We start from the raw sequence: 54,661 nt of genomic DNA, 5'->3' as shown, positions 1-54,661 counted from the left end.
AAGAACCGCCCTTGCGCGAAGGTCTGCGACTCCGGTCTTCCCGGTTCGGTGGAGCTGGTGCTCCTCCGACAGCTGCTCGGCCTCTGTCTCCGACTGAGTCTCACGCTGTCCGCCGACTGCCCTTCACGCAAGGGCGGTTGATGTCCTTCTGACCGTCCGTCCGAGTATCCGTCCGAATATCCGTCCGGATGTCCTCCGCGCGTCCGGACGGATGTCCGTCACGTCCGGATCAGCCGGGCGATGGCCTTCGACGCCTCGCCCACCTTCACCTTCGCCTGGTCCCCGCCCTGGGCGATGGCCTCCGTGACGCAGCAGCTCAGGTGCTCGTCCAGGAGGGCCACCGCGCAGGACTGGAGGGCCGCGTTGATGGCGGAGACCTGGGTGAGGACGTCGATGCAGTAGACGTCCTCGTCCACCATTCGCTGCACCCCCCTGACCTGGCCCTCGATGCGCCTCAGCCGTCTGATGATGTCTTCCTTGTGCTGTCCGTAACCGGCCACGACGGGCTCCTAGGAGATCAGGGATTCAGATCAGGGATTCAGATCCGGGATTCACAGGGCGGGAGGGGCGGGGAGTGTCAGCGGTCGATCGGCTGGAAGCCCCGCAGGCGGAGGCTGTTGCCGACCACGAAGACCGAGGAGAAGGCCATGGCCGCGCCCGCGATCATCGGGTTGAGCAGTCCGGCCGCGGCGAGCGGCAGGGCGGCCACGTTGTAGGCGAAGGCCCAGAAGAGGTTCGAGCGGATGGTGCCGAGCGTCTTGCGGGAGAGCCGGATCGCGTCGGCCGCGGACCGCAGGTCTCCCCGTACGAGGGTCAGGTCGCCGGCCTCGATGGCGGCGTCCGTACCGGTGCCCATCGCCAGACCCAGGTCGGCCTGGGCGAGCGCGGCGGCGTCGTTCACGCCGTCGCCGACCATGGCGACCGAACGGCCCTCGCCCTGAAGGCGCTTGACGACGTCCACCTTGTCCTGCGGCATGACCTCCGCGATGACCTCGTCGATGCCGACCTCGGCGGCGACGGCCTCGGCGACCGCCTTGTTGTCACCGGTGAGCAGGATCGGGGTCAGACCCAGCGCGCGGAGCCGCTTGATGGCCTCGGCGCTGGTCTCCTTGACGGCGTCGGCGACCTCCAGGACCGCGCGGGCCTCCCCGTCCCAGGCGACCGCGATGGCCGTCTTGCCGGCCCTCTCGGCCTCTTCCTTCGCGGACTTGAGCGCGGCGGGCAGGGCCATGGCCCACTCGTCGAGCAGCTTCTCGCGGCCTACCAGGACGGCGTGGCCCTCGACGACGCCCTGGACGCCGAGTCCGGGGATGTTGGCGAAGTCCTCGGGGGTGGGCAGGGTGCCGACCTTGGCGGCGGCGTCGGTGGCGACGGCCTGGGCGATCGGGTGCTCGGAGGAGTGCTCCAGGGCGCCGGCCAGGCGCAGCACGTCGGTCTCGTCGACGCCCTCGGCGGTGTGGACCTTGATGAGGGTCATGCGGCCGGTGGTGACGGTGCCGGTCTTGTCCAGGACGATCGTGTCGACCTTGCGGGTGGTCTCCAGGACCTCGGGCCCCTTGATCAGGATGCCGAGCTGGGCGCCGCGGCCCGTACCGACCATGAGGGCGGTCGGGGTGGCCAGGCCGAGGGCGCACGGGCAGGCGATGATCAGGACGGCGACGGCGGCGGTGAAGGCGGCGGTCAGGCCCTGGCCGGTGCCGAGCCAGAAGCCGAGGGTGCCGAGCGCGAGGGCGATGACGATCGGCACGAAGACGGCCGAGATCTTGTCGGCGAGGCGCTGGGCGGCGGCCTTGCCGTTCTGCGCGTCCTCGACGAGCTTCGCCATGCGGGCGAGCTGGGTGTCGGAGCCGACGCGGGTGGCCTCGACGACCAGGCGGCCGCCGGCGTTCAGGGTGGCGCCGGTGACGGAGTCGCCGACGGAGACCTCGACGGGCACGGACTCGCCGGTCAGCATGGAGGCGTCGACGGCGGACGAGCCCTCGACGACGGTGCCGTCGGTGGCGATCTTCTCGCCCGGGCGGACCAGGAAGCGGTCCCCGACCTGGAGTTCGGCGGTCGGTACGGTGACCTCTCGGCCGTTCTTGAGGACGGTGACTTCCTTCGCGCCGAGCTGCATCAGCGCCTTGAGCGCGGCGCCCGCCTTGCGCTTCGAGCGGGCCTCGAAGTACCGGCCGGCCAGGATGAAGGCGGTGACGCCGGCCGCGGCCTCCAGGTAGATGTTCCCGGCGCCGTCGGTGCGGGCGATCGTGAACTCGAAGGGGTGCGTCATGCCGGGCGTACCGGCGGTGCCGAAGAACAGCGCCCACAGCGACCAGAGGAACGCGGCGATCGTGCCGACCGAGATCAGGGTGTCCATGGTGGCCGCGCCGTGCTTGGCGTTGGTCCAGGCGGCCTTGTGGAACGGCCAGGCGGCGTAGACGACGACCGGGGCGGCGAGCGTGAGGCTCAGCCACTGCCAGTACTCGATCTGCAGCGCCGGGACCATCGCCATCGCGATGACGGGCACGGCGAGCGTCACGGCGGTGATCAGCCGCTGCCGCAGGGGCCGCAGCTCCTCGTCGGCCTTCTCCTCGTCGGTGGGGCCGCCGCCGGCCTCCTCGGCCTTCGGGGGAGTGGGCTCCTGCGCGGTGTAACCGGTGGCCTCGACGGTGGCGATCAGGTCGGCGACGTCGATGTCGGCGTCGAAGGTGACCTTCGCCTTCTCGGTGGCGTAGTTGACGGTGGCCTCGACCCCGTCCATGCGGTTGAGCTTCTTCTCGATGCGGGCCGCGCACGAGGCGCAGGTCATGCCGCCGATGGCGAGCTCGACCTGGGCGGTGCCCGGAGTGGTCGTGGTCATTTCCTGCTCCTCGGTGTAGCGGGGTTCGGGGGCCGGGGCCCGGGCATGGGGGTCCCCCCTGCTCGAGCGAAGCCGAGAGCTTGGGGGAGGTCGGGCCCCGGCGGCCGGGGTGGTGCGGGCGGTCGTCCGCCTGCCGGGCGGACCGTCGGGTACCGGGACGGGGGACGCCGGTGGGGTGTCGGTCTGCCCGGCGGCGGATCAGGCCCGGCCGGTCAGCTCGTAGCCCGCGTCGTCGACGGCCGCGGTGATCGCGGCGTCGTCGGGCTCGCCGCCGGTGGTCACGGTCACCAGGCCGCCGGCGACGTCGACGTCGACGGAGATGACGCCGTCGAGGGCGCTGACGGACTTGGTGATCGCGCTCTTGCAGTGGCCGCAGGTCATGCCGGAGACGGCGTAGACCGTGACGGTGCTGTCGGCGACCGCGACGGCGGTGGCCTCCGTGGTCGAGCAGCTGTTGTCGGGGGTGCAGCAGGAGCCCATGGCTTCCTCCTCGGTCGGTTCCACTCATCGATACCCTCGGGGGGTATCTGGTTGTGGGTTCATGTATACCCCCCGGTGGTATCCGGCGCAAGTGTGGACCGGACTTGACTTGATACCCCCCAGGGGTATGGTGAGGTGCATCGAACGGTTACCCACGCCGCCCCATACGTACGGGAGAGCAGTCATGAACACCGGAGTGAAGATCACTGCGTTTGCCGCCGCGCTCGCCGCGACCTTCGGGACCGCGTACGGGGTCGGCAAGGGGGTCGGCCCCGTCGACGAGCCGAAGAAGGCGGAGCACGCGGGACACGCGGCGCAGGACCCGCAGAAGGCGTCGGGCCACGAAGGCCACGAGGAGGGCGCTCCTTCCTCGGCCGCGGCCCTCCCGGGCGGCCTCCAGATCTCCCAGGACGGCTACACCCTCGCCCTGGAGACGCCCACCCCCACCGCGGGCCGCAGCACCCTGAAGTTCTCCATCAAGGACGCGACCGGCAAGAAGGTCACCGCCTTCACCACCGAGCACGGCAAGGAACTGCACTTCATCGTCGCCTCGCGCGACCTCAACACCTTCCGCCACCTGCACCCGGTGAAGGCCTCGGACGGCACCTGGTCGGTGGACGCGGACCTGCCGACGGCGGGCGGCTACAAGGCCTTCGCGGACTTCAAGCCGGCGGCGCCGGGCGCCAAGGGCGTCACGCTGGGCGCCGACCTCTCGGTCCCGGGGGCGTACGCGCCGAAGCCGCTGCCCGCGGTGGCCCCGACCGCGACGGTCGACGGCTACCAGGTCCGCCTCGGCGGGGTCCTGGACCCGGGCAAGCCGGGCGAGCTGAAGCTCACCGTCACCAAGGGCGGAAAGCCGGTGACGGACCTGGAGCCGTACCTCGGCGCGTACGGACACCTCGTCGCGCTGCGCGACGGCGACCTCGCCTACCTCCACGTCCACCCGAACGAGGGCGGCCCCGGCCCGGACGTCTCCTTCACGGCGGAGGCGCCCAGCGCGGGCACGTACCGCCTCTTCCTGGACTTCCAGCACGAGGGCAAGGTCCGCACGGCGTCGTTCACGGTGAAGGCGGGCGCGACCGGAAAGGCCGCCGCCGAGCCGACCGGCGCCGCGACGCACGATGCGGGAGGCCACGCGCACGGCTAGTCTGGTCATTGGACTAGACCTGTAGCCGTCATTCATGGAGGAATGGGCTCGATGAGCAACCGTGCTGTCCTTGAGGTGATCGCCCTCGACGAGGAAGACGCGGTCGCCGCCCAGACCGGTGGCGCCGACCGGCTCGAACTCGTCACGGACATGGCGGCGGACGGACTCACCCCGTCCACGGCCACCTTCACCGCCATCCGCCGCGCGGTCGACATCCCGCTCCGCGTGATGCTCCGCCTGGCGGACGGTTTCGCGGCCGGCGACGTCGACGCCCTGGTGGGCCGGGCGGAGGAACTCCGCGCGGCGGGCGCGACGGAGTTCGTCCTGGGCTTCCTCACGGCGGACGGCGAACCGGACCTGGTGGCGGTCGAGCGCCTGATCGCCGTCCTGGACGGCTGTGACTGGACCTTCCACCGGGCGATCGACCGGGCGGCCGACCGCGACGGCCTGCGCAAGCGCCTCGCCGACCTGCCGGGCCTCGACACCTACCTGACGGCGGGCGCGGCGACGGGCGTCGACGACGGCCTCCCGACCCTCCGCGCCGAGGCGGCCCGCGCCGGCGAGCCGGGCTACGAGCCGCAGATCCTGGTGGGCGGCGGCCTCCGCCTCGACCACCTCCCGACCCTCCGAGCGGCCGGCCTCGCCGCCTTCCACATCGGCGGCGCGGCCCGCCCGGGCGGCTGGACGGCCCCGGTCTCGGAGGAGGCGGTACGGGTGTGGCGCGAGGCGGTCGACGCGTAGGCGCGGCGGCGCGTCACCGCTTCGGCGGCCGCTCCCGGTTCCGCCAGGCGGATTCCCAGCGGCGGGTCAGTGACGGGTAGACGACCGTGTGGCGGAACGGGGCGATCAGGGCCATGTAGAGGCGGCCGAGGCGGCCGTTGGGCTTCACCAGGACCGCCATGCGCAGTTCGTGGTCGCCCGTGGGCGTCCGTACCCAACCCAGGTGCATGATCCCGTGGACGGTCGAGTTCGCCAGCTCTCCGGCGCTCTCGTCGTGGAGCTGGTAGAGCGGCGTGAACGGACTGCCGTCGGGGGCGGGAGGCGCCGTCGACGTCAGTTCCTCCGGCATGCGCTCGCGCACCGGCCGGACCCGGGTGCCGAGACCCGCCCGAGGCTTGTCCCAGCCGAGCAGGGCGCCCAGCTTCCAGCGCACCGCGAACAGGAACCGGGTGGCCGGGGACTGCCGGGCGAAGCCGCCGTCCGACAGCATCGCGGCGAGCATCACGGGGAAGTCGTCGGGCCCCGCGCCCGGGGTGCGGAAGGACCAGACGTCCAGGGTCGTGAAGTCGGGGGCGTACGCGTGGATCCGCCAGGGCCGACCGGTGTGTTCGGTGACGGGGAGCTTCATGGCCGCTGCCGCCTTTCCACTTCTCTGCGTTCTATACGCTTGCGTATAACGACGAGGCCGACGATGCCAGACCTGATGTACGGAGGCGTATATTCGGGCGGCGAGTGAGGGAGGACACACCGTGGGCGCTCCGCGTACGCCGCGCGAACGATGGGTGGAGGAGGGGCTCCAGGTCCTTGCCGACAGCGGGCCCGACGCCGTTCGCGTCGAGGCCCTCGCCAAGCGCATCGGCGTCACCAAGGGCGGCTTCTACGGGTACTTCGCCGACCGTGACGCCCTCCTCGCCGCCATGCTCGACACCTGGGAGCGCGAGGCCACCGACCAGGTCGTCGACCGCGTCCGGCATGACGCGGACGCGGACGCGGACGGGGGCGGCGACCCGCGCGCCCTCATCACGCTCGCCGGCATGCTCACCTTCTCCGGCGACCGGCTGCGCCCCATCGACCTCGCCGTCCGCGACTGGGCCCGGCGCGACGAGGACGTCGCCGCCCGCCTGCGCCGCGTCGACAACCGGCGCATGGAGCTGCTCCGCGAGATGATCGGCACCTTCTGCCCCGACCCCGCCGAGGTCGAGGCCCGCTCGCTCATCGCCTTCTGCGTGGCCATCGGCCACCACTTCCTCGCCGCCGACCACCCGGGCCGCACCCGCGCCGAGGTCCTCGCCCGGGCGGGTGATCTGATCCTCGACCGGCCGGCGGGGCCGGAATCCCGTGGCCCGAGGGGTGCGTGATCGCTAGCCTCGCGCACATGACCACCCTCGCCATCGGCACCGACCTCGTCGAGCGGTTGATCGCCGCCCAGTTCCCCCACTGGGCGGGGCTTCCCGTACGGGAGGTGGACTCCGCCGGCACCGACAACGCGATGTTCCGGCTCGGGGACGACTACGCCGTACGGCTGCCGAAAGCCGACTGGGCGGCCGGGCAGGCCGAGAAGGAGCAGTGCTGGCTGCCGCACCTCGCGCCGCACCTGCCGCTGCCCGTACCCGTGCCCGTCGGGCAGGGGGCGCCCGGGGAGGGGTACGGCCAGTCCTGGTCGGTGTTCGCCTGGCTCGACGGCGACGACGCGTACAGCGCACCGATCACCGACCTTCCCCACGCCGCCGTGGAGTTGGGGCGCTTCGTCCGTTCCCTGCGCGCGGTCGACGCGACCGGTGCACCCGCCTCCTCGCGGGGCGGGTCGGTCGCCGACTGGGAGGAGGGCCACATGGTGCCCGCCCTCCGCGAACTCGGGGCCGACGGCACCCTCGACGCCGAGGCCGCCGGCGAGGCCTGGGAATCCGTGCTCCGCCTCCCGGCCTGGCAGGGCGACCCCGCCTGGCTCCACGGCGACCTGCTCCCCGTCAACCTCCTCGCCCGCGACGGCCGTCTGCGCGCGGTCATCGACTTCGGCTGCCTCGGTGCGGGCGACCCGGCCGCCGACCTCACGCCGGCCTGGACCCTGTTCACCCCCGACACCCGCCCCCTCTTCCGCGAGGCCGCCCGGGTCGACGACGCCACCTGGGCGCGCGGCCGCGGCTGGGCCCTGTGCTGGGGCGTGGTGACCGAGCACTACTACCGCGGCAAGAACCCGGTCCTCGCCGACATCGCCCACCGGGCGTGGACCCAGGCGCTCCCCGAATACCCGAACTAGACGGTCGCCACCAGCTCCACCTCGAACCCGTCCTCGTTCTCCAGGTACGCCGCGTAGTGGCCCTCCCCGCCCGCGTACGGGTGGCGGTCGGCGAACAGCAGCCGCCAGCCGTGCGCCGGCGCGTCGGCGGCGAGCCGGTCGACGGCGGACCGGTCGCCCGCGTGGAAGGCGAGGTGATTCAGGCCCGGGCGGAGGCGGTCGTGGCGGCCCGGCACACGGGCCGGGGACTGCTCCACGACCAGGTAGCAGGAGCCGAGCGCCCAGCTGCGGCCGCCCTCCCAGGACTGGAAGGGCGTGTATCCGAGCGCGCCGAGCAGCCAGCCGAGGCTTCGCTCGGCGCGGGGCAGGTCGTCCACCCACAGCTCGACGTGGTGCAGCGCACCCACGGCGGCGGTCACAGCGCGCCCAACTGCTCGGGAACCGGCGCCGAGTGAACGACCGTCAGGCCCGACACCGCACGCGTCAGCGCCACGTACAGCCGCCGCAGGCCCGTGCGTTCGTCCGGTTCGCCGTCGACGACCGCCGCCGGCTCGTCCAGGACCACGTAGTCGTACTCCAGGCCCTTCGCGAGCGAGGCCGGGACCAGCGTGAGCCGGGACTCGGCCGTCGTCTCCTCGCCGGGGGAGAGGTACGCCAGACCCGCCGCCGTCAGCGCCTCCGCGAGCGGCGCGATCCGCGCGTCCGCGGCGATCAGGCCGATCGAGCCCTCGTGGCCCAGCGCCTCCACGCACGCCGCGACGACGTCCTCGTCGAGGGCGTCGCTCGGGCGGACCTCCAGGGAGCCGGGGTTCTCCCGGACCGACTCCACCGCCGCGAGCCCCGGCGACATGTGCGGAAGCAGCCGCGAGGCGTACGCGATGACCTCGCGCGGTACGCGGAAACCGGCGGTCAGCTCCTCCACCAGCGCCTCCGGCTTCCCCAGGTGCGCGAGGGCCTGCGCCCAGCTCTCCGTCGCCCACGGCGTCGTGCCCTGCGCCAGGTCGCCCAGGACCGTCGCCGAGCCGGTCGTGCAGCGGCGGCCCACCGCCCGGTACTGCATGGGGGACAGGTCCTGCGCCTCGTCGAGGACCACGTGGCCGAGCGAGTGCGTCCGCTCGACCAGGTCCTTCGCCTCGTCGATGAGGACGGTGTCGGCCGCCGACCACTTCGCCGTCTTCACGCTCCGCGCCGGCTTCGCCCAGAGCAGCAGCTTCTGCTCGTCCTCGGTGAGCAGCCCCTCGGCGTGCTCGGCGAGGAAGTCGGCGTCGCTCAGCAGCCGCAGGACCAGCTTCGCGGGCTCGACGGGCGGCCAGCACTCCTTCACGACGGCCTTGACCGCCGTGTTGCGCGCGACGGCGTTCTGCACGCGGTCGTCGGGGGCCTCGCCGGCCTCCTCCATGCGGACGAGGACGGCGTGCGCGATGCGCTGCGGGAGGGCCTCGCGGGCGGCGCCGTACCGGATGTCGCGGTCCAGCAACTCCCGTACCATCTGCTCCAGTTCGTACGCCGGGACCCGCCAGCGCCGCGAACCGCGCACCACCATCAGCGACTCCTTCGGCAGCGTCACGTGCGAGCGGACGGCCCGCCGCAGCACCTCCGCCATCCGCGCGTCGCCCTTCACGACCGCCGTCGCCGCCTCGTCCGTGCCCCGCACCTCGACGTGCGCGACGAGGTCGTCGACCGTCGCCTGCTGGACCTCCAGCTCGCCGAGGGCGGGCAGGACCTGCTCGATGTAATGGAGGAAGGAACGGTTCGGCCCGATGACCAGGGTGCCGGTGCGGGCGAGCCGCTCCCGGTGCGCGTACAGCAGGTACGCGACACGGTGCAGGCCGACGGCCGTCTTGCCGGTGCCGGGGCCTCCCTGGACGCACACCGTCCCCGACAGGTCGGAGCGGACGATGCCGTCCTGCTCCGGCTGGATCGTGGCGACGATGTCGCGCATGGGGCCGACGCGGGGCCGCTCGATCTCCGCCTGGAGGAGGCGGCTGGTGTGTTCGAGCTCCTGGGGGTCGGAGAGGTGCTCGTCCTCGTACGCGGTGAGGTCGCCGCCCGTGTAGCCGAAGCGGCGCCGCAGGCCGACGTCCTGCGGGTCCTTCTTCGACGCCTGGTAGTACGGCTGCGAGACCGGCGCACGCCAGTCGATCACCATCGGGTCGCCGTCGGCGTCGTGGACGTGCCGCCGGCCGATGTAGAACCGCTGCCCCTCCTGCGTGGTGTGCAGGTAGTCGAGGCGTCCGAAGAACAGCGGGGTGTCGGCGAGGTCCGCGAGCGCCTTGATCCGGTCCTCGATCTGCCGCCCGAGCACGAGGGAGTTGACCCAGTTCGCGGTGACGTCCTTGATGTCGAGCGCCTCGACGTCCTCGCGCATCGCGCGCAGCGCGGCGCGGGAGGAGGTCAGATGGGCGCGCTCGTGCGCGAGCGGGTCGGATTCGGGCACGGATACGGACACGGTGAAGCCTCCGGGCAGGTGGATACGCGGACACGACGAGGTGGCCGCCGGTTTCCGACCGGGCGGCGGCGCGCTCCACGAGCGGGAGGCGGGGAAGCGGACGAGTCTAACTCCGGGCGGTCGGCCGGGCGAATCCCTTTCCCCTAGGGGGTGGGGTCCATCCGGGGGTGGATCCTGATTCCACCCCCGGGCCGATGTGTTCTGAATGTCCGGATTCCATCATGGAGTCATGAGCGCAACGACCTTCACCCTCGTGACCACCGTCCCCCGCCCCCGAACCCACCTGGGCACGGCCCTCCGAGCGATCCGCGCCTTCGGCGGCGCGGCGGCGTCGGTCGCCCTCCTCGGCGACCACGGGCCGCGGGAGGCAGGCGTGCGGAACCCCCGACCCGAGTACGATCCCGGCCCCGACCGAGTACGGGAGCGCCTGGGCCGGCCGGGCGCGCCCTGATGGGATCGGGGCATGACGACGACGCCGACCCCGCCCGCGACTCCCGTACCGCCGTCGACGCCTGCGACCGACGACTTCGCCCGCACCACCCGGAAGCTGTGCTTCACCGCCCTCGGGGTCGTCGGAGTGGTCCTCCAGCTCATGGACTGAGGACCGTGGGTTACGACTCCATCAGCTCGTCCGCGTCCACGATCCGGTACGCGTAGCCCTGTTCCGCCAGGAAGCGTTGGCGGTGGGCCGCGAAGTCCTGGTCGATCGTGTCGCGGGCGACCACCGAGTAGAAGTGCGCCTGGTGGCCGTCGGCCTTCGGGCGCAGGACCCGGCCGAGGCGCTGGGCCTCCTCCTGGCGGGAGCCGAAGGTGCCGGAGACCTGGATGGCGACCGTCGCCTCCGGCAGGTCGATCGAGAAGTTCGCGACCTTGGACACGACCAGGACGTTGATCTCGCCGTTGCGGAAGGCGTCGAAGAGCCGCTCCCGCTCCTTGTTCGACGTCTCGCCCTTGATGACGGGCGCGTCCAGGTGCTCGCCGAGTTCGTCCAGCTGGTCGATGTACTGCCCGATGACGAGGATCTGCTGCCCGGCGAACTTCTTCACCAGGGCCTCCGTCACCTTCCGCTTCGTCGCCGTCGTCGCGCAGAAGCGGTACTTCTCCTCCGCCTCGGCCGTCGCGTACGCGAGCCGCTCCGAGTCGGTGAGGTTCACGCGGACCTCGACGCAGTCGGCGGGCGCGATGTACCCCTGCGCCTCGATCTCCTTCCACGGCGCGTCGAACCGCTTCGGCCCGATCAGCGAGAAGACGTCCGACTCCCGCCCGTCCTCGCGGACGAGGGTCGCGGTCAGGCCGAGCCGCCGCCGGGCCTGCAGGTCGGCGGTGAACTTGAAGACCGGCGCGGGCAGCAGGTGCACCTCGTCGTAGACGATGAGGCCCCAGTCGCGGGAGTCGAAGAGCTCCAGGTGGGGATAGATCCCCTTCCGCTTGGTCGTGAGCACCTGGTACGTGGCGATGGTGACCGGCCGGATCTCCTTGCGGGTCCCGCTGTACTCGCCGATCTCGTCCTCGGTCAGCGAGGTCCGCTTCACCAGCTCGTGCTTCCACTGGCGCGCGGAGACGGTGTTCGTGACGAGGATCAGCGTCGTCGCCTTCGCCTGGGCCATCGCCCCGGCGCCGACCAGCGTCTTGCCGGCGCCGCAGGGCAGCACGACGACACCGGAACCGCCGTGCCAGAAGCCGTCGACGGCCTGCTTCTGGTACGGGCGCAGCGACCAGCCGTCCTCGGCGAGGTCGATCCGGTGCGCCTCGCCGTCCACGTACCCGGCGAGGTCCTCGGCCGGCCAGCCCAGCTTCAGCAGCGTCTGCTTGATCTGCCCGCGCTCGGAGGGGTGCACGACGACGGTGTCCGGGTCGATCCGCTCCCCGACCAGCGGCTGCACCTTCCGCGACCGCAGGATCTCCTCCAGGACGGGCCGGTCGGTCGTGGTCAGCACGAGCCCGTGCGTGGGGTGCTTGGAGAGCGTCAGCCGGCCGTACCGGGCCATGGTCTCGGCGATGTCGACGAGCAGCGCGTGCGGCACGGGGTAGCGCGAGTACTCGACGAGCGCGTCGACGACCTGCTCGGCGTCGTGTCCGGCGGCCCGCGCGTTCCAGAGCCCCAGCGGCGTCACGCGATAGGTGTGGATGTGCTCCGGCGCCCGCTCCAGCTCCGCGAACGGTGCGATGGCCCGCCGGCACGCCTCCGCGAGCTCGTGGTCGACCTCCAGGAGCAGCGTCTTGTCGCTCTGGACGATGAGTGGCCCATTCACGTGCGATCAGGTCCTTCCCGGGCCGCTCCGGTGACGGCCAATCCTCCAGTCTGCCCGATGCGCGCTAGACCTGGTCGTCCGCCAGTTCCGCGACGCCCGTGATGCGGTGCAGGGGGTACGTGCGGACCTCGTCGGCCGTGTGGTCGTAGCCCGTCACGAAACCGCCCTCGACGCGGACCGGGGCGATGACGCGCTGGCTCGCCGCGCCCTCCGCGTTGACGTAGCCGATCCACACCGCCGAGCCCGTCAGCGCCGCCGCCTGGACCGTCGCCAGGGTCTCGGCGGCGGAGGTGCGGGGGAGGCCGCCCGTCGTCGCCGGGGCCGCCGGTTCCTTCCGTACCGCCGTCGCCGCCCGGTCGCCCGCCCGGATCGCCTTCACCGCCGCGCCGAGGAGCGTGGTGTCCGGGGCCGGCGGGCCGTCGGGGACCGGGACCGGGGCCGTACGGGCAGGGGTGCGGTACGCGTCGGCGCGGGTGACCAGGACGTCGCCCTCGGCGGACTCGGCGGCCGGGGCGTACCCCATCGCCCGCAGCCCGTCGAGCAGCGACGCCGGGTCCGTCTGCGCCGCGAGCACCGTCGGCGCGAGCCGGCGAAGCCCCAGGGCGGCGGACCGCCGGTCGGCGAGGATCTCGCCGAGGACGGTGTCGTCGTCGCAGCGCACGTACGCGGAGGCCGCCCCGATCCGCAGGTGGCCGTGCTTCCGCGCCACGTCGTCGATCAGGTACGCGAGCGGCTGCGGCACCGGCGTCCGGGAGTGCGCCGTCAGGAAGTCGTGCAGGTCGGAGGCCGACCGCCCGGAGTCGAGCGCGCGCCGCACGGAACCGGGCGTGAACCGGTACACCGTCGCGCCACCCTTCGATTCCACGTCCGCCAGGACCGCGAGCGCGTCGGCGAGCGGCCGCCGCAGCGGCCCCGGCGCGACGGCCGTCAGGTCGGCCTGGAGCAGCACGTGGTCGACGGCCTCGGGCAGCAGCGGCGCGAGCAGGGTCGCCGCCCGCCCCGCCGCCACCGACAGCTCGACCCGGCCCCCGTGGTCGGCGGGCGTCGCCGCCTCCGCGAGCGGCAGGTTCAGCAGCGCCCGCGCGGGGCCCGCGAGCGCGCCCCGGCCCGTGAGCCCGAGCAGCTCCGCCTCGGCGAGCGTCCAGCGCGCGAGCCGGGACCGCAGGTCGAGGGAGGCGTCGGAGGCGGGGTCCGTGGAGTCGTCGGGACCGCCGGACGCCGTCTGCGGCGCGCGCGGCGGGGCCGCCTGCGCCGCGCCCCGCAGCGGCCGCTCCCACCGCATCCGGGCGAACAGCGTCCCGGGGTCCGCCGCCGCACCCGGCGGCAGGGTCGCGAGGAGTTCCAGGACCCGGTGGCGGACCTCCGGCGCGGGCGCCCGGTCCAGGTCCGGGCCGAGGGCGGCGAGCGTCCGGCCCTTCGCGTCGGCGCCGCCCACCAGGCCGGCCGTCCGGGTCGCCGTGAGCCAGGGCGCGACGAGCCGCGCCCAGCGCTCGGCGGGCGGCAGGTCGAGCCAGTCGTCGTACGCGGGCGTCGGCGCGTACCGCTCGTCCGCCTCGCCGTCCGAGGCGAGCAGCCCCGCCCCGAAGCACAGCTCCAGCCAGAACGCGGCGAGCTGCTCCGTCACGTCCAGGGTCGCCGCGGTCCGCTTGAGGTCCCGTACGGACATCCCGCCCGCCCGGAGGACCTGCGGGCCGCCCTGGTCCCAGGACTTCAGCAGCTCCTCGACGGTCGCGAGCGCCGCGTGCGCCTGTCCGGCGGCCGCGCTGTCCACGACCTGGGGGCGGTAGTCGCGCGCCGTCCCCACCACCGGCGCCACCGGCTCCGGCACCCGGTGCGCCCGCCCGCCCCGCAGGTGCAGCGCCACCTCGCGCGGCAGCACCATCGTCCGCGCCGACACCGGCAGCAGCAGCCCCCGGTCGCGCAGCCACTGCACCGGCGGCGCCGGATTCGGTGTCACCTCGCCGTACGGCGGACCCCACACCAGCCGGTCCAGGACGGACAGGGCCTCCGGGGACGCCTCGTCGAGCAGCGCGCCCATCCGCGCCCGGTCCGTGAACAGCTCCGTCAGCGCCGCCACCGCCGACACCGGATCGTGCGTCGGCGGCAGACCGGCCGTCGCGATGATCTCCTGCACCCGGCCCGGCGACATGCCCGCCGTCGCCTCCGCGACCGTCGGCCCGAGACCGGTCGGCGAGGGGTGCTGCGGCGACGGCGAGAGCAGCTCCCGCGCGGTCCGTACGAGCCGCAGCCGGTCGTCCTCGCCCCACACCAGCGCCTGCTCGCGCAGCAGCGCCACCGCGCCCGGCAGCGCCGCCTCGATCTCCGGATCGCCCTCGTCGCCGGTGAGCAGCGCGAGGAGCACGGGGTACGGGGCGGGGTCCGGGGCCACGGCCAGCGCCTCCGCGGTCTGGAGCGCGAACCGGTCGAGGCGTTCGAGGGCCCGCACCACCGAACCCCGCGTGCCGGCGCGCGTCGCCAGCTGCGTCAGGTCGTTCGGTACGGGGCTCAGCAGGTCCGGGCGGGCGCGCAGCAGCGCGGCGAGCCCCTCGTCGCCCCGCGCGCGCAACGCCTCCGCGAGCGTGCGCGGCGCCGCGCCGGCGCTGGTTGCCTCGGCCACGTGCGCCTCCCGGTCGAGCTCACCGATCCCCATCCGGACCACGTTAGCCGCTGTCCAGGCGCTAACGTCGGGCCGTACCGGGCGAACCGGCCGTGGAGGGGCATCGTGGGGATCGAGAGCGACCGTCTGGTCTACGACTATCTGAGCCGGGTCGGCGATCTGGCACAGCAGCGGCAACTGCCGGCGAGCGACCGCATGAAGCTCGTCTCCGGCCTGCGGAACGAGATCGACCGCCGACGCACCACGCACGGCGAGGAGAGCGAGGCGGCGGTACGGGGCATCCTCGGGTCCCTGGGCACCCCGGACGAGGTCGTGGACCGCGCGGGCCCTTCGGACGGGCGGTCGGTGCCGGAACCCCGCACGGGGACGGGCCGGACACGCGGCCTCCGCCGCACCCGCGAGACGGGGGCGGACGCCTCCGGAAACCCGCGCGTGGCTCCGGGCGCGTCGGCATCCGCAGGGGAACCGGACCGCGGGGCGCGGGGCTCCGGGACGGCCGCCCCCGGCGCGGCGGGCCGCGAGGGCGCGCGCTCCGGTGCGGCGGGTCCCGGTGCGGCGCGCCCCAACGGGTCGGGCTCCCGTGCGGCGGGTTCCAGCGGGTCGGGCTCCCGTGCGGCGGGTTCCAGCGGGTCGGGCTCCCGTGCGGCGGGTTCCAGCGGGTCGGGCCCCGCCATCCCCGCCCAGGGCGACCGTGGCCGCCCGGACGGCGCGGGTTCCGGCGGCGCCGCGGCCGACCGCGCGGCGGACTGGTGGCGTACGGACACCGAGGACCCCTCCGACGAGGACGGGTTCTTCGGCTTCGTCGGCGGCATCGAGCGCCCCGACCTCTTCACGCCGCCCGCCCCGGAGGAGGACGAGGACGACGCGGCGGAGGAGCCCGCACCGGGGAAGGCCCGGCGCCTGGCCCGTGTCCTCCGCCGCCGCAAGACCGGGGCCCCGGCCGTGGAGGAGGCGCCCGAGGAGGAGGCCGCCCCGGCCCGCGCCCGCCTCGCGAACCCCTTCGTCCTCCTCGCCGCGCTGCTCCTGCTCGGCGGCGCCGTCTTCGGCTCGCTCGTCGCCCTCGCGGCGGGCTGGCTCCTCGCGTACGCCTCCCGCCGGCTGACTCCGGGCGAGGCCAGGACCGCCGTCCTGGTGATCCCCGGCCTCGCCGCCGCGACCGGGATCGTCTGGCTGTGGGGCCGCGTCCAGGGCCGCTGGGGCGAGGCGGTGGCCCCGGGCGGCGAGGCGATGGGCGCGGCGGTCTCCGAGACCTGGCCGTGGGTCCTCCGGGGCGCGGCGATCGCCTCGGCGGCCTTCCTCGTGTGGCGCGCCCGCAGGAGCTGAACCTTCAGGACACCACCGGGGCCGCCCAGGGCGCCCCCGGCACCACCAGGGGTGAGCCCGTCACCGGGTCCGGGACGACGACCGACGTGAGGCCGAAGACGTCGCGTACGAGGTCCGCGGTGACGATGTCCGACGGCGGGCCCTCCGCGACGACCCGGCCCGCCTTCATGGCGACGAGGTGGTCGGCGTACCGGGCGGCCTGGTTCAGGTCGTGGAGGACGAGGACGACGGTCCGGCCGCGCAGGCGGTTGAGGCGGCGGACCAGGTCGAGGACCTCCACCTGGTGGGAGATGTCCAGGTAGGTGGTGGGCTCGTCGAGGAGCAGCAGGTCGGTCTCCTGGGCGAGGGCCATCGCGATCCACACCCGCTGCCGCTGCCCGCCCGAGAGCGCGTCGACGGACCGGTCGGCGAGCGCGGCGACGTCGGTGCGCTCCATGGCGTCGGCGACGGCCCGCTCGTCCTCCTCCGACCACTGCTTCCACCAGGCCTGGTGCGGCTGCCGGCCCCGGGACACCAGGTCGGCGACGGTGATGGCCTCGGGCGCGACGGGCGTCTGGGGCAGCAGGCCGATCGAGCGGGCGATCCGCTTCGTCGGGAGCTTCGCGAGCGACTCCCCGTCGAGGAGGACCGCGCCGCCCGCCGGCTTCAGCAGCCGGCCGAGCGCCCGGAGCGTCGTGGACTTGCCGCAGGCGTTGGGGCCGACGATCACCGTCACCTTGCCGTCGGGGACCGCGAGGTCGAGCTCCTCGACGACGGTCCGGTCCTCGTAGGCGAGCGAGAGCCCACGGGCCTGCAGTCTGCTCACGACTTTCCTCCAACGGCTCGGCTCCGGACGATGAGCCAGATCAGGTACGGGGCGCCGACCGCCGCCGTGAGGACACCCACCGGCAGTTCGACGGGGGAGAGGAGCCGCCGGCCGAGCAGGTCGGCGACGACGACGATCACCGCGCCCGTGAGCGCGGAGCAGAGCAGCGGGATCTGCGCCGTCCGGGTCATGCGGCGGGCGATCTGCGGGGCGAGCAGGGCCACGAAGTCGACCGGTCCGGCGACGCCCGTCGCCACCGACGCGAGGACGACGCCGACGGCGACGAGCCCGAGCCGCACCCCGCCGAGCCGGGCGCCGAGCGCGGTCGCCGTGTCGTCGTCGAGGGAGACGGTCCGCTGGGCGCGGGCCGCCCACAGCACGGCGGGCAGCAGGAGCAGCAGCGTCCACCGGATCGGCGCGGACTCGTCCCAGCCGCGCCCGTTGAGGGAGCCGGTCATCCAGATCTGGGCCTGCTGGGCGACGAGGTAGTCGCCCTTCGTCATGAAGAGCGTGATGAGGGACCGCAGTGCGATCGCGATGCCGATGCCGATGAGCACGAAGCGGGTCGCGTGCAGCCCGCCGCGCCAGGCGAAGGCGTACACGAGGGCGGCGGCGAGGATGCCGCCGGCGATGGAGACGTACGGCAGGACGGTGTACGAGGTGAGGCCGAAGGTCATCGCGGCGACGGTGACCGCCCCGGCGCCCTGGCTGATGCCGATGATGTCGGGGCTGGCGAGCGGGTTGCGGGCGACGGTCTGGATGAGGCCGCCCGCGATGCCGAAGGCGGCGCCGACGGCGAGGGCGACGACGAGCCGCGGCTCGCGCAGCTCCTCGACGACGAACGCGGACGGCGACGACTGCCCGAGGAGGATCCGTACGACCTCGCCGGGCGCGACGAACCGCTCGCCGACGCAGAGGTACGCGACGCAGGCCGCGGCCAGGACGAGGAGGAGGCCTGCGGCGACGAGGGCGGAGCGGCGGTGGACGAGGAACGACGCCCGTCCGGCGCGCAGCAGCCCGTACCCGGCGGGCCGGAGGCCGCTCGTGGATGAGGCCACGCCGGCACCGCCTGCGGCCGTGCGCGTGTGACCGCGGCCGGTACGCCCGTCAGGGAGCGCGCTCACGCCGGCACCGCCTTCCGGCGTACCAGCGTCACCAGGAACGGCACCCCGATCAGCGCCGTCATCACCCCGGCCGGGACCTCGCCCGGCGGGAAGACGATCCGGCCGGCGACGTCGGCGGTGAGCAGCATCACCGGGCCGACGAGCGCGGCCATCGGCAGGACCCAGCGGTGGTCGGAGCCGACGACGGCGCGGGCGATGTGGGGGACGGCGAGGCCGACGAAGGCGACGGGGCCGGCGGCGGCGACGGCCGCGCCGGTGAGGACGGTCGCGCCGAGCCCGCCCACGATCCGTACGGTCGCGACGCGCTGCCCGAGCCCCTTGGCGACGTCCTCGCCGAGCGCGAGCGCGTCGAGCCCGCGCGCCACGGAGAGGACGAGGACCGTGCCGAGCAGCAGGAAGGGCCAGATCTGGCCGACGATCTCGGTGTCGCGCCCGTCGAGGGAGCCGATCTGCCAGAACCGGAACTCGTCGAGCGCCGAGGCCCGGGTGGTGAGGACGCCGGTGGTGACGGAGAGCAGCAGCGCGTTGATCGCGGCCCCGCCGAGCGCCAGTTTCACGGGCGTGGCGCCGCCCCGCCCGCCGGCGGCGATCGCGTAGACGGCGACGGAGGCGAGGGCGGCGCCGGCGAAGGCGAACCACACGTACCCGCTGAGCTCGTGCACGCCGAGGAAGGCGATGGCGAGGACGACGGCGACGGACGAGCCCTGGCTGATGCCGAGGATGCCGGGGTCGGCGATCGGGTTGCGGGTGATGCCCTGGAGGGTGGTGCCGGCGAGCGCGAGGGCGGCGCCGACCATCAGCCCGATGAGGGTCCGGGGGACGCGGAGCTGCCGGACGACCTCGGCGTCGTCGCCGGTCGCGCCGTGCAGCAGGGCGTCGAGGACGGTGGAGGGCGCGATGGGGCGGGCGCCGACGGCGAGGCTGAGGAGGACGGCGAGGAGCAGGGCGACGAGGGCCGCCGAGGTCGCGAGGACGCGTCTGGTGCGGAAAGCGGCTGGCATCGGGACCCATCGGGGAGGTGCAGGTTTGGTTAGGCTCACCTCATTTAATCAGCCACCCCCGTGCGAACACCTGTGCCCCGGGTCCCCCGACAATGGGGCCATGACGACCACACCGCCGCCCACGGACCGGCTCACCGTCGGCTTCGACCTCGACCTGACCCTGCTCGACACCCGCCCCGGCATCAAGGCGGCCTTCGTCGCCTTCTCCGCCGAGGTCGGCGTCCCGATCGACGCCGACCTCGTCGTGAGCCGCCTCGGGCCGCCGCTGGAGCAGGAGATGGCGCACTGGTTCCCGGCGGAGCACGTCACGGAGATGACCGCCCGCTACCGGGCGCTCTACCCCTCGTACGCCATCGAGCCCACCGTCCCCATGCCGGGCGCCCTGGACGCGATCGAGGCCGTGCGCGAGGCGGGCGGCCGCACGATCGTCGTCACCGCGAAGAACGGCGCGCACGCCGGGCTGCACCTCGACCACCTCGGCATGAAGCCCGACGCCGTCGCCGGCGGCCTGTGGGCCGAGGGCAAGGCGGAGGCCCTGCGCGCGCACGGCGCCGGGGTGTACGTCGGCGACCACGTCGGCGACGTCCGGGGCGCCGCCACGGCGGGCGCGTTCTCGGTGGCCGTCGCGACCGGCCCCTGCCCCGCCGAGGAGCTGCGGGCGGCCGGCGCGGACGTGGTCCTGGCGGACCTGACGGACTTCCGTGCCTGGTGGGAGGGCTACCGCGGCTGAGCGGCCGTGGCCGAAGCCTTTCGGGCCTGCCGCCGCTGGGACGCGACCGACCTCAGCAGCCCGGCGGCGGCCACCAGGAACCCGACCCCCATCAGCATCGACACGAGGTACGCGACGGTGGGGAACGGGTCCGTCCCGAGGAACAGCGGGGCCACGGTGACCAGCGTCGCGACCGCGCCGACCGCGAACACGATCACACCGGCCTTGACCAGTCCGTCACCCGGGACACTGCCGTCCACGTCGTCCACCGGCACGGCGGGGGTTTCACTACGCATCCGGCCAGGGTAGTTCCCAGGCCGGAGGAACACATCGGCGACGTCTTGTCACCGGCCTCCTGACCATTAGCCTGGTGCCGGCGGGTCTCTTGACCCGCTGTTTGCCATCCCCATCGACGAGGACGAGGACGAGGACAGACGTGCCTACCGGCAAGGTCAAATGGTTCAACAGCGAGAAGGGCTTCGGCTTTCTCTCCCGCGACGACGGCGGCGACGTCTTCGTGCACTCGTCGGTGCTCCCTGCCGGAGTCGACGCACTGAAGCCGGGACAGCGGGTGGAGTTCGGAGTCGTCGCCGGTCAGCGCGGCGACCAGGCGCTGTCCGTCACGATCCTCGACCCGACCCCGTCCGTCGCCGCGGCGCAGCGCCGTAAGCCCGACGAACTGGCGTCCATCGTGCAGGACCTGACGACGCTCCTGGAGAACATCACGCCGATGCTGGAGCGCGGCCGCTACCCGGAGAAGGCGGCCGGCAAGAAGATCGCCGGCCTGCTGCGCGCGGTCGCCGACCAGCTCGACGTCTAGCCCTTCCGGCCGCCCTCGCACCGCTGCGCGGGCTTCGGGCGGCTGCCGGGCTCCGTCCGGCCTCCCGTTACGGGAACGCCAGCGCGTCCGGGCCGAGGGGCGGTACGAGTCCCTCGGCCGCGGCGCGCGTGAGCAGCCCGCGGACCGCCGCGTAGCCGTGCTCGCCGAGGTCGGCCGTGAACTCGTTGACGTAGAGACCGATGTGCTGGTCGGCCACCTTCGGGTCCATCTCCTGGGCGTGCTCCATGACGTACGGCCGCGAGGCCGCAGGGTCGTCCCAGGCCATCCGTACCGAGGCGCGGGCGGACTCGGCGAGCAGTGCGAGGGTCTCGGCGCCCAGGGAGCGGCGGGCGACGATCGCGCCCAGCGGGATCGGGAGGCCGGTCGTGGTCTCCCAGTGCTCGCCCATGTCGGCGAGGCAGTGCAGCCCGTAGTTCTTGTACGTGAAGCGGGCCTCGTGGATGACGAGCCCCGCGTCGACCTTCCCGTCCCGGACGGCGGGCATGATCTCGTGGAACGGCATCACGACGACCTCGCCGACGCCGCCGGGCACCTTCTCGGCCGCCCACAGCCGGAACAGCAGGTACGCGGTGGAGCGCTCGCTCGGCACGGCGACGGTCTTCCCCCTCAGGTCCACGTCCGCGTCGCGCGTGAGCACGAGCGGGCCGCAGCCCCGGCCGAGGGCGCCGCCGCAGGGCAGCAGGGCGTACTCGTCGAGGATCCACGGCAGGACGGCGTACGAGACCTTCAGGACGTCGTGGGCGTCGGTGCCGCTCTCGGCCCAGCCGTTGGTGACGTCGATGTCGGCGAAGGTCACGTCGAGCCGGGGCGCGCCCGGGACCCGGTCGTGCGCCCAGGCGTCGAACACGAAGGTGTCGTTCGGGCAGGGCGAGTAGGCGATCTTCAGTTTCACGCGTGCGCCTCCACGAAGACGGTACGACTGAGCAGCTCGAAGGTGTGCCGGAGGGCGCCCAGGGCCTCGCCGATGCGCCAGGCGGCGCGGTCGCGGGGGCCGACGGCGTTCGACACGGCCCGGATCTCGACGACGGGCACCCCGTGCGCGGCGGCGGCCTCGGCGACGCCGAAGCCCTCCATCGCCTCGGCGGCGGCCGCCGGGTGGCGCTCCGCGAGCTCGGCGGCGCGACGGGCGGTGCCGGTGACCGTGGACACGGTGAGGACCGGCGCGAGGGCGTGGGGCGGGGCGCCGGCGTCCAGCGCGGCGGTGATCCGCCCGGTCAGCTCCTCGGGCACGAGGTGGACGGAGCGGCCGAAGCCGAGGTCCTCGACGGCGAGGTACCCGTCCGGGGTCTCCGCGCCGAGGTCGGCGGCGACGATCGCCGAGGACACGACGACGGACCCGACCGGCGCCGCGGGCTGGAACCCGCCGGCGATCCCGGCGGAGACGACGAGGCCGTAGCCGCTCCCGGCCAGGGCCTCGCACGCGAGGGCCGTCCCCGTCGCCGCGGCGACGGCCGCGGGGCCGACCCCGCCGACGAGGACGTCGACGTGGCCGTGACGGCGCAGGACGAGACCCCCCGGCAGCGGGCGCGGCTCGGGGGAGCCGAGGCCGGCGGAGACGGAGTCCGCCTCCGCCGCCACGGCCGTCACGATCAGGATCCGGTGGGCCACCGGCGGATCAGGAGTTCGTGTCCTTCTTCAGCTGGAAGTGCCAGATGCCGGTCAGCTTCTTGCCGGTGTTCTCGACGATGGTCACCTGGGTCTTGTCGGTGGCCTCGCCGGACTGGCTGGAGAAGAAGGCGCTGGCCGGGATGGTCCGGTACGTCTTCTTGTACGGCTCGGGCTCGGCCTGCTGGCCGCCGAGGAAGATCGTCCAGCCGTTGTCCGCGATCTTCGGGTCCACGCCGAAGCGGATCTTGTCGTCCGCGGAGACCGTGATGGACGTCTCGGCCTTCTTGTTGAGGCACTGCTGGATCTGCGACTCCTTGATGGCGTCGCCGTCGTTGTAGCAGGCGGCCTCGGTGTGGACCGATTCGGTCCCGACCGTCAGGGTCGCGAGCGGAGTCGGCTTGTCGCAGGCGGAGAGTACGAGGAGCCCGGCGGAGACGGCCCCGAGGGCGACGGCGGCCCGGCGGCGCGAGCCGGAGAAGAACGCAACGGTCATGAGCCGAAGGCTATCGGGCCGCCGCGTCCGCGCCACGCGGGGGTACGGCGTGCCGCCACGGCGTACCGCTTCGTGCGGAGTGTCCGGGTCCGTCCGGCCCCGGGGAGCCGGGATCAGGCGGAGGTCGGGTGGAGATCAGGCCACCTTCGCCTTGGAGCGGCCCTTGGGGCCCGGGCGGCTGCGGGCGGCCGAGAGGAGCCCGCGGACCGCGAGGAGGGCGCCCACGCCCAGGATCCCGGCGGCGACGGCCATCCCGAGGGTGCCGTTCAGGGGCAGGGCGATGCCGATCCCGCCGCCCACCACCCACGCCATCTGGAGCGCCGTCTCGGAGCGGGCGAACGCCGAGGTCCGCACCAGCTCCGGCACGTCCCGCTGGATCAGCGCGTCCAGGGACAGCTTCGAGAGGGCCTGGGTGAGCCCGGCGACCGCGACGAGGACGGCGACCATGAGGCCGCCGAAGAAGATCGCCGCGCAGACGGCCGTACCGAGCACGACGCTGATCATCGTGGCGATGATCACCTCGGGCCCGTGGCCCCGGTCGCGCAGGAGCGAGCCGGCGGCCGTACCGCAGGCGTTCCCCGTGCCGGCCGCCACGCCCACGATGCCCAGGGAGACGGCGGCGCTCTGCCCGGACAGCGGGTGCTCGCGCAGCAGGAACGCCAGGAAGAAGATCAGGAAGCCCGACAGCATGCGCTGCGCGGCGTTCGCCTGGAGCCCGTGCAGCACCGACGGCCCCACGGTCCGCAGACTCGGCTTCTTCTCGCCGTGGGTCAGCAGGTGCGCCCGCCGCTCGCCCTTCGCGGAGTCCACCTTGTGCGGCATCCGCAGCGCCCAGAACGTGCCGAGCAGGAACAGCGCGCACGCCCCGTACAGCGGCCAGCCCGGCCCGATCAGCTGGAGCCCCGCCCCGATGGGCGCGGCGATGCCGGTGGCGAGCAGCCCGGCGAGGGTGACCCGGGAGTTCGCCTTCACGAGCGAGAAGTTCGGTGGGAGGAGGCGGGGCACGACGGCGCTGCGGACCACCCCGTACGCCTTGGAGGCCACGAGGACGCCGAGCGCGGCGGGATACAGCTCAAGACCCCCCGTCGCCACCGCCCCCGACATCATGATCGCGAGGACGGCGCGGGTCAGCATCGCGCCCGCCATCGCCGCGCGCCGCCCGTGCGGGATCCGGTCCAGGAGCGGACCGATCACGGGGGCCAGGAGCGTGAAGGGGGCCATCGTGACGGCCAGGTAGAGCGCGACGCGGCCGCGGGCCTCGTCGGTCGGCACCGAGAAGAAGACGGTGGAGGCGAGGGCCACGGTGATCATGACGTCGCCCGCGCCGTTCACGGCGTGCAGCTCGATCAGCTTCCCGAGCCCCGACTCGCCCGCGCCGTGCGCGTGCGTCGCCTTCCGGATGCCCTTCGCGGTCCCGGTGAACGGCAGGTGCAGGGCACGCCCGACCTTCCGGCCCGCTCGGCGGAGCGGCCCGGCGGGATCGTGTGATCGTACGGGGGACCGTGCGGCTGCCACTCCGTCATAGTGCCCCACCCGCGCCCCGGACGAACCGGGGCGCGACGGGGGAGCCGGACGAGCGGGCGGCGGGTACGGCTTCACCGCAGGCCACTTCGCACGCCCCGTACGCGCCGTCCCGCGGTCGGTTCGGGCGTGGCGGGCGTCCGCGATACGGGCCACTTGGGACGGGCAGGTGGGCGGAGGCCCGCGAACGGGGTAGCGTGCGTAGCGCGTCACCGGCGGAAGCTCTCGGCCGCGCGCCTCTTCGGCATCCCGCAGAATGGATGGCGTTAGGTGTGCCCGAGACGCGCGAGACAAGTCGGGTGCGGACGTCGATGCGGCCCTCTGGTCCGCTCCGCCCGCCACCCGTGGCTTCGCTCCCGCCCCTCGGCCGACGCACCCGTGAGACGGCGTAGGAGAGAAGCGAGACCTGTGAGTGCTGCGACGACGCGAAGCGGTACCCCGCGTACCCCGCGAGCCACGCGTACCCCCGACCGCCTGTGCGCCGAGGCCGTAGACCTCGCGCGGGAGGCCGCCGAGGAGGCGGCCGCGCCCGGCATCGTCGGCGCCCACGTCGAGGTGGTCGCGGAGGGCGACCGCGTCGTCACGCACTACTTCGAGTCCAAGGAACCCGGCTACCGGGGCTGGCGCTGGGCGGTGACCGTCACCCGCGCCTCCCGCGCCAAGAACGTCACGCTTGACGAAACCGTCCTGCTGCCGGGCGCCGACGCGCTCATGGCCCCGGAGTGGGTGCCGTGGAGCGAGCGGCTGCGGCCCGGGGACATGGGCCCGGGGGACCTGCTCCCCACGGAGCAGGACGACCTGCGCCTGGAGCCCGGCTACTCGGGCGAGGACGCGCCGCCGCCGAACTCCGCCGTCTCGGAGGAGATGGAGGAGCACCTCGACGAGGAGGACGCCGAGCTGACCTCGCGCACCCCCTCGCGGGGAGCGATCGCGGCGGTCGCCGAGGAGCTCGGCATGCGGCGGGCGAGGGTCCTCTCCCGCTACGGCCTGCACATGGCGGCGGACCGGTGGGACGAGGCGTTCGGCGCGAAGACACCGATGGCGCAGGCGGCGCCCGCGTCGTGCGAGTCGTGCGCGTTCCTGGTGCCGCTGGCCGGGTCGCTGAAGCAGGCCTTCGGCATCTGCGCCAACGAGTTCTCGCCGGCGGACGGCCGGGTCGTGTCGCTCGCGTACGGGTGCGGGGGGCACTCGGAGGCGGCGGTCATGCCGAAGCCGCCGCGGCCGGCGGCGCCGGTCCTCGACTCCATGGCGGCGGACGTCTTCCCGCTCCGGCCGGCGAAGGACTCGGGCTCGACGTCGGAGCCGGACGCGGCCTCGGAGGACCTGGGCCACTCGTAGCCCGACCACTCGCGTGGGGCGGTGCCCCCGCCCGGTGTGCCCGCGCCCCGCCCGTGTGGGCAATCGTCCCGCAGGGCGGGACGGGTGGGCACACGGGACGGCGCCCTCTAGCGGCGCCTCCGCGTCCCGCGCCCTGACCCGCACCCCAGCGGCGGCGCACAACGCGGTGCGGGTCCAGGCTCCGAAGCCTCTGGCGCCGGCAAGGGCGCCGTTCCGTTGTGCCCACCCGTTCCGCCCCGGCGGAACGATTGCCCACAACGGGGGCGAGCGCACGCGCCCCCGCGCGCCCCCGGCCCCCACGTGCCCCGGCGCCCCGGGTGGGCTGGCGCACGGTACCTTCGGGCCCCGGCATCATCACCGCCCCGCAGAGTGGAGTCAGACGTGAGCGTCAGCGTCCGGACGACGACCGACGGAACCGATCCCTTCGGCACCGCCCGGCTGCGGAGGGGCGTGCTCGACGCCTGGGGCGCGAGTCCCGCCCGGTTCCGGGAGGACGCCAACGCCGAGGAGGACCTGGCGCTCGGCGGCTACCGCGACCGCCTCGTCGTCGAACTGGCCCAGAACGCCGCCGACGCCGCCCACCGCGCCGCCGTCACCGGCCGCCTCCGCCTGACCCTGCACCCGGCGGACCACGAGGGCCCCGCGGTCCTCGCCGCGGCGAACACCGGCGCCCCGCTGGACGCCGCCGGCGCCGAGTCGCTGTCCACCCTCCGCGCCTCCGCGAAGCGCGAGCAGACGCACGGCGCCGTGGGCCGCTTCGGCGTCGGTTTCGCCGCCGTCCTCGCCGTGTCCGACGAGCCCGCCGTCCTCGGCCGGCACGGCGGCGTCCGCTGGTCCCTCGCCGAGGCCCGCGAACTGGCCGCCGAGGCCGCCCGGTACAGCCCGGGCCTCGGCGACGAACTGCGCCGCCGCGACGGCCACGTACCCCTCCTGCGGCTTCCGCTGCCCGCCGAGGGCACCGCCCCCGACGGCTACGACACCGTCGTCGTCCTCCCGCTCCGCGACACCGCCGCAGAGGACCTCGCCGAGCGCCTCCTCGCCTCCGTCGACGACTCCCTGCTCCTCACCCTTCCGGGTCTCGCCGAGATCGTCGTCGAGACACCCGAAGGAGGGGTACGCACCCTCCGCCGCTCCGAGGACGACGGATACGTCCGCATCGACGACTCGGCGACCGCGAGCGACGGCGCCCACCGCTGGCGGACCGTCACCCACGGCGGCCCGATCGAGCCCGAACTCCTCAAGGACCGCCCGGTCGAGGAGCGTCTGCGCCCGCACTGGTCGGTCACCTGGGCCGTACCCGTGGACACCGAGGGCGCCCCGCGCTACCCCCGTACGACGCCGGTCGTGCACGCCCCCACGCCCACCGACGAGCCGCTCGGCATCCCCGCGCTCCTCATCGCGTCCCTCCCGCTCGACACCGCCCGGCGGCACCCCGCGCCGGGGCCGCTCACCGACTTCCTGGTGCAGCGCGCGGCCGACGCGTACGCCGAACTGCTCGCCGACTGGCAGCCGGTGACGACCGCGACCCTCGACCTCGTGCCCGGCCCGCTCGGCAAGGGCCCGCTCGACGGCGCGCTGCGCGAGGCGATCCTGGACCGGCTGCCGAGGGTCGCGTTCCTGGCGCCCGCCGCGCCGTCCGAGGAGCTGCCGGCGCTCCGTCCGATCGAGGCGGAGGTCGTGGAGGGCGCGGGCGCGGAGACCGTCGAGGTCCTCGCGGAGGTCTTCCCGACCCTCCTCCCGGCGGGCCTGGAGCGCCGCCCCGAGCTCCGCACGCTCGGCATCGGCCGCGTCCCCCTCACCGAGGCCGTCGACCGCCTCGCCGGGGTCGACAGGGCGCCGACGTGGTGGTGGCGGCTCTACGACTCCCTCGTCGGCGTCGACCCGGACCGCCTGACCGGCCTCCCGGTGCCGCTCGCCTCCGACGCGGACGAGGAGCGGATCCGTACGACGATCGGCCCCCGCCAGGTCCTCCTCCCGCAGGACCGCACCCCCGCCGAGCTGACCCGGCTCGGACTGAAGGTGGCGCACCCGGAGGCCGCCCACCCGCTCCTGGAGAAGCTGGGCGCCCTGCCCGCCACGCCCCGCGCGGTCCTGACGACCCCGCAGGTGCGGGCGGCGGTCGCGGCCTCCCTCGACGCGGGCGAGATCTGGGACGAGGACACCGACGCCCTCGACGCGGAGGAGCTGGCCGAGACGGTCCTCGCCCTCGTCCGCGACGCGGAGCTCGACCCGGGCGAGGAGCCGTGGCTCGGCGCGCTCGCCCTCCCCGACGAGGACGGCGAACTCTCCCCGGCGGGCGAACTCGTCCTCCCCGGCTCCCCCTTCGCGGCGGTGATGCGCGAGGACGAACTCGCCTTCGTCGACTCCGAGATCGCGTCCCGCTGGGGCGAGCAGCCCCTCGCCGCGTGCGGCGTCCTGGCGAACTTCGCCCTGGTCCGCGCGACCGACCTGGTCCTCGACCCGGACGAGGTCGAGCCGCGCGAGGGCGACTACCCGGAGCCCGACGACGCGGGCCTCCTCGACGCGGTCGACGTCTGGTGCGAGGACGTCCTGGACCGCCTCCCGGAGGCCCCCGTACCCCCCGTGGCGACGGAGATCGTGGCCGTACGGGACCTGGACCTGGTCGACGACGACTGCTGGCCCATGGCGCTCGCCCTCCTCGCCCAGCCGCCCCTGAGGGACGCCCTGACCCAGCCCGTACGGGTCCTCCTGCCGGACGGCACGACGGAGACCGTCCGCTCGTACACGGCCTGGTGGCTGCGCGACCACCCCGTCCTCGACGGCCGCCGCCCGGCGGGCCTGCGCGCGGAGGGCTCCGACCCGCTGCTCTCCGGCCTGTACGACTCCGCCGACGCGACCGGCTTCGAGGACGAGCAGGTCCTCCGCGCCCTGGGCGTGCGCACCTCCGTCGCCTCCCTCCTCGACGAACCGGGCGGCGCGGCGGAACTCCTGACGCGGCTCGCGGACCCGTCGCGGGAGGTGACGGGCGTCCAACTCCACGCCCTGTACACGGCCCTGGCGGACCTGGACCCCGACCAGGTGACGCTCCCCGACGAACTGCGCGCGGTCGTGGACGGCACCCTCGTCGTCGTCGACGCCGCGGAGGCCCTGGTGGCGGACGCCCCCGACCTGCTCCCGCTGGCCGGCGACCTCCCCCTCCTCCCGGTCTCCCCGACCCGCGCCGCGGACCTGGCCGAGCTCTTCCAGGTCCGGCGGCTGAGCGAGGCCGTCGAGGCCGAGGTGACGACGGTCGGCGAGGAGCACGAGGTCCCGCCGTCGGTCCACGCCCTCCTGGGCCCGTCGACGCCCGCCTCGTACATCGAGCACGAGGAGCTCCACGCGGGCGGAGTGGAACTCGACTGGCGCCGCACCCCGGACGGCGTCGTCCACGCCGCCACCCTGGAGGGCGTGGCGGCGGGTCTGGCCTGGGCGTCCGGCCAGTGGCCCCGCCGCTTCGAGGTGGCGGCGCTCCTGGAGGACCCGTCGAGGACGGCGGAGCTGGCGAGGGACCGCTGGTTCGACTAGACGGCGTGGCGGGCGAAGCGGGCGTACAGCGGCCGCTCCGTCCGGGCGGGCGCGGCCTTCCGCACCGACCGCGCGGCGGGCGGGGCCTCGCAGTGGAGCACGACGTCCGTCCCGCCCTCGCCGTCGCAGTCGTCGACGCCGGCCTGGCCGTCGAGGACGTCGTCGGCGGGGCCGCCGCGCAGGAAGTCGTCGCCGTCGCCGCCGCGCAGGGTGTCCCGGCCGCCGGCGGTGCCGAGCGTCTGGCTCCAGTCCGAGTTGTCGCCGAAGATCCGGTCGTCGCCGCCGCGGCCCTCGATCAGGTCGTCGCCCGCGGTGGCGCCGGTGGGGTCGACGAGGGAGTTGTCGCCGATGAGGATGATCTCGCCCGCGGCGCCGCCGATGATCCGGTCGTTTCCGGAGCCGACCGCGGTGCCGCCGGCCGTGTGGTCGCCGACGGCGCCGAACGCGCCGTCCGGTCCCAGGTCGATGAGGTCGTCGCCGCCGGCCCCGGTCGCGTTGCCGAACCCGGCGAAGCTGTCGCCCGTGACGTCGCCCTGGGTGCCGGCGCCTTCGAGCAGGACGTCGTCCCCGGCACCCGACGCCGAGTAGTAGCCGACGGAGTCCCCGACGATGACGTCCTCGCCGTCGCCGGCGACGATCCGGTCCGGGGCGCCGCCGTCGGCGTGGTCGGCGTAGTCGTCCCCGTAGAGGACGTCGTCGCCGACCCCGCCGACGAGGACGTCGGGGGAGGCGCCGGAGGCGGTGCCCTGCGTCGCCGCGTTGTCCCCGAGCAGGAAGTCGTTCCCGGTCCCGCCGTCGAGGTGGTCCCGGCCGGTGGAGCCGATGACGTCGCCGGTGTACGCGCGCTCGTCGCCGACGATCTCGTCGTTGCCGGCGTCCCCGAAGACCTGGTCGTCGCCGGTGCCGCCCGTGATGCGGTCGTCGCCGTCCCCGCCGTGGACGTAGTCGTTGCCGCCGAGGCCGCAGATCCGGTCGTTGCCGCCCTTGCCGTCGATGACGTCGTTGCCGGGCGTGCCGATGATGACGTCGTCGCCCGGGGTGCCGATGGTGCCGGTGACGGTGGCGGCGGCCTCGAAGCAGGTGGCCGCGGCGGAGGCGGGACCCGCGGCGGTGACGGTGAGCGCGGCGGCGACGAGCGCCGGGGCGCAGAGGAGGGCGACGGCTGGTCTGAGGGTCATGGGGGTCACGGGGTTCCTTCCGGAGGCGGTCGCGTTGCGTGATCTCTCCCCGGGATGAAGGGGTGAATGGATGTACGGAGAGTGATTTCACCCGATGGATCGCCCCGGCGACACGTCGGAAATCTTTGACGCGTCGGAAAATCCCGACGTATGGTGAGGGCCATGCCGACCGACGTCTTCGGCGTGCTGGCCAATCCGGTGCGCCGCAAACTGCTCGAAACGCTGCGGGAGGGCCCTCGCTCCACGGGCGAGCTGGCCGGGATGTTCGCGCTCGGGAGGCCCGCGGTCTCCGAGCACCTCGCGGTGCTCCGTACGGCGGGACTCGTACGCGAGGAGCCCCGCGGACGGCACCGCTTCTACCACCTCGAACCGGCCCGGCTGGCCGAGGTGAGCGAGTGGCTGCATCCGTTCGAGCACTACTGGAAGCAGCGTCTGGACGCGCTGGCCGATCTCCTGGACGAGGAAGCGGAGTCATGACCGAGAACGCCACGAACGCCACGATCACCTGCGAGAAGTTCCTGCCCCACGCACCCGCGGCGGTGTGGAAGGCCCTGACCGACCCCGACCTGCACGCCCGCTGGTGGGCGGCCGGCGACGTCCGGCCCGTCGTCGGACACCGCTTCACCCTCGACATGGGCGACTTCGGGCAGCAGGCGTGCGAGGTGACCGCCGTGGACGACGAACGGCTGCTCGCCTACCGCTTCGCCGAGGGCACGCTCGACACCACCCTCACCTGGACGCTCCACCCGGAGGGCGAGGGCACCCGCCTGGTCCTCACCCACGCCGGCTTCGACCTCGACTCCCCGCTGGGCCGCCAGGCCCACGAGGGCATGGGCCACGGCTGGCCCCACGTCCTGAACCGCCTGGAAACCACCCTGCACGGCTGACCCGCACCCCGCAGGAGCCCTACGCCGGGAACCTCCGGTCCACCCATCGCCACGCCGCCTCCAGCAGGACGCAGCCGCCCGCCGCGATGAGCACCGCCGTCCACGGCATCGTCACGCCCACCAGTTTCAGGGCGAAGAAGTCCTGGAGCCACGGGACGGCGAGGACCAGGAGGAAGGCGGCTCCCATGGCGGCGACCAGGGCGAGGCGCCACCAGGTGTAGGGGCGGGCGATGATCGCGAGGACCCACATCGAGACCAGGAAGAGGGTGAGGGTGGCCGCGCTGGTCTCGGCGCCCAGGGCGTCCGTGCCCGTGTAGTAGTGGCGGGCCAGGAGGTACGTCGTGAAGGTGGCCGCCGCCGCGATGACGCCGCCGGGGATCGCGTACCGCATCACCCGGCGGACGAAGTTCGGCTTCGCGCGTTCCTTGTTGGGGGCCAGCGCGAGGAAGAAGGCCGGGACGCCGATCGTGAGGGTGGAGAGCAGGGTCAGGTGGCGGGGGAGGAAGGGGTACTCCACCTGGGAGACCACCACCAGGACCGCCAGGAGCACCGAGTAGACCGTCTTGGTGAGGAAGAGCGTGGCGACGCGCGTGATGTTGCCGATGACCCGGCGGCCTTCCGCCACCACCGACGGGAGGCTCGCGAAGCTGTTGTTCAGCAGGACGATCTGCGCCACCGCCCTCGTCGCCTCCGAGCCCGAGCCCATCGAGACGCCGATGTCCGCGTCCTTCAGGGCCAGGACGTCGTTCACGCCGTCGCCCGTCATCGCGACCGTGTGGCCGTGGGACTGGAGCGCCGCCACCATGTCCCGCTTCTGCTGCGGGGTGACCCGGCCGAAGACCGCGTTCTCGTCCAGTACCTTCGCCATCTCCTCCCGGTCGGTGGGGAGCTGCCGGGCGTCGATCGTGTTCTCCGCGCCGGGCATGTCCAGCTTTCCCGCCACCGCGCCCACCGCGACCGCGTTGTCGCCGGAGATGACCTTGGTGGCGACCTTCTGGTCGGCGAAGTAGGCGAGGGTGTCGGCGGCGTCGGGGCGGAGGCGTTGTTCCAGGACGACCAGGGCGGTGGGGCGGACGTCGGTGGCGACCTCGGGGTCGTCGAGTTCGTGGGCCGTACGGGCCAGGAGGAGGACCCGCAGGCCCTGTTCGTTGAGGTGGTCGATCTCCGTGAGGGTCGGGTCCTCCGGGGGCAGGAGGACGTCCGGCGCGCCCAGGAGCCACGTCGAGTCCTCGCCGTTCCCCTCGCTGAACGACGCCCCGCTGTACTTGCGGGCCGACGAGAACGGCAGGCTCTCCGTGCACCGCCACTCCACCGTGTCCGGGTAGGCCTCGATGATGGCCTGGAGGGAGGCGTTCGGGCGCGGGTCGGACTCGCCCAGGGCGCCCAGTACTTTGCGGACGTACCCCTCGTCGCTGCCGTCGAGGGGGTGGAGGTCCGTGACGTCCATGCCGCCCTCGGTGAGCGTGCCCGTCTTGTCCAGGCAGACGACGTCGACCCGGGCCAGGCCCTCGATCGCCGGCAGCTCCTGCACGAGGCACTGCCGGCGGCCGAGCCGGATGACGCCGACGGCGAAGGCGACCGAGGTGAGGAGGACGAGGCCCTCGGGGATCATCGGGACGATGCCGCCGACCGTACGGGCGACCGCTTCCTTGAAGTCGTTGTTCTTGACCACGAGCTGGCTGATGACGAGCCCGATCGCGGTCGGGACCATCATCCACGTCACGTACTTGAGGATGGTGGAGATGCCCGTGCGCAGCTCCGAGTGGACCAGCGTGAAGCGGGACGCCTCCTCGGCGAGCTGCGCCGCGTACGCCTCGCGTCCGACCTTCGTGGCGGTGAAGGCGCCGCCGCCGGCGACGACGAACGAGCCGGACATCATCCGGTCGCCGGGTTTCTTCACCACCGGGTCGGCCTCGCCCGTGAGGAGCGACTCGTCGATCTCCAGGCTGTCGGCCTCCGCCACCTCGCCGTCCACGACGACCTTGTCGCCCGGTCCGAGTTCGATGAGGTCGCCGAGGACGATCTCGGAGGTGGAGATCTCGGCGGCCGCGCCGTCCCGCCGGACGGTGGGCTTGGCCTCGCCGATGACGGCGAGCCCGTCGAGGGTCTTCTTGGCGCGGAGCTCCTGGACGATGCCGATGCCGGTGTTGGCGACGATCACGAAGCCGAAGAGGCTGTCCTGGATCGGCGCGACGATCAGCATGATCACCCACAGCACGCCGATGATCGCGTTGAAGCGGGTGAAGACGTTCGCCCGGACGATGTCCGTGGTCGAGCGGGAGCTGCGCAGGGGGACGTCGTTGACCTCCCCGCGCGCGACGCGCTCGGCGACCTGGGCGGCGGTGAGTCCGGCGGGGTGGTGGACGACCGGCGGTCCCGCCGGCCCGGGCCGTGGGCCGGTCTCGCCGCCGTCCGTGTCGATCTTCGCCCGCTGAGTCATGTTCTCGACGGTACGACCGGATCCGGTCGTTCACCTGCCGAGGAGGGGCCGCCTGCCGGAGGGGCTTCCCTCGGGAGGGGCTACGGCTGTGCGTGCTCTTCGCCCGCGGCCTGCGCCGCCGCGTGCCGCTTGATCGCCGCGTCCCGCTTGCGCACGTACCAGATGCCGATCAGGCCGAGCCCCGCTCCGGCCAGGCAGGTCCAGATCCACGAGGTGATGCCCCGGTCGTCGAACCAGCCGTAGAAGGGGAGCTGTACGAGGAAGAGGACGAACCAGAGGATCGTTCCGTCGGTGATGGTGGCGACGACCGGCCCTTCGAGGGGCTCGGGTGCCTCGTGCTTCGGTGTCCACTTCGCCATGGGCTCAGTTTAGGCCGCCCGTTTTTGTGTCTACGCGCGGAGATAGACGCCCGCTCGTTCATGTGTTCATACTGAAACGGTTTGCCTCTGGCGGGTTCCACTCGTATGAACCGCCAAAAAAGGACTTTCTGAACCTCTGAAGAGGAACCCCATGAGCCCGACGGCCACCGCCAAGGCCACGCCCCAGGAGACTCCCCAGGACCAGGGTCCCGTCTCCGGTCTCGACCGCTACTTCAAGATCTCCGAGCGCGGCTCCACCGTCGCCCGCGAGATCCGTGGCGGTTTCGCCACCTTCTTCGCGATGGCCTACATCATCGTGCTGAACCCGATCATCCTCGGCAGCGCCAAGGACATGTACGGGCACCAGCTCGACAGCGGCCAGCTCGTCACCGCCACCGTCCTCACGGCGGCGTTCACGACGCTCCTCATGGGTGTCATCGGCAACGTGCCGATCGCCCTCGCCGCCGGCCTCGGCGTCAACACGGTCGTCGCGCTCCAGCTCGCGCCCAAGATGTCCTGGCCGGACGCCATGGGCATGGTCGTCCTCGCCGGCATCGTCGTGATGCTCCTCGTCGCCACCGGTCTGCGCGAGCGCGTCATGAACGCCGTCCCGGTCGGCCTGCGCAAGGGCATCGCGATCGGCATCGGCCTCTTCATCATGCTGATCGGCCTCGTCGACTCGGGCTTCGTCTCCCGCATCCCCGACGCCGCGCACACCACCGTCCCGCTCCAGCTCGGCGGCGACGGTCACCTCACCGGCTGGCCGGTCCTCGTCTTCATCCTGGGCACGCTCCTCACCCTCGCGCTGATCATCCGCAAGGTGCCGGGCGCGATCCTGATCTCGATCGTCGTCATGACGATCGTGGCCATGGTGATCAACGCGGTCGCGAAGGTCCCGTCCTGGGGCCTCACCACCCCGGAGTGGCCGGGCAACCCGGTCGCCTCGCCCGACTTCGGCCTGGTCGGCAAGGTCAGCCTCTTCGGCGGCTTCGACAAGGTCGGCGTCCTCACCGGCGTCCTGTTCGTCTTCACCGTGCTGCTGTCCTGCTTCTTCGACGCGATGGGCACGATCCTCGGCGTCGGCGACGAGGCCAAGCTGATCGACAAGGACGGCAACTTCCCCGGCATCAACAAGGTCCTCCTCGTCGACGGCCTGGCCGTCGCCTCCGGCGGTGCGACCTCCTCCTCGGCCACCACCTGCTTCGTGGAGTCCACGGCGGGCGTCGGCGAGGGTGCCCGTACGGGTCTCGCCTCGGTCGTGACCGGTGCGCTGTTCTCGGTGGCGCTGTTCCTCACGCCGCTCGCCACGATGGTCCCGTCGCAGGCGGCCACGCCCGCGCTGCTCGCGGTCGGCTTCCTGATCCTGGCCGGTTCGATCAAGGAGATCGACTGGGCCGACTACACCATCGCGGTGCCGGCGTTCCTGGCCATGCTGATGATGCCGTTCACGTACTCGATCACGAACGGCATCGGCATCGGCTTCATCTCGTTCAGCGTGCTGCGTCTGGCGGCCGGCCGGGGCCGTGAGGTCCCGGTGGCCATGTACGTCGTGTCGGCGGTCTTCGTCTTCTACTACGCGATGCCGGCGCTCGGCCTCACGTGATCGTCGGTCGCGGCTCCGCGTGAGCCGTAGAACTTCTCCGTCTCGTCGACGGCGGTCTTGAACCGCTCGTCGAAATCCTCGCGAATGAGCGTCCGGGCCACGTAGTCCTGGACGCTCATTCCTCTTTTCGCGGCGTGACTCCTGAGCCGGTCGAGCAGCTCACCGTCGATGCGCAGGCTGAGCACTGTCGATCCCATGCCGTTCAGGGTCGGGGCAGCCGGGGCCCCTTTGCGTCACTTTCTGGATCCGACTCACTCATTTGGGTGATACATGGATGCCGAAGCGTGACCTGTGGGCACCCGGTTGCCGCCCTCCATGCCCCCCTATGGGCCTTACGGGTGTGATCCGTGCGACGCCGGCGCGCCTCCGTTGGTATTTAGACAGAGTAATGAGTTAGCCTAATGAACATGCCTGACCTGTCCCACGGCACCGCCGACGACGCCGCCGCCGTGAACGAGCTCCGCTCCGCCGTCATGCGACTGGGCCGACGCCTCAAGCACCAGCGCGTCGACGAGTCGCTGAGCCCCACCGAGATGTCGGTGCTCGGCACCCTGTCGCTCTGCGGCTCCGCCACCCCCGGCGAGCTGGCGCGCAAGGAGCACGTCCAGCCGCCGTCGATGACCCGCATCGTCGCGCTGCTCGAAGCCAAGGGACTGGTCCGGCTGGAGCCGCACCCCGACGACCGCCGGCAGAAGGTGGTCAGCCAGACCGAGCAGGCCGAAGCCATGCTCGAGGAGTCCCGCCGCAAGCGGAACGCCTGGCTGGCCTCCCTCGCCGAGGGCCTGGACGAGGACGAGTGGGCCAAGCTGCGCGCGGCCGCCCCGGTCCTGGAGAAGCTCGCCCACCTGTAACCGATGCGCCAAGGAGGCGACGCACTTTGAGTACGGGACCCGGAGCAGACTCCGCACCCGTCCATCAACCCACCCTCGACACCCGCGGGCGGGGAGGAAGATTCTCCGGAAAACTCTTCGGAGACACCTTCTCCTCGCTCAGGATCCGGAACTACCGGCTGTTCTTCACCGGAGCGATCGTCTCCAACACCGGTACGTGGATGGCCCGGATCACCCAGGACTGGCTGGTCCTGAGCCTCACCGGCTCGGCCGCCGCCGTCGGCATCACGACGGCCCTGCAGTTCCTGCCGATGCTGCTCTTCGGGCTGTACGGCGGCGTCATCGCCGACCGCTACCCGAAGCGGCGCCTGCTCCTCGTCAGTCAGGCCGCCCTCGGCCTCTGCGGCCTCGCGCTCGCCGTCCTCACCCTCTCCGGCTCCGTCCAGGTCTGGCACGTCTACCTGATCGCCTTCCTCCTCGGCATGGTGACGGTCGTCGACAACCCGGCCCGGCAGACCTTCGTCTCCGAGATGGTCGGCCCGAAGCAGCTCCGCAACGCCGTCTCGCTGAACTCCGCGAACTTCCAGTCCGCGCGGCTCATCGGCCCCGCCGTCGCCGGTGTCCTCATCGCCGGAGTCGGCAGCGGCTGGGCCTTCCTCCTCAACGGCCTGTCCTTCCTCGCCCCGCTCGCGAGCCTCCTGCTGATGCGGACGAGCGAGCTCCACAAGGTGGAGCGCGCCCCGCGCGGCAAGGGCCAGCTGAGGGAGGGGCTGCGGTACGTCGCCGGGCGGCCGGACCTGATCTGGCCGATCGTCCTCGTCGGCTTCATCGGCACCTTCGGGTTCAACTTCCCGATCTGGCTCACCGCCTTCTCCGGCGACGTCTTTCACGTCGGCGCCGGCGCGTACGGCCTCCTCAACACCCTGATGGCGGCCGGCTCCCTCGTCGGCGCCCTCGCCGCCGCGCGCCGCGGCTCGACCCGGCTGCGGATGCTGGTGATCACGGCGGCCGTCTTCGGCGTCCTGGAGATCGCCGCGGCCCTGTCGCCGGCGTTCTGGCTGTTCGCACTGCTGCTCGTACCGATCGGCCTGCTCGGCCTCACGGTGAACATCACCGCGAACTCGGCCGTCCAGATGGCCACCGACCCCGCCATGCGGGGCCGGGTCATGAGCCTCTACATGATGGTCTTCGCCGGCGGAACGCCGATCGGGGCCCCGCTGCTCGGCTGGGTCACCGACACGTACGGCGCGCGCGTCGGCTTCGTCGCCGGCGGTGCGATCTCGCTCGCCGCGGCGGTCGTCGTGGGCCTGGTCCTGGCCCGGGTCGGCGGCCTCAAGGTCGCGATGCGCTGGCGCCGCGGGCACCCGCAGGTGCGGTTCGTGGCGCGCGAGCGGCTCGCCACCGCGGCGTAGCCCTCGGGCGGGCGGCGGCCCCGGGTGCGGGTACGTGGCCCTCGGGCGGGCGGCGGCCCCGGGTGCGGGTACGTGGCCCTCGGGCGGGCGGCGGCCCCGGGTGCGGGTACGCCGTGTGCCCGGGGCCGGGGCCTCCGCGGGGGAGGTGGTGTCCGGACTGCGTCTCACCGCGCTTCGCGCGAGTTCAAGACGCTCTTACGTCCGGACACCACCTCCCCCGCTCCGGCCCCGTCCCCTCCCGCCGTCGTCGTCAGAACCGCCGCTCCAGGACCTGCCCCGGCCAGTCGCCGACCACGAACTCCTCGGTGCGGGTGAAGCCCTGGCGTTCGTAGTACGCGATCAGGCGGCCCTCGCTGCCGGCGAAGCAGTCCACCCGGAGGAGGGACACCCCCTGCCGCCGGGTCTCCGCCTCGGCGTGGGCGAGGAGTGCCGCTCCCACCCCGTGGCCGTGGAAGCGCGCGTCCGTCGCCAGGAGGCGGACGTACACCTCCGGCTCGGTCGCGGGCTCGATGTACTGGCCGGGGTGCGGGGTCAGCGTCATCGTGCCCGCCGGGACGCCGTCGATCTCGACGATCCACGGGTCGCCCTCGGACATCGTCCGCTCGACCTGCTCCACCGCCTTCGGCCGCCCGGAGAACGACTCCGTGCCCCACTGGGCGGTGATCCCCTTGCCGTTGAGCCACACCACGGCGCTGTCGAGTATCGCGAGTATCGCGGGGAGGTCCTCCGCCCCGCCCTTCCGGATCTTCATCCGGCCGAGGGTAGCCGTACAACCTTCCGGCGGGATGGGGGGTCGTCACAGGCGTATCCATGGGGTTCGGGGAGGGAACACGCCTTGCGTACTGCTTCGTCACGCCGTGTCTCGATGTCGGTGGGGGCCGTCCTGGCGGTGGCCGCCGTGACGCCGTTCGTCGCGCCGGCGGCCACGGCCGCTCCCGCGCAGGCGGCGGTGGCGCCGGCCGCCGCGACCGTCACCGCGCCGGTCCGGGTGCCGTTCCTGGCGTCGGGCGGTGAGTTGATCAACGCCGGGAAGACCGGTTTCCTGTCGGAGGACGCCGACGGCCGGGCCCGTTGGACGCGCTACGCGGACGGGGTGTCCAAGGTCATCGACAAGCGCGCGGGCGATCACGTCCGGGGCGGCGGGCCCGGCTCGGACATCGTCGTGGTCGCGCACGAGGTGAACGAGGCCGGGGCCGAGGTGATCTACACCTCGACCGTGCGGGTGTACGACATGGCGACCGGCGCCGCGCCCGTCACCCTCGACCTGTCGGCGAGCCGGGACACCTTCGGGATGCTCAGCGGCGCCGTGGGGTCGACCCTCCTGGTCAGCGGCGATCAGAAGCTGAAGCTGGTCGACGTGACCGGCGGACGGCCGACCGTCCGCACGGTGGGCGACGGGTACAGGGAGCCCTTCTGGATGCCCGGCACCCTGTCCGGCACGGCGGTCGCGCTGACCTTCAACGAGTACTACCAGTACGACGCGCTCGTGGTCGTCGACGTGGCCGAGGGGCGGGAGACGGGCCGCTACCAGGCGGACCCGGCCACCCGTTGGGTGTCCGCCTCCTTCCTCTCGCCGACCCACGTGGCGTGGATGGAGCGCACCGGCGGCGAGCTGGTGCTCGCCACGGCCGTACGGGGGCAGAAGGAGGTCGTGCGGACCCCGCTCGGTCCCGGCGACTCGCAGGACGTCACCGGCGGACTGCTGGGCGACTGGTTCCTGTGGGGCGCCACCACCGGGAACGCCACCCCGTGGCACGCGTTCTCGGCCCGCTCCCTGAAGGACGGGTCGACGGTCAAGCTCCTCGACCACGCCGAGAGCGCCACCCAGGGCCCCGACGGCACCTTCCTCGTCCTCGGGACCACCGCCGCCCGCGGCGCGGGCGTCTACCGGGTCGCGCTCGGCGCGGACGGGCGGCCGTCGGCCGAGCTGATCGCCGCCACCGGCGAACCGAACGACGGCGCCGCTCCCCTGGCGTACGTCGGGGGAGCGCCGGTCACCGTCGACCTGGACGGCGTCGCCAAGGCCCGTCTGTCCTGGAAGTTCTCCACGACGCGGGCGGACCTCACCGTCGAGCTGAGGCGCAAGGGGTCGTGGGAGGACTCCCGGACGGTCGTGCGGCCCGCGTCCGGCACCGGGGCCCACCCCGACGGAACCCTCGGGTTCGACTGGACCGGCGAGCTGGGGGACTGGGACCCGAAGGCCGCCCCCAACGGCGCGTACGACTGGACGGTCACCGCCCGGCCGTGGAACGGGATGCCGTCGGTCACCACGTCCGGCACCCTCACCGTCACCCGCTCCCCCAAGCCGCACGACTTCGACGACGACGGGGCGCCGGACCTGGTCGCGCGGGACAAGGACGGCTATCTGGAGCAGATCGGCACGCGCTGGGACGACGCCACCGGGCGTCTCGTTCCCCGGCGGTACGGCACCAGCCGGCTGCGCGGCTGGAACGTCTACGACCGGGTGGAGGCCGCCGGTGACCTCGCCGGTTCGAACGCCGCCGACCTGGTCACCCGCGACCGGGACGGGGTCCTCTGGCTCCACCGCGGCACCGGCAGCGACACCCGTGTGGGCTACGAGTCCCGGGTGCGGATCGGCGGCGGGTGGAACACGTACACCCAGTTCACCGGCGGCAGCGATCTGACGGGCGACGGGCGGGCGGACCTGGTCGCCGTCGACAAGGTCGGTGACCTGTACCTGTACAAGTCGACCGGATCGGCGACGGCTCCCTTCGAGCCCCGGAAGAAGATCGGCTTCGGGTGGGGGATCTACAACCAGCTCACCGCCACCGGTCAGATCGGTGGCGGCGCGGCCGGTGACCTGGTGGCCCGCGACAAGGACGGGGTGCTCTGGCTGTACCTCGGCAAGGGCGACGGCACGTTCGCGCCGCGCACGCGGATCGGCGGCGGGTGGAACACGTACGCGGACGTCGTCGGCATCGGTGACGGCAACAAGGACGGCCGTCCCGACGTGTACGCCCGGACGGCGGCGGGTGCCGCGTACTTCTACGCCGGTACGGGTGACTGGAAGGCCCCGTTCAAGCCCCGTACGACGACCGGGGCCGGCACGGGGACGACCTGGGGCGGTGGGGCCGTCCAGCAGGTCTCCTGACCGGACCGACGGCTCCGTCTCCTGTCAGACTTTCCCCATGAGGCTCTTCGCCGCCGTCGTGCCGCCGTCGGAGCAGCTGGACCAGCTGGACGGGGTCGTCGCCCGGCTGCGCCGGCTGCCCGGTGCGGGCGGGATCCGCTGGACCTCGCGGCCCGGCTGGCACCTCACGCTCGCCTTCATGGGGGAGGTCGAGGAGGAGCTGCTGCCCGAGCTGCTGGTGCGGATGGAGCGGGCCGCGCACCGGACGGCGCCGTTCCCGCTGCGGCTGCACGGCGGCGGGCACTTCGGGCGGCGGGCCCTGTGGGCCGGGGTCGCCGGGGATCTGGACACGTTGCGGCTCCTCGCCGAGCGGTCGGACGCCGCCGCGCGCCGGGCCGGGGTCGCGATGGACGAGCACCGGCGCTACCAGGGGCACCTGACCGTCGGCCGGGCGCGGGAGGAGGGTCTTTCCCTTCGCCCGTTCGTGGACGAGCTCGCGTCCTTCGAGGGGCGGCGGTGGCAGGTGACCGAGCTGGCGCTCGTCCGGTCGAACCTGCCGGTGCGCGGGGTGCCGGGGGAGCGGCCCCGGTACGAGACGGTCGGCGCCTGGCCCCTTGAGGGGCGGGAGGGGCTCTCGGGTTAACCTCGACGGGTGGATCCGAAGACTCGAAACATGATCATGGCCGGCGCCCTCGTCCTGATGTTCGCGATCATCGCCGTGGCGTCGGTGGTCGGTCAGTAGCCGCTCGTACCCCCGGCGGCCTCTCGTACGCCCCGTCGGTCACCCGTACGTCCGCGCCTGCCACGCCGTGGGAAAGACCTTGCTTCGAGTGCGCTCGAAGCAGTTGGCTTGGCGGCCATGGAGTACACGCAGCTCGGACGCACCGGACTCAAGGTCAGCCGACTCGTCCTCGGGACGATGAACTTCGGACCGCAGACGGACGAAGCCACCAGTCACGCCATCATGGACACCGCCCTGGACGCGGGGCTCAACTTCTTCGACACCGCGAACGTCTACGGGTGGGCGGAGAACAAGGGGCGGACGGAGTCGATCATCGGCTCCTGGTTCGCCAAGGGCGACGGCCGTCGTGACCGTACGGTCCTCGCCACCAAGGTGTACGGGAACATGGGCCCGGACGGCGAGGCCTGGCCCAACCACGACAAGCTCTCGGCGCTCAACATCCGCAGGGCCGTCGAGGCCAGCCTCAAGCGGCTCGGTACCGACTACATCGACGTCTACCAGTTCCACCACGTCGACCGGGCCACTCCCTTCGAGGAGATCTGGCAGGCCGTCGACGTCCTCATCCAGCAGGGCAAGGTGCTCTACGCCGGGTCCTCCAACTTCCCCGGCTACAAGATCGCCCAGGCCAACGAGGCGGCCGCCCGGCGCGGCTCGGTCGGGCTCGTCAGCGAGCAGTGCCTCTACAACCTCTTCGAGCGGCGCGCCGAGATGGAGGTGATCCCGGCCGCGCAGGAGTACGGCCTCGGGGTCATCCCCTGGTCGCCGCTGCACGGCGGCCTCCTCGGCGGCGTCCTGAAGAAGGAGGCCGAGGGCAAGCGGCGTACGGAGGGGCGCGCGGCGGCCACGCTGGCCGACCCGGCGGCGCGGGCGAAGCTCCAGGCGTACGAGGACCTGCTCGACAAGCACGGCCTCCAGCCCGGCGAGACGGCTCTGGCGTGGCTGCTGACCCGGCCCGGCGTCACCGGTCCGATCGTCGGGCCCCGCACCCCCGAGCAGTTGGCGGGCGCGCTGCGTGCGCTGGAGCTCGAACTGAGCGAGGAGGTCCTCGCCGGGCTCGACGAGGTCTTCCCGGGGCCGGGGCCGTCTCCGGAGGCCTTCGCCTGGTGATCCCTTGGGGACGGCTCAGGGCGTGCCCAGCCAGCTCGTGGCGTCCAGGCGGAACGCCGTCTCCTCGGGGACGACGTTCCGCAGGGCCGCCTCCATGTCCCGGACGCGGTCCGCGCCGAGGGCGGCGATCCATTCCGCCCGCAGGTCGTCGAAGATCGCGGCGGAGCGGGCGAGGGCGTCGTACCCGCGCGGGGTGAGCCGGACGAGTTTGCGGCGGGCGTCGGCGGGGTCGTCGGCGCGCTCGGCGTAGCCGACGGCGAGCAGCCGGTCGACGGTCTTGCCGGCGGCCTGCTTGGAGACGCCGAGGCGCCGCCCGATGTCGCTCGCGGTGGCGCCGTGCACCCCGATGGCCTGCATGGCGAAGCCGTGGGCGGGGCGCATCTCGGGGTGGCCCTCGTCGGCGAGGCGGGCGTGGAGCCGGTCGATGAGGGTGCGGAAGCCGCCGAAGAGGAGCAGGGGGAGTTCGTACCCGGGCGTGTCGCGCACGGGTACCCCCTTGCCCATATCGACAACCTGGTTTACGTTTTCTCCAGCGACATGGTCAACCATGTTGTCCATTCTAGTCTCTCCGGGGGAATCGCCTTGTCCGCACCGCTCGACATGTCCGCCCGCACCGCCGCCGCCGTCGCCCTCCTCAAGGGGACCTCCCCGGAGACCCTCGACGGCTTCCTCAGGCTCAGCGCGATGTTCGAGTCCACCACCCTCGACCCGCACTCCCGCGAGACCGTCGTCCTGACCGTCGCCGAGCGCAACCAGTGCCACCTCTGCGTCGACATGCACGAGGCCAAGATGGCCGCCCTCGGGCCCGCCCCCGACGCCGAACGCCTCGTCGCGGTGCGGAAGTTCACGCTCCAGGTCCTCGCCTCCTCCGGCGCGGTCACCGACGAGGACCTCGCCGCCTTCGAGAAGGCCGGCTACACCCGCCGCAACGCCCTGGAGGTCGTCCTCGGCATCGGGGCGTACACGCTGTCGACGTTCGCCAACCGGCTCACACGAGCGGCCTGACCCCGTCCAACCCGCGCACCCCGTAGGGGCCGCCCAGGCCCCACGCCTGGTGCATCGCGTCGGCGAAGGCGGCGGCCAGCTTGTGCTCGCCGCTCGGGCCGGGGTGCGTGCCGTCGTAGGTGTCCGCTTCCAGGTCGTACGACTCCGGGATCGTCGCCAGGAGGAGGGGCGAGGCGGCCGTGTCCAGGTCGGCGACCGCCTTCGCCAGGAGCTCGTTGAAGCGGGCGCACTCGGCGGCGAACGGGGCGTCGTACCCGGCGCGGACGTTGGGGATGACCGGCAGGAGGACGGCCCTCACGTGCGGGTTCGCGGCCCGGGCCGCCGCCACGAACGCCCGGACGTTCTCCTCGGTCTGGTCGCTGTTCGTGTACCAGCCCAGGTCGATCAGGCCGAGGGAGATCAGCAGGACGTCCGCCCCCGTCGCCGTGACGGTCTCGCCGATCAACGGCGCCATGTGCAGCCAGCCCTCGCCCCAGCCGGCCAGGTGCCGGCGGGCGTCGGCGGGGAACGCGGGGTCGGCGTACGCCTCCGACGACGGCGCGTCCGTCGCGGGGTCGTACAGGGCGGAGCGGGGGCCGACGATCGCGTACCCGCCCGGAAGCGTGGCCTCCAGGTGCTCCCACATGCGGTGGCGCCAGGTCCAGTCGCCGGCGCGTCCGATGGTCATGCTGTCGCCGACGAACAGAAAACGCATGGTCACATCATCGCGGACGGTGTCCCGGAGCTGCGACGTGATCCGGGACACCAGCGACTACCGCAGGAAGGCGTCCACCGTCGTCGCGAGCCACTTCGCGTCGTCGTGCCACGGGAAGTGCCCCGCCCCCGCCAGGACCGCGAGCTCGGCCTCCGGGAACAGCTCCGCGTACGCCGTGGCCGTCGGCACCGGCGTGTTCGCGTCGCCCTCCCCGGCCACGACCAGCACCGGACGGCCGAACTCCGCGAACACCGCGCGCGTGGCCGCCGGTTCGAAGGCGCCCTCGCCGGCGTAGGCCCCCGCGGCCTCGCCGTTCCGCTGCCGGTGGCCCTCGGCGTGCCGCTCCCGGGCCGCCTCGTCCCAGGTCCCGTGGAAGAACGGCGCGATCGCCTGGAAGGCCTCCGCCGAACCGCGCCCCGCCGCCAGCTCCCCGAGCGCCGCGTACGCCGGACCGAACCACGGCTCCCGCTCCCGCCACGGCCGCCGCGCCGCCGCGAGCCGCTCCTCGCCGCTCGTGTCGAGCCCGACGGCCGCCGTGCCCGGGGTGAGGAGGACCAGACGGGCCACCCGCTCCGGGTACCGGGCCGTGTACAGCGCGGCCAGGTTGGCGCCCGCCGAGTGCCCGAGGAGGTCGACCGCGTCGAGCCCCAGGTGCACGCGCAGCGCCTCGACGTCCTCGACCTGCCGGTCGCAGCGGTACGAGGCCGGGTCCTCCGGCACCGCGGACTCGCCGGTGCCCCGCAGGTCGAGGCGGATCAGGGTGCGGTGGGCGTCGAGCCCGCCGAGGTCACCCAGATAGGCGGAGTCCTGCATGGGACCGCCGGGCAGACAGACCAGCGGGGCGCCGGAACCGGACGCGTGGTAGGCGAGGAGGGTGCCGTCGGGGGCGGGAAAGGTAGGCATGGGCGCGACCATGACAGCGGCCCAGGGGCAGGTCAAACGGGTTTCCGGCAGCGGGGGGGCTTGCGAGGCCCGTCGGCGGGGCCGGCCCGCGAGGCCCCGCCCGCCCCCGCCCGCCCCCGGCGCTGGTCGGCCGGGTTTCCGTGCCGTCGTGGCACGCTTGATCCATGCGATCTGCTCTGTGCGCCCTCGGCGCGGCCGCCGCCCTCGTGCTGCTCCCGGCCGGCCATGCCCGTGCCGAAGGGCAGGAACCCGACCGGGACTTCACGATCCAGGACCCCCGGATCACCGAGTCCAGCGGCCTCGCCGCGAGCCGCGCCCACCCCGGGATCTACTGGACGCACAACGACCAGGACGCACCCCTGATCTACGGCGTCGACTCCCGTACGGGAAAGACCGTCGCCACCCTCACCATGGCCGGCGTCGGCACCCCCCGTGACATGGAGGGGATCTCCGTCGGCCCGGACGGCGACATCTACGTCGGCGACATCGGCGACAACCTCGACGGCTCCTGGGACCACGTCTGGATCTACCGCTTCCCCGAGCCGGAGACCCTGAAGGACCAGACCGTCAAGGCGAAGCAGTACGTCGTGAAGTACGCCGACGGGGCCCGCAACGCCGAGGCCCTGATGGTCCATCCGAAGACCGGCCGGGTGTACATCGCGAGCAAGAACGAGGACGGCGGCGGCCTGTACGCGGGCCCCGAGCGGCTCTCCCCGTCCGGTACGAACGTCTTCCGGCGCGTCGGGAAGGTCCCCTGGGTGACGGACGGCGCGTTCTCGCCGGACGGCGACCGGCTCGTCCTGCGCGGCTACTTCACGGCCGAGGAGTACGCCTGGAAGGACGGCCGCCTCGGTGACGGCGGCACGGCGATCGGGGCCCCCTTCCAGGGCCAGGCGGAGTCCGTGACGTACACGCCGGACGGCTTGGCCTTCATGTTCGGCTCGGAGGGGAGGAACAGCCGGGTGGTGCGGGTCGATCGGGACGCGGAGCGCCCCTCGGACTCGCCGACCGCGCGGACGCCGGGCGCGCCGAAGGCCCCGGCGGCGCAGAACCAGGGGGACGGCCAGGGGAGCGCCACCACGGGCTTCCTCGTCCTCGCGGGCGCCACGGTCCTCGTGGTCGGCCTGAAGCGGCTGTTCCGCAAGGGGTAGCCGAAGGGACGCCGAAGGGCCCGGAGTCGGTCGTGTCCGACGCCGGGCCCTTCGTACGGCTTCCGGTTACAGCTGGCCGATGACGTAGTCGATGCAGGCCGTGAGGGCCCGCACGTCCGCCGGGTCGATCGCCGGGAACATCGCGATCCGCAGCTGGTTGCGGCCCAGCTTGCGGTACGGCTCGGTGTCCACGATGCCGTTGGCGCGCAGCACCTTGGCGACGGCGGCGGCGTCGACGTCGTCCGAGAAGTCGATCGTGCCGATGACCTGGGAGCGCTTGGCCGCGTCCGTGACGAACGGCGAGGCGTACTTGGACTCCTCGGCCCACGTGTAGAGGGCGTCCGAGGACTCCTTCGTCCGGGCCACGGCCCAGTCCAGACCGCCCTGGCCGTTGATCCACTTCAGCTGCTCGTTGAGCAGGAAGAGGGTCGAGAGCGCCGGGGTGTTGTACGTCTGGTTCTTCAGCGAGTTGTCGATCGCCGTGGGGAGGGAGAAGAACTCGGGGACGTGACGGCCCGAGTCGTGGATCTTCTGCGCGCGCTCCAGGGCGGCCGGGGAGAAGGCCGCGAGCCACAGGCCGCCCTCGGCGGCGAAGGACTTCTGCGGGGCGAAGTAGTAGACGTCCGTCTCGGTGATGTCGACCGGGAGGCCGCCCGCGCCGGAGGTCGCGTCGACCAGGACGAGCGCGCCCTCGTCGGCGCCCGCGACCCGCTTGATCGGGGCGGCGACACCGGTGGAGGTCTCGTTGTGCGTGTACGCGTAGACGTCGGCGCCCGCCTCGGCCACCGGCTCCGGGTGGGTGCCCGGGTCGGAGGAGATCACGGTCGGCTCGGCAAGCCAGGGGGCCAGCTTGGCGGCCTTCGCGAACTTGGAGGAGAACTCGCCGAAGGTGAGGTGCTGCGACTTGTTCTCGATGAGACCGTGGGTCGCGACGTCCCAGAAGGCGGTGGAGCCGCCGTTGCCCAGGATCACCTCGTAGCCCTCGGGCAGCGAGAAGAGGTCGGAGATGCCGGTACGTACCTCGCCGACCAGGTTCTTGACCGGAGCCTGGCGGTGGGACGTGCCGAGGAGGGAGGTGCCGGTGGCGGCCAGGGCGTCCAGCGCCTCCGTACGCACCTTGGAGGGGCCCGCGCCGAAACGGCCGTCGGCGGGCTTGATGTCAGCGGGAATCTGGATCTCAGCCACGAGGCGGAGAGTATCGGGTCGGGGAGGCGCCGGTCGCCGGATGTCCGCCCGATGAGACGAAACGTGGGACATCCTGGCGTTGTGGGAACACACGACGAAGACCCGTCCGGACTCGCCTCCGACCTGCGCGCGGCCGTCGCCGGAGACGTCGATTTCTCCGTCACCGCGAGGGCGCTCGCGACGATGGACGCCTCCAACTACCGCCGTGTACCGGCCGGTACGGTCGCGCCGCGCGACGCCGACGACCTCGCGGCCGTCCTGGAGGTGTGCCGCGCGCACGGCACCACGCCGGTGGTCGCGAGGGGTGCCGGGACCTCGATCGGAGGCCAGGCGACCGGCACCGGCGTCGTGCTCGACCTCACACGGCACATGGGCGGGATCGTCTCCCTGGACCCCTCGTCACGCACCGCCGTCGTCCGGCCGGGCCTCGTCCTGGACCGGTTGCGGGAGGCCGCCCGGCCGTACGGGCTGACCTTCGGCCCCGACCCGTCCACGCACAGTCGCTGCACCCTCGGCGGCATGATCGGCAACAACGCCTGCGGGGCGCACTCGGTCGCGTGGGGCACCACGGCGGACAACGTGCGCTCGCTGGACGTGGTGACGTACCGGGGCGAGAAGTTGACGTTGGGGAGGGGCGGGGAGGGCGCCCCGGCGGGTCTGCTGGATCTCGTCGAGCGGAATTTGGCCCTCCTCCGTACGGGCTACCCGGCCGGGCTCCCGCGCCGGATCTCCGGGTACGCCCTCGACGCGCTGCTCCCCGAGCGGGGCGTCGACGTGGCCCGCTCCTTCTGCGGCAGCGAGGGCACGCTCGGGGTGGTGACGGAGGCGACGGTCGCGCTCGTCCCGCTGCCGGCCGAGCCGGTGCTCGTCGTCCTCGGCTACGCGGACGAGAGCGCGGCGGCGGACGCCGCGGCGGGACTCCTTCCGTACGGGCCGCTGACCGTGGAGGGCATGGCGGCAGACTTGGTGCGGGGTGGCGCGGAGGGGCTGCCGAAGGGCGGGGCGTGGCTGTTCTGCGAGGTCGACGGCGACGACGCGGCCCGTGAGCTGGTCGGGGCGGCGGACGCGGTCGACGCGGCCGTGGTGCGGGAGGCGGCCGGGCAGCGGGCGCTGTGGCGGATCCGGGAGGACGCGGCGGGGACGGCGACCCGGCTGCCGGGGGGCGGGGACGCCTGGCCGGGGTGGGAGGACTGCGCGGTGCCGCCGGCGCGGCTCGGCGCGTACCTCCGTGAATTCCGGTCGCTGCTGGCCGAGTTCGGCCTCCGGGGGATCCCGTACGGGCACTTCGGGGACGGGTGCGTGCACGTGCGGATCGATTTCGACTGGTGGAGCGGGGAGGGCGTACGGGACTTCCGGCGGTTCTCGGAGGCGGTCGCGGACCTCGTGGTCGCCCACGGGGGATCCCTGTCGGGGGAGCACGGCGACGGGCAGGCGCGGGCCGAGCTGCTGCCGAGGATGTACGGGGAGGAACTGGTCGGCCTCTTCGGCGCGGTGAAGGACGTGTGGGACCCGGACGGGGGACTCAACCCGGGGATGCTGGTGCGGCCGCGGCGACTGGACGAGGGGCTGCGGTTCGAGGGGCTGCTGCCGGTGGAGGGGGTGGGGAGGTCCGCCGCCAGGTGCGTGGGTGTGGCCAAGTGCCGGGTGGAGGGCCCGAGTTCGGGGCCGGGGGTGATGTGCCCCTCGTACCGGGCGACGGGGGAGGAGAAGCACTCCACCCGGGGGCGGGCGCGGCTCCTGCACGAGATGGCGCTCGGTGAGGTCATCACGGACGGCTGGCGCTCGGAGGAGGTGCGGGAGGCGCTCGACCTGTGCCTGTCGTGCAAGGGCTGCCGGAGCGACTGCCCGGTGGGCGTCGACATGGCCGCGTACAAGGCGGAGTTCCTCGACCGGCACTACGCGGGCCCGGGGGGTCTGTGGCGTCGGCCCCGCTCGCACTGGACGATGGGCCGCCTGCCGGGATGGCTGGCGCACTTCGGGCGGGGGCTGAACGCGGCGATGCGGCTGCCGTTCGCGGCGCGTCTCGCGGGGGTGACGCCCGAGCGGGCGATGCCGAGGGTCGCGGAACGGTCCTTCGCGTACTGGTTCGCCCAGCGCGCCTCGACCCGGCCGTCGTCGCTCACCCTGTGGCCGGACACGTTCACGAACTTCCTGGCGCCGGAGGTGGGCGAGGCGGCGGTCCGCGTCCTGGAGGACGCGGGCCTGGGGGTGGACCTGCCGCCGGGGCGGGTCTGCTGCGGGCTGACGTACGTGTCGACGGGGCAGCTGGGGGCGGCGCGGAAGGTGATGCGGAGGACGTTGGACGTGATGGGGGAGGGGACGGGCCCGGTGGTCGTCCTGGAGCCCTCCTGCGCGGCGACCCTCCGCACGGACCTGCCGGAGCTGCTGCCGGATGACCCCCGTGCGGCGCGTCTCGCGGGGGCGGTCCGCACCTTCGCGGAGGCCCTGGAGGAGCTGGCCCCCGACTGGACCCCGCCCCGCCTCGACCGCCCGGTCACCGGCCAGACCCACTGCCACCAGCACGCGGTCCTGGGCGACGCGGCGGACCGCCGCCTCCGCGAACGGGCGGGCCTGAGGGGCGACCTGGCGGGCGGCTGCTGCGGCCTGGCGGGCGACTTCGGCTTCGAACCGGGCCACTACGAGGTCTCGGTCGCCATCGCGGAGGACCAGCTCCTGCCGGCGTTGAGGGCTGCCGGGGACGCGGTGGTCCTGGCGGACGGCTTCTCGTGCAGGACCCAGATCGGCGACCTGACGGACTCGCGGGGACGGCACGTGGCGGAGGTGCTGGCGGAGGGGTTGGAGGAGGGGCTGGGCCCGCCGGCGCCCTGACGCGAAGGGGGCGAAGGCTCCGTGCGGAGTCCTCGCCCCGGGGTGGCGGTCAGGCGGATTCGACCGGGAGGCCCGCCTCGACCCAGTCCTGGATGCCCTCGCGGTACTTGCGGACGTTCGTGTAGCCGAGGGCGGCGAGGCGGTCGGCGACCTGTCCGCTGTTGGGGCACGCCGGGTTCGAGCAGTACGTGACGATCGCGGCGTCCAGGTCGGGGAACAGGGCGGGCGCCTGGGCGTCGACGTCGGCCGGGACGAGGGCGAGGGCGCCGGGGAGGTACTGGTCGTAGTACTCGCCGCCGTGGCGGCCGACCACGTCGCGGCGCTCCTGCCGGAGCTGGGCGAGGCGCGCATGCGCGCCGGCCTGCTGCGCCTCGCCCGGTCGTCGGCCCGCTGATCACCGCCTCACGCGTCGGGCACGGGCGTGGCCTGGTGGTAGTACATCCGCCAGCCGGACGCGTCATCCGGCTTCCGCCAGATCGAGCTCCTCCGGGCCCGCCTGCCGTCGAGGACGGTCTCGAACGTCAGGTGCACGACCCCCGGCGCGAGGACGGTGCCGGTCATCCCCGTGGGGACGTACTGCGGGCCCTCGTCGGCCGCACCCTGCATGACCGGCATCGACGAGAGCATCGACTGCCGGTCCCACCTGCGCCCCGAGGCGCCCACCTCCGTGAAATCCGGATCGAGGAGCGCGTCCGACAAGGTCACGGACGACCGCACGGCCGGGCTCAGCAACTGCAACTCCCGCCGGATGACCTCGGCCACGATGTCTTCGCTGTTCATGTCCATCGGAGCATCCTGCCCGAGTCCCTTCGGAGCGAGGGTCGTCGGCGCGTTCCCGGAGTGCGGTACGAGTTCCGGCCCGGCTTAGGGTGCCGGGATGAGTACCCCCGCCCCCGTACCCGTCTCCACCTGCTCCTGCTGCGGCGACGCACTCACCGACGAGCGGCGGATCGACATCCGCTTCGGTCTGCCCGACGCCGTCCTCGGCGTCCCCGAGAGCGCCCGGCGGACGCCCGGGCCGGACGCGCTGCTGAGTGTGGACGGGGTGGGGGCCTTCGTGCGGTGTCTGCTGCCGCTGCGGCTCGGCGGGGACACCGAGCTCGTCCTCGGGGCCTGGCTGGAGGTCGACGAGGAGACCTTCCGGCATGCCGCCGAGGTCTGGTACGACGAGGCCGCCTACCCGGAGCTCGTCGTGCGCGGGCGGCTCGCGAACAAGGTCAAGCCGTGGGGTGCCGAGGTGCTCGGTGCGGAGATGACCGGGCGGATCTCCGACCCCGGGGAGCTTCCGTACCTCGTGGAGGGGCACGGGCCGACGGCCGTACGCCTGCTCGGGGAGGTCTGGGACCGGGACCACGTCCTCGGCCGGTTCCCGGTGCCGCTGCCCGTCGCCGTCCGTACCGACCTCGGCGAAGGATGGTCGGTGGAGCGTACGGCGGGGCTCTCGGCGCGGTACGCCGACGGGACCGACCGGTTCACCGGATCCGATCGGAGCGTGGCCCTGACCTTCTTCCAGGACGATCAGGCCGGCGGTCGCACCGCCGAGGAGTTCCTCGCCGCGCTCCGTGAGGGCGCGCCGGAGGTTCCGGACGCGCAGCAGTACGCCGAAAGCCCGGCGGCGGGCGGCGGCGTACGGCATGCCTTCTGGACCACGCCGGAGGACACCGGGCGCCCGTGGTTCGACCTCACCGGGTACGCGGTGGAGCCGGACGGTTCGGCCGTCGGGCTGTACTGCTCGCACGAGGCGGCGGAGGCGCGCCCCTGGGCCCTGCACGTCTGGCGTTCCCTGCGGAGGGAAGCCGGAGCCGTCACCCCCCGCTGACGATCTCCCGCGCCATCGCCACGAGCGCCTCCGTCGCCGGGTGCGGGAAGGCGTCCCGCCAGGCGAGGAGCACCGGGAGCGGGGGTGCGTCCGGGAGGGGGCGGTAGGTGACGCCCGGGTGGGGGTGGAGGGCGGCCGTGGAGGCGGAGGAGACGCCGATGCCCCGGCCGGCGGCGATCGCCGTGAGCCAGTCGTCGGTGTTGGCGACGGTGAGGGTGGCCGCGGGGCGGGCCGTCGCCGGCCAGAGGGCCAGGGTGGTCGTGCCCGAGACCGTGTTGAGGACGACCGTCTCGGCCGCGAGGTCGTCGAGGGCGATCCGGGGGCGGTCGGCGAGCGGGCTGTCGGCCGGGAGCGCGGCGACCCGCTCCTCGGTGGTGAGTTCCGCCGTGACGAGGCCGGGTGCCTCCACGGTCCCGCGCAGCAGCGCCGCGTCGACCTCGCCGCGGGCGAGGCCGGCGGTGCGGTCGTCGATGCGGAGGAGTTCCAGCGGGGTCTCGGGGTGGGCGCGCTGCCAGCGCCGGAGCAGGGGGGTGGTGTACGGGCCGAAGGCCGACCAGGCGTGTCCGAGGCGCAGGGGGCGGTGGCGCAGGCGCGCCGGGTCGACGGCGGCCTCGAAGGCGGCGAGTGCGGCGGCGGCCCGGTCCTGGAAGGCGCGGCCTTCGGCGGTGAGCGCGAGGTGGTGGGTGGAGCGGTCGACGAGCCGGGCGCCGAGGTGCTGTTCCAGGGCGGCGAGCGTGCGGGAGACGGCGGGCTGGGTGAGGTGGAGCCGGGCTGCCGCCCTGGTGAGGCTGGACTCCTCGGCGATGGCGAGGAAGCAGCGGAGGTGGCGTAGCTCGATGCTCATGCGTCCGGAGCATAACCGCAGCACAATCGGCATTTCCGGCGCCGCGCGGGGGCTCGTAGCGTGGGAGGGGATAGGCGGGATGTCCGGGTGTGGACCCAGCGGGGGGTGCATTATTCTGGACTGGGGGTCCAGTTCATTGAACCAGTGTGGGTGAAGGAGTCGTCGGTGGACAGTCCGGTCAAGGAGGCGGCCCCGGCAGTGGCCGCGGCTCCCGTGGTGGCGCCGAAGGCGGCCGGTCATCGGCTCGGGCCCGTCGCACTCGTCGTCGCCGGCGGGCTCTCCGTGCAGTTCGGCTCGGCCGTCGCCGTCCTGCTCATGCCCCGCGCGGGCGCGCTCGGGGTCGTCACCCTGCGGCTCGTGCTCGCCGCCGCCGTCCTGCTGATCGTCTGCCGGCCCAAGGTCCGCGGCTACGGCCGCGCCGACTGGGGGACGATCGTCGCCTTCGGCACCGCCATGGCCGGCATGAACATCCTCTTCTACCAGGCCGTCGACCGGATCCCGCTGGGCGCCGCCGTGACCCTGGAGGTCCTCGGCCCGCTCGTCCTCTCCGTGGTCGCCTCGCGCCGGCTGGTGAACCTCCTGTGGGCCGGGCTCGCCCTCGGCGGCGTCGTCCTCCTCGGGGGCGGCGGCTTCGACCGCCTGGATCCGGCCGGTGCGGCCTTCGCGCTGGCGGCGGGCGCCATGTGGGCCACGTACATCGTCTTCAGCGCGCGTACGGGCCGCCGTTTCCCGCAGGCGGACGGGCTCGCGCTCGCCATGGCCTTCGGCGCGGTGCTCAGCCTGCCGTTCGGCATCGCGGAGGCGGGCGACAAGCTCCTCGTGCCGTCGACGATCGGCCTGGGCCTCGCCGTCGCGCTGATGTCCTCGGTCCTCCCGTACACCCTCGAACTCCTCGCCCTGCGCCGGCTGCCCGCGCCGACGTTCGCGATCCTGATGAGCCTGGAACCGGCCATCGCGGCGACGGCCGGCTTCCTGGTCCTCGGCCAGGCCCTCTCGCTGACCGACGCGGCCGCGATCGCCCTCGTGATCGCGGCGAGCATGGGCGCGGTCCGCACGCAGTCCCGCCGGGCCCGGGCCGAGTAGAAGCGGCCGGCCGCCTCCTCGTTCAGGCCGAGGCCGCTTCAGGGCGGGGGTGTCAGTGCGTCGAGACCTGGAGGCAGGCCACGTCGTACTGGGACACGGAGTGGGGGTTGACGGAGTTCTGCGGCTGTTCGCCGGCGTAGCGGGTCCCGGCGACGCCGTCGGGGTTGAAGGCGGAACCGGGGGCCGACTGGGACTGACCCGGGCGGACGGGCTGCTCTTCGCAGGACTGGTTGGGCTGTCCGGCGAAGGCGGGGCCCGCGGCGATGCCCGCGGTGCCCGCCGCGAGGGCGACGGAGGCCACCGCGAGAGCCGCACGCTTCAGCGGATGCATGACCACTTCTCCTTCCGCGGAGTGCCTGTCATGGGTACGTGCGCGGGGAGGGGATGGATTGTGCGGGCGACCGCCGTCCGGGCGGGTGCGGGGCGCCGGGCCGGGTGACCTCGGCGCCGCGCGCCTCGACGCGGCTCCGG

Annotated in this window: 54 protein-coding genes (1 of these 54 running past the window's edge); 25 read left to right on the top strand and 29 right to left on the bottom strand. The window is 73.4% G+C overall.

Annotated elements, in window-relative coordinates:
• Positions 1-141, top strand: the 3' portion of a protein-coding gene (locus tag GGE06_RS35410) for a hypothetical protein (protein ID WP_158718993.1). 15 nt of this gene lie to the left of the window's left edge; the window shows 141 of its 156 coding nt (coding positions 16-156); its start codon lies off the left edge, out of view; the stop codon is at positions 139-141.
• 77 nt (positions 142-218) lie between these two features.
• Here GGE06_RS35410 and GGE06_RS35405 read toward each other — a convergent pair whose 3' ends face one another.
• The 3 genes from GGE06_RS35405 to GGE06_RS35395 form a co-directional block, all read right to left on the bottom strand.
• Positions 219-500: a metal-sensitive transcriptional regulator gene (locus GGE06_RS35405; protein WP_015035316.1), complete on the bottom strand. Its 282-nt coding sequence runs from the start codon at positions 498-500 to the stop codon at positions 219-221.
• A 77-nt stretch (positions 501-577) separates the two neighbouring features.
• Positions 578-2,839: a heavy metal translocating P-type ATPase gene (locus tag GGE06_RS35400; RefSeq protein ID WP_184932712.1), complete on the bottom strand. Its 2,262-nt coding sequence runs from the start codon at positions 2,837-2,839 to the stop codon at positions 578-580.
• 198 nt (positions 2,840-3,037) lie between these two features.
• On the bottom strand, positions 3,038-3,319 hold the full coding sequence (locus GGE06_RS35395) for a heavy-metal-associated domain-containing protein (protein WP_116159589.1): 282 nt from the start codon (positions 3,317-3,319) through the stop codon (positions 3,038-3,040).
• Positions 3,320-3,503: 184 nt separating this feature from the next.
• Between GGE06_RS35395 and GGE06_RS35390 the strand changes: the two genes are divergently transcribed.
• Complete coding sequence (locus tag GGE06_RS35390) at positions 3,504-4,466, top strand: DUF8832 domain-containing protein (RefSeq protein ID WP_116159588.1); 963 nt, start codon at positions 3,504-3,506, stop codon at positions 4,464-4,466.
• 51 nt (positions 4,467-4,517) lie between these two features.
• The gene (locus GGE06_RS35385; protein WP_116159587.1) at positions 4,518-5,207 is read left to right on the top strand and encodes a copper homeostasis protein CutC; all 690 of its coding nucleotides are present in this window, start codon (positions 4,518-4,520) and stop codon (positions 5,205-5,207) included.
• Positions 5,208-5,220: 13 nt separating this feature from the next.
• Here GGE06_RS35385 and GGE06_RS35380 read toward each other — a convergent pair whose 3' ends face one another.
• A complete protein-coding gene (locus GGE06_RS35380; RefSeq protein WP_116159586.1) occupies positions 5,221-5,814 on the bottom strand; it encodes a DUF2867 domain-containing protein in 594 nt (197 codons plus the stop codon).
• A 121-nt stretch (positions 5,815-5,935) separates the two neighbouring features.
• Between GGE06_RS35380 and GGE06_RS35375 the strand changes: the two genes are divergently transcribed.
• The gene (locus GGE06_RS35375) at positions 5,936-6,544 is read left to right on the top strand and encodes a TetR/AcrR family transcriptional regulator (protein WP_184932711.1); all 609 of its coding nucleotides are present in this window, start codon (positions 5,936-5,938) and stop codon (positions 6,542-6,544) included.
• Positions 6,545-6,561: 17 nt separating this feature from the next.
• Complete coding sequence (locus GGE06_RS35370; RefSeq protein ID WP_184932710.1) at positions 6,562-7,443, top strand: aminoglycoside phosphotransferase family protein; 882 nt, start codon at positions 6,562-6,564, stop codon at positions 7,441-7,443.
• Here the strand turns inward: GGE06_RS35370 and GGE06_RS35365 are convergent.
• Together GGE06_RS35365 and GGE06_RS35360 are read right to left on the bottom strand one after the other, a co-directional pair.
• Positions 7,440-7,841, bottom strand: a complete 402-nt coding sequence (locus tag GGE06_RS35365) for a VOC family protein (protein WP_116159583.1) — start codon at positions 7,839-7,841, stop codon at positions 7,440-7,442. The two genes, GGE06_RS35370 and GGE06_RS35365, sit on opposite strands and share 4 nt — an antisense overlap.
• Complete coding sequence (locus GGE06_RS35360; protein ID WP_376773619.1) at positions 7,838-9,871, bottom strand: HelD family protein; 2,034 nt, start codon at positions 9,869-9,871, stop codon at positions 7,838-7,840. The genes GGE06_RS35365 and GGE06_RS35360 overlap by 4 nt, the downstream gene beginning before the upstream one ends.
• Before the next feature lie 229 nt (positions 9,872-10,100).
• On the opposite strand from GGE06_RS35360, the gene GGE06_RS35355 reads away from it, so the two are divergent.
• Positions 10,101-10,322: a hypothetical protein gene (locus GGE06_RS35355; protein WP_116159581.1), complete on the top strand. Its 222-nt coding sequence runs from the start codon at positions 10,101-10,103 to the stop codon at positions 10,320-10,322.
• A gap of 12 nt (positions 10,323-10,334) precedes the next feature.
• Positions 10,335-10,472 carry a hypothetical protein gene (locus GGE06_RS35350; RefSeq protein WP_184932709.1) on the top strand — a complete coding sequence of 46 codons (138 nt, stop codon included), beginning with the start codon at positions 10,335-10,337 and terminating at the stop codon, positions 10,470-10,472.
• A gap of 10 nt (positions 10,473-10,482) precedes the next feature.
• Here GGE06_RS35350 and GGE06_RS35345 read toward each other — a convergent pair whose 3' ends face one another.
• Both GGE06_RS35345 and GGE06_RS35340 read right to left on the bottom strand, forming a co-directional pair.
• On the bottom strand, positions 10,483-12,123 hold the full coding sequence (locus GGE06_RS35345) for a DNA repair helicase XPB (protein WP_184932708.1): 1,641 nt from the start codon (positions 12,121-12,123) through the stop codon (positions 10,483-10,485).
• A 64-nt stretch (positions 12,124-12,187) separates the two neighbouring features.
• On the bottom strand, positions 12,188-14,773 hold the full coding sequence (locus GGE06_RS35340; protein WP_184932707.1) for a helicase C-terminal domain-containing protein: 2,586 nt from the start codon (positions 14,771-14,773) through the stop codon (positions 12,188-12,190).
• Positions 14,774-14,845: 72 nt separating this feature from the next.
• Between GGE06_RS35340 and GGE06_RS35335 the strand changes: the two genes are divergently transcribed.
• Positions 14,846-16,063 carry a TrbL/VirB6 family protein gene (locus GGE06_RS35335; RefSeq protein WP_184932706.1) on the top strand — a complete coding sequence of 406 codons (1,218 nt, stop codon included), beginning with the start codon at positions 14,846-14,848 and terminating at the stop codon, positions 16,061-16,063.
• Between the two features lie 4 nt (positions 16,064-16,067).
• Here the strand turns inward: GGE06_RS35335 and GGE06_RS35330 are convergent, their stop codons facing one another.
• The 3 genes from GGE06_RS35330 to GGE06_RS35320 all read right to left on the bottom strand — a co-directional run bounded on the left by GGE06_RS35330 (position 16,068) and on the right by GGE06_RS35320 (position 18,993).
• Positions 16,068-16,868 carry an ABC transporter ATP-binding protein gene (locus GGE06_RS35330; RefSeq protein ID WP_116159577.1) on the bottom strand — a complete coding sequence of 267 codons (801 nt, stop codon included), beginning with the start codon at positions 16,866-16,868 and terminating at the stop codon, positions 16,068-16,070.
• Positions 16,865-17,926, bottom strand: coding sequence for a FecCD family ABC transporter permease (locus GGE06_RS35325; RefSeq protein WP_116165387.1), 1,062 nt, complete (start codon positions 17,924-17,926; stop codon positions 16,865-16,867). The genes GGE06_RS35330 and GGE06_RS35325 overlap by 4 nt, the downstream gene beginning before the upstream one ends.
• A 62-nt stretch (positions 17,927-17,988) precedes the next feature.
• Positions 17,989-18,993 carry a FecCD family ABC transporter permease gene (locus tag GGE06_RS35320; protein WP_184932705.1) on the bottom strand — a complete coding sequence of 335 codons (1,005 nt, stop codon included), beginning with the start codon at positions 18,991-18,993 and terminating at the stop codon, positions 17,989-17,991.
• A gap of 100 nt (positions 18,994-19,093) precedes the next feature.
• On the opposite strand from GGE06_RS35320, the gene GGE06_RS35315 reads away from it, so the two are divergent.
• Positions 19,094-19,723: an HAD family hydrolase gene (locus GGE06_RS35315; protein ID WP_116159575.1), complete on the top strand. Its 630-nt coding sequence runs from the start codon at positions 19,094-19,096 to the stop codon at positions 19,721-19,723.
• On the opposite strand, the gene GGE06_RS35310 is transcribed toward GGE06_RS35315, so the two are convergent.
• Positions 19,711-19,998, bottom strand: a complete 288-nt coding sequence (locus GGE06_RS35310; RefSeq protein ID WP_181924556.1) for a hypothetical protein — start codon at positions 19,996-19,998, stop codon at positions 19,711-19,713. The two genes, GGE06_RS35315 and GGE06_RS35310, sit on opposite strands and share 13 nt — an antisense overlap.
• Before the next feature lie 140 nt (positions 19,999-20,138).
• Here GGE06_RS35310 and GGE06_RS43560 point away from each other — a divergent pair, with 140 nt between their 5' ends.
• Positions 20,139-20,522, top strand: a complete 384-nt coding sequence (locus GGE06_RS43560; protein WP_030694234.1) for a cold-shock protein — start codon at positions 20,139-20,141, stop codon at positions 20,520-20,522.
• 67 nt (positions 20,523-20,589) lie between these two features.
• On the opposite strand, the gene GGE06_RS35300 is transcribed toward GGE06_RS43560, so the two are convergent.
• The 4 genes from GGE06_RS35300 to GGE06_RS35285 form a co-directional block, all read right to left on the bottom strand.
• On the bottom strand, positions 20,590-21,435 hold the full coding sequence (locus tag GGE06_RS35300) for a 1,4-dihydroxy-6-naphtoate synthase (RefSeq protein WP_116159573.1): 846 nt from the start codon (positions 21,433-21,435) through the stop codon (positions 20,590-20,592).
• Positions 21,432-22,151: a futalosine hydrolase gene (locus GGE06_RS35295; RefSeq protein ID WP_116159572.1), complete on the bottom strand. Its 720-nt coding sequence runs from the start codon at positions 22,149-22,151 to the stop codon at positions 21,432-21,434. The genes GGE06_RS35300 and GGE06_RS35295 overlap by 4 nt, the downstream gene beginning before the upstream one ends.
• A 7-nt stretch (positions 22,152-22,158) precedes the next feature.
• Positions 22,159-22,644: a DUF2771 domain-containing protein gene (locus tag GGE06_RS35290; RefSeq protein ID WP_116159571.1), complete on the bottom strand. Its 486-nt coding sequence runs from the start codon at positions 22,642-22,644 to the stop codon at positions 22,159-22,161.
• A 135-nt stretch (positions 22,645-22,779) separates the two neighbouring features.
• On the bottom strand, positions 22,780-24,159 hold the full coding sequence (locus GGE06_RS35285) for an MFS transporter (protein WP_116159570.1): 1,380 nt from the start codon (positions 24,157-24,159) through the stop codon (positions 22,780-22,782).
• 414 nt (positions 24,160-24,573) lie between these two features.
• On the opposite strand from GGE06_RS35285, the gene GGE06_RS35280 reads away from it, so the two are divergent.
• Both GGE06_RS35280 and GGE06_RS35275 read left to right on the top strand, forming a co-directional pair.
• Positions 24,574-25,503, top strand: coding sequence for a DUF3027 domain-containing protein (locus GGE06_RS35280; RefSeq protein ID WP_116159569.1), 930 nt, complete (start codon positions 24,574-24,576; stop codon positions 25,501-25,503).
• A gap of 369 nt (positions 25,504-25,872) precedes the next feature.
• Positions 25,873-29,028: a sacsin N-terminal ATP-binding-like domain-containing protein gene (locus GGE06_RS35275; RefSeq protein WP_184932704.1), complete on the top strand. Its 3,156-nt coding sequence runs from the start codon at positions 25,873-25,875 to the stop codon at positions 29,026-29,028.
• Here GGE06_RS35275 and GGE06_RS35270 read toward each other — a convergent pair.
• Complete coding sequence (locus tag GGE06_RS35270; protein WP_184932703.1) at positions 29,025-30,206, bottom strand: calcium-binding protein; 1,182 nt, start codon at positions 30,204-30,206, stop codon at positions 29,025-29,027. The two genes, GGE06_RS35275 and GGE06_RS35270, sit on opposite strands and share 4 nt — an antisense overlap.
• A 162-nt stretch (positions 30,207-30,368) precedes the next feature.
• Here GGE06_RS35270 and GGE06_RS35265 point away from each other — a divergent pair, with 162 nt between their 5' ends.
• The gene (locus GGE06_RS35265) at positions 30,369-30,683 is read left to right on the top strand and encodes an ArsR/SmtB family transcription factor (RefSeq protein WP_116159566.1); all 315 of its coding nucleotides are present in this window, start codon (positions 30,369-30,371) and stop codon (positions 30,681-30,683) included.
• Positions 30,680-31,093, top strand: a complete 414-nt coding sequence (locus GGE06_RS35260; RefSeq protein ID WP_116159565.1) for an SRPBCC family protein — start codon at positions 30,680-30,682, stop codon at positions 31,091-31,093. The genes GGE06_RS35265 and GGE06_RS35260 overlap by 4 nt, the downstream gene beginning before the upstream one ends.
• Before the next feature lie 19 nt (positions 31,094-31,112).
• Here GGE06_RS35260 and GGE06_RS35255 read toward each other — a convergent pair whose 3' ends face one another.
• Complete coding sequence (locus tag GGE06_RS35255; protein WP_184932702.1) at positions 31,113-33,533, bottom strand: cation-translocating P-type ATPase; 2,421 nt, start codon at positions 33,531-33,533, stop codon at positions 31,113-31,115.
• A gap of 80 nt (positions 33,534-33,613) precedes the next feature.
• A complete protein-coding gene (locus GGE06_RS35250; RefSeq protein WP_184932701.1) occupies positions 33,614-33,892 on the bottom strand; it encodes a DUF2530 domain-containing protein in 279 nt (92 codons plus the stop codon).
• Positions 33,893-34,043: 151 nt separating this feature from the next.
• Between GGE06_RS35250 and GGE06_RS35245 the strand changes: the two genes are divergently transcribed.
• Entirely contained in the window at positions 34,044-35,495 is a 1,452-nt protein-coding gene (locus GGE06_RS35245; protein WP_116159562.1) for an NCS2 family permease, read from the top strand.
• Here the strand turns inward: GGE06_RS35245 and GGE06_RS35240 are convergent.
• Positions 35,465-35,692 (bottom strand): ribbon-helix-helix protein, CopG family, encoded by a 228-nt coding sequence (locus tag GGE06_RS35240; RefSeq protein ID WP_116159561.1) that lies wholly within the window; start codon positions 35,690-35,692, stop codon positions 35,465-35,467. The genes GGE06_RS35245 and GGE06_RS35240 overlap by 31 nt on opposite strands.
• 210 nt (positions 35,693-35,902) lie before the next feature.
• Here GGE06_RS35240 and GGE06_RS35235 point away from each other — a divergent pair, with 210 nt between their 5' ends.
• On the top strand, positions 35,903-36,346 hold the full coding sequence (locus GGE06_RS35235) for a MarR family winged helix-turn-helix transcriptional regulator (protein WP_116165386.1): 444 nt from the start codon (positions 35,903-35,905) through the stop codon (positions 36,344-36,346).
• Positions 36,347-36,372: 26 nt separating this feature from the next.
• Positions 36,373-37,737, top strand: a complete 1,365-nt coding sequence (locus GGE06_RS35230; protein WP_116159560.1) for an MFS transporter — start codon at positions 36,373-36,375, stop codon at positions 37,735-37,737.
• A 250-nt stretch (positions 37,738-37,987) separates the two neighbouring features.
• Here the strand turns inward: GGE06_RS35230 and GGE06_RS35225 are convergent, their stop codons facing one another.
• Positions 37,988-38,488, bottom strand: coding sequence for a GNAT family N-acetyltransferase (locus GGE06_RS35225; protein ID WP_116159559.1), 501 nt, complete (start codon positions 38,486-38,488; stop codon positions 37,988-37,990).
• 84 nt (positions 38,489-38,572) lie between these two features.
• Between GGE06_RS35225 and GGE06_RS35220 the strand changes: the two genes are divergently transcribed.
• The 3 genes from GGE06_RS35220 to GGE06_RS35210 all read left to right on the top strand — a co-directional run bounded on the left by GGE06_RS35220 (position 38,573) and on the right by GGE06_RS35210 (position 42,677).
• Positions 38,573-40,849 (top strand): FG-GAP repeat domain-containing protein, encoded by a 2,277-nt coding sequence (locus GGE06_RS35220; protein WP_184932700.1) that lies wholly within the window; start codon positions 38,573-38,575, stop codon positions 40,847-40,849.
• Between the two features lie 37 nt (positions 40,850-40,886).
• A complete protein-coding gene (gene thpR, locus GGE06_RS35215) occupies positions 40,887-41,471 on the top strand; it encodes an RNA 2',3'-cyclic phosphodiesterase (protein WP_184932699.1) in 585 nt (194 codons plus the stop codon).
• Positions 41,472-41,687: 216 nt separating this feature from the next.
• Entirely contained in the window at positions 41,688-42,677 is a 990-nt protein-coding gene (locus GGE06_RS35210) for an aldo/keto reductase (protein ID WP_116159554.1), read from the top strand.
• 15 nt (positions 42,678-42,692) lie between these two features.
• On the opposite strand, the gene GGE06_RS35205 is transcribed toward GGE06_RS35210, so the two are convergent.
• Positions 42,693-43,226 carry a MarR family winged helix-turn-helix transcriptional regulator gene (locus tag GGE06_RS35205; protein ID WP_220378533.1) on the bottom strand — a complete coding sequence of 178 codons (534 nt, stop codon included), beginning with the start codon at positions 43,224-43,226 and terminating at the stop codon, positions 42,693-42,695.
• Positions 43,227-43,277: 51 nt separating this feature from the next.
• Between GGE06_RS35205 and GGE06_RS35200 the strand changes: the two genes are divergently transcribed.
• Entirely contained in the window at positions 43,278-43,682 is a 405-nt protein-coding gene (locus tag GGE06_RS35200; protein ID WP_184932767.1) for a carboxymuconolactone decarboxylase family protein, read from the top strand.
• Here GGE06_RS35200 and GGE06_RS35195 read toward each other — a convergent pair.
• Together GGE06_RS35195 and GGE06_RS35190 are read right to left on the bottom strand one after the other, a co-directional pair.
• Positions 43,666-44,376 carry a GDSL-type esterase/lipase family protein gene (locus tag GGE06_RS35195; RefSeq protein ID WP_116165384.1) on the bottom strand — a complete coding sequence of 237 codons (711 nt, stop codon included), beginning with the start codon at positions 44,374-44,376 and terminating at the stop codon, positions 43,666-43,668. The genes GGE06_RS35200 and GGE06_RS35195 overlap by 17 nt on opposite strands.
• 57 nt (positions 44,377-44,433) lie before the next feature.
• On the bottom strand, positions 44,434-45,279 hold the full coding sequence (locus GGE06_RS35190) for an alpha/beta fold hydrolase (protein WP_116165383.1): 846 nt from the start codon (positions 45,277-45,279) through the stop codon (positions 44,434-44,436).
• Between the two features lie 164 nt (positions 45,280-45,443).
• Here GGE06_RS35190 and GGE06_RS35185 point away from each other — a divergent pair, with 164 nt between their 5' ends.
• Positions 45,444-46,430: a WD40 repeat domain-containing protein gene (locus GGE06_RS35185; RefSeq protein ID WP_184932698.1), complete on the top strand. Its 987-nt coding sequence runs from the start codon at positions 45,444-45,446 to the stop codon at positions 46,428-46,430.
• 66 nt (positions 46,431-46,496) lie between these two features.
• On the opposite strand, the gene serC is transcribed toward GGE06_RS35185, so the two are convergent.
• The gene (gene serC, locus GGE06_RS35180; RefSeq protein ID WP_184932697.1) at positions 46,497-47,615 is read right to left on the bottom strand and encodes a phosphoserine transaminase; all 1,119 of its coding nucleotides are present in this window, start codon (positions 47,613-47,615) and stop codon (positions 46,497-46,499) included.
• Between the two features lie 51 nt (positions 47,616-47,666).
• Between serC and GGE06_RS35175 the strand changes: the two genes are divergently transcribed.
• A complete protein-coding gene (locus GGE06_RS35175) occupies positions 47,667-50,444 on the top strand; it encodes an FAD-binding and (Fe-S)-binding domain-containing protein (RefSeq protein WP_184932696.1) in 2,778 nt (925 codons plus the stop codon).
• A 49-nt stretch (positions 50,445-50,493) separates the two neighbouring features.
• Here GGE06_RS35175 and GGE06_RS35170 read toward each other — a convergent pair whose 3' ends face one another.
• Positions 50,494-50,757, bottom strand: a complete 264-nt coding sequence (locus tag GGE06_RS35170) for a rhodanese-like domain-containing protein (protein WP_116159549.1) — start codon at positions 50,755-50,757, stop codon at positions 50,494-50,496.
• A gap of 89 nt (positions 50,758-50,846) precedes the next feature.
• Positions 50,847-51,230, bottom strand: a complete 384-nt coding sequence (locus tag GGE06_RS35160) for a nuclear transport factor 2 family protein (protein ID WP_184932695.1) — start codon at positions 51,228-51,230, stop codon at positions 50,847-50,849.
• 91 nt (positions 51,231-51,321) lie between these two features.
• Between GGE06_RS35160 and GGE06_RS35155 the strand changes: the two genes are divergently transcribed.
• Positions 51,322-52,263 carry a DUF2199 domain-containing protein gene (locus GGE06_RS35155; RefSeq protein ID WP_184932694.1) on the top strand — a complete coding sequence of 314 codons (942 nt, stop codon included), beginning with the start codon at positions 51,322-51,324 and terminating at the stop codon, positions 52,261-52,263.
• Here GGE06_RS35155 and GGE06_RS35150 read toward each other — a convergent pair.
• Positions 52,250-53,107 (bottom strand): LysR family transcriptional regulator, encoded by an 858-nt coding sequence (locus tag GGE06_RS35150; RefSeq protein ID WP_116159546.1) that lies wholly within the window; start codon positions 53,105-53,107, stop codon positions 52,250-52,252. The two genes, GGE06_RS35155 and GGE06_RS35150, sit on opposite strands and share 14 nt — an antisense overlap.
• A 198-nt stretch (positions 53,108-53,305) precedes the next feature.
• Between GGE06_RS35150 and GGE06_RS35145 the strand changes: the two genes are divergently transcribed.
• Positions 53,306-54,190 (top strand): EamA family transporter, encoded by an 885-nt coding sequence (locus tag GGE06_RS35145; protein ID WP_312883421.1) that lies wholly within the window; start codon positions 53,306-53,308, stop codon positions 54,188-54,190.
• A 52-nt stretch (positions 54,191-54,242) separates the two neighbouring features.
• Here GGE06_RS35145 and GGE06_RS35140 read toward each other — a convergent pair whose 3' ends face one another.
• Positions 54,243-54,521, bottom strand: coding sequence for an adenylate cyclase (locus GGE06_RS35140; protein ID WP_181924553.1), 279 nt, complete (start codon positions 54,519-54,521; stop codon positions 54,243-54,245).
• Positions 54,522-54,661 lie beyond the last annotated feature (140 nt).

It is taken from the genome of Streptomyces nymphaeiformis (genome assembly GCF_014203895.1).
GTDB classification, from domain to species: Bacteria; Actinomycetota; Actinomycetes; order Streptomycetales; family Streptomycetaceae; genus Streptomyces; species Streptomyces nymphaeiformis.
The sequence above is the reverse complement of the archived record's forward strand: the minus strand, read 5'-3'. Positions and strand labels throughout refer to the sequence as shown.

Coding starts and splice junctions, on each gene's coding strand:
- GGE06_RS35350 (WP_184932709.1), top strand. CDS start 10,335: ATGACGACGACGCCGACCCCGCCCGCGACTCCCGTACCGCCGTCGACG.
- GGE06_RS35245 (WP_116159562.1), top strand. CDS start 34,044: ATGAGCCCGACGGCCACCGCCAAGGCCACGCCCCAGGAGACTCCCCAG.
- GGE06_RS35185 (WP_184932698.1), top strand. CDS start 45,444: ATGCGATCTGCTCTGTGCGCCCTCGGCGCGGCCGCCGCCCTCGTGCTG.
- GGE06_RS35260 (WP_116159565.1), top strand. CDS start 30,680: ATGACCGAGAACGCCACGAACGCCACGATCACCTGCGAGAAGTTCCTG.
- GGE06_RS35250 (WP_184932701.1), bottom strand. CDS start 33,892: ATGGCGAAGTGGACACCGAAGCACGAGGCACCCGAGCCCCTCGAAGGG.
- GGE06_RS35355 (WP_116159581.1), top strand. CDS start 10,101: ATGAGCGCAACGACCTTCACCCTCGTGACCACCGTCCCCCGCCCCCGA.
- GGE06_RS35315 (WP_116159575.1), top strand. CDS start 19,094: ATGACGACCACACCGCCGCCCACGGACCGGCTCACCGTCGGCTTCGAC.
- GGE06_RS35290 (WP_116159571.1), bottom strand. CDS start 22,644: ATGACCGTTGCGTTCTTCTCCGGCTCGCGCCGCCGGGCCGCCGTCGCC.
- GGE06_RS35370 (WP_184932710.1), top strand. CDS start 6,562: ATGACCACCCTCGCCATCGGCACCGACCTCGTCGAGCGGTTGATCGCC.
- GGE06_RS35240 (WP_116159561.1), bottom strand. CDS start 35,692: ATGGGATCGACAGTGCTCAGCCTGCGCATCGACGGTGAGCTGCTCGAC.
- GGE06_RS35320 (WP_184932705.1), bottom strand. CDS start 18,993: ATGCCAGCCGCTTTCCGCACCAGACGCGTCCTCGCGACCTCGGCGGCC.
- GGE06_RS35160 (WP_184932695.1), bottom strand. CDS start 51,230: ATGGACATGAACAGCGAAGACATCGTGGCCGAGGTCATCCGGCGGGAG.
- GGE06_RS35235 (WP_116165386.1), top strand. CDS start 35,903: ATGCCTGACCTGTCCCACGGCACCGCCGACGACGCCGCCGCCGTGAAC.
- GGE06_RS35150 (WP_116159546.1), bottom strand. CDS start 53,107: ATGAGCATCGAGCTACGCCACCTCCGCTGCTTCCTCGCCATCGCCGAG.
- GGE06_RS35190 (WP_116165383.1), bottom strand. CDS start 45,279: ATGCCTACCTTTCCCGCCCCCGACGGCACCCTCCTCGCCTACCACGCG.
- GGE06_RS35195 (WP_116165384.1), bottom strand. CDS start 44,376: ATGCGTTTTCTGTTCGTCGGCGACAGCATGACCATCGGACGCGCCGGC.
- GGE06_RS35140 (WP_181924553.1), bottom strand. CDS start 54,521: ATGCATCCGCTGAAGCGTGCGGCTCTCGCGGTGGCCTCCGTCGCCCTC.
- GGE06_RS35205 (WP_220378533.1), bottom strand. CDS start 43,226: ATGGTTGACCATGTCGCTGGAGAAAACGTAAACCAGGTTGTCGATATG.
- GGE06_RS35385 (WP_116159587.1), top strand. CDS start 4,518: ATGAGCAACCGTGCTGTCCTTGAGGTGATCGCCCTCGACGAGGAAGAC.
- GGE06_RS35400 (WP_184932712.1), bottom strand. CDS start 2,839: ATGACCACGACCACTCCGGGCACCGCCCAGGTCGAGCTCGCCATCGGC.
- thpR (WP_184932699.1), top strand. CDS start 40,887: ATGAGGCTCTTCGCCGCCGTCGTGCCGCCGTCGGAGCAGCTGGACCAG.
- GGE06_RS35265 (WP_116159566.1), top strand. CDS start 30,369: ATGCCGACCGACGTCTTCGGCGTGCTGGCCAATCCGGTGCGCCGCAAA.
- GGE06_RS35155 (WP_184932694.1), top strand. CDS start 51,322: ATGAGTACCCCCGCCCCCGTACCCGTCTCCACCTGCTCCTGCTGCGGC.
- GGE06_RS35340 (WP_184932707.1), bottom strand. CDS start 14,773: ATGGGGATCGGTGAGCTCGACCGGGAGGCGCACGTGGCCGAGGCAACC.
- GGE06_RS35225 (WP_116159559.1), bottom strand. CDS start 38,488: ATGAAGATCCGGAAGGGCGGGGCGGAGGACCTCCCCGCGATACTCGCG.
- GGE06_RS35175 (WP_184932696.1), top strand. CDS start 47,667: ATGAGACGAAACGTGGGACATCCTGGCGTTGTGGGAACACACGACGAA.
- GGE06_RS35380 (WP_116159586.1), bottom strand. CDS start 5,814: ATGAAGCTCCCCGTCACCGAACACACCGGTCGGCCCTGGCGGATCCAC.
- GGE06_RS35390 (WP_116159588.1), top strand. CDS start 3,504: ATGAACACCGGAGTGAAGATCACTGCGTTTGCCGCCGCGCTCGCCGCG.
- GGE06_RS35210 (WP_116159554.1), top strand. CDS start 41,688: ATGGAGTACACGCAGCTCGGACGCACCGGACTCAAGGTCAGCCGACTC.
- GGE06_RS35395 (WP_116159589.1), bottom strand. CDS start 3,319: ATGGGCTCCTGCTGCACCCCCGACAACAGCTGCTCGACCACGGAGGCC.
- GGE06_RS35200 (WP_184932767.1), top strand. CDS start 43,278: ATGTCCGCCCGCACCGCCGCCGCCGTCGCCCTCCTCAAGGGGACCTCC.
- GGE06_RS35255 (WP_184932702.1), bottom strand. CDS start 33,533: ATGACTCAGCGGGCGAAGATCGACACGGACGGCGGCGAGACCGGCCCA.
- GGE06_RS35310 (WP_181924556.1), bottom strand. CDS start 19,998: ATGCGTAGTGAAACCCCCGCCGTGCCGGTGGACGACGTGGACGGCAGT.
- GGE06_RS35270 (WP_184932703.1), bottom strand. CDS start 30,206: ATGACCCTCAGACCAGCCGTCGCCCTCCTCTGCGCCCCGGCGCTCGTC.